At 70.3% G+C, this 57,671-nt stretch carries 49 protein-coding genes (1 of these 49 running past the window's edge); 33 read left to right on the forward strand and 16 right to left on the reverse strand.

Annotation, left to right across the window (positions count from 1 at the left end; all coding sequences use genetic code 11):
- The coding region (locus tag ACH5AC_RS27440) for an RICIN domain-containing protein (protein ID WP_398865044.1) at positions 1-104 on the forward strand (104 nt) is incomplete at its 5' end.
- Between the two features lie 84 nt (positions 105-188).
- On the opposite strand, the gene ACH5AC_RS27445 is transcribed toward ACH5AC_RS27440, so the two are convergent.
- Genes ACH5AC_RS27445 through ACH5AC_RS27455 form a run of 3 tightly spaced genes read right to left on the reverse strand, consistent with a single transcriptional unit; the run spans position 189 to position 2,549 of the window.
- Positions 189-911 carry a FadR/GntR family transcriptional regulator gene (locus ACH5AC_RS27445; protein WP_398864846.1) on the reverse strand — a complete coding sequence of 241 codons (723 nt, stop codon included), beginning with the start codon at positions 909-911 and terminating at the stop codon, positions 189-191.
- A complete protein-coding gene (locus ACH5AC_RS27450) occupies positions 902-1,216 on the reverse strand; it encodes a hypothetical protein (protein WP_398864847.1) in 315 nt (104 codons plus the stop codon). Before ACH5AC_RS27450 ends, ACH5AC_RS27445 begins: the two co-directional genes overlap by 10 nt.
- Positions 1,209-2,549 carry an enolase C-terminal domain-like protein gene (locus tag ACH5AC_RS27455; RefSeq protein WP_398864848.1) on the reverse strand — a complete coding sequence of 447 codons (1,341 nt, stop codon included), beginning with the start codon at positions 2,547-2,549 and terminating at the stop codon, positions 1,209-1,211. The genes ACH5AC_RS27450 and ACH5AC_RS27455 overlap by 8 nt, the downstream gene beginning before the upstream one ends.
- Before the next feature lie 416 nt (positions 2,550-2,965).
- Here ACH5AC_RS27455 and ACH5AC_RS27460 point away from each other — a divergent pair, with 416 nt between their 5' ends.
- The 6 genes from ACH5AC_RS27460 to ACH5AC_RS27485 all read left to right on the forward strand — a co-directional run bounded on the left by ACH5AC_RS27460 (position 2,966) and on the right by ACH5AC_RS27485 (position 14,366).
- Positions 2,966-5,197: an alpha-L-fucosidase gene (locus ACH5AC_RS27460; protein WP_398864849.1), complete on the forward strand. Its 2,232-nt coding sequence runs from the start codon at positions 2,966-2,968 to the stop codon at positions 5,195-5,197.
- Between the two features lie 16 nt (positions 5,198-5,213).
- A complete protein-coding gene (locus ACH5AC_RS27465; RefSeq protein WP_398864850.1) occupies positions 5,214-7,199 on the forward strand; it encodes a beta-galactosidase in 1,986 nt (661 codons plus the stop codon).
- A 15-nt stretch (positions 7,200-7,214) separates the two neighbouring features.
- Positions 7,215-9,338, forward strand: a complete 2,124-nt coding sequence (locus tag ACH5AC_RS27470) for an alpha-galactosidase (protein WP_398864851.1) — start codon at positions 7,215-7,217, stop codon at positions 9,336-9,338.
- Positions 9,339-9,703: 365 nt separating this feature from the next.
- Positions 9,704-11,314, forward strand: coding sequence for a glycoside hydrolase 43 family protein (locus tag ACH5AC_RS27475; RefSeq protein WP_398864852.1), 1,611 nt, complete (start codon positions 9,704-9,706; stop codon positions 11,312-11,314).
- Between the two features lie 51 nt (positions 11,315-11,365).
- Entirely contained in the window at positions 11,366-13,372 is a 2,007-nt protein-coding gene (locus ACH5AC_RS27480) for a non-reducing end alpha-L-arabinofuranosidase family hydrolase (protein ID WP_398864853.1), read from the forward strand.
- A 28-nt stretch (positions 13,373-13,400) separates the two neighbouring features.
- On the forward strand, positions 13,401-14,366 hold the full coding sequence (locus ACH5AC_RS27485) for a glycoside hydrolase family 6 protein (RefSeq protein WP_398864854.1): 966 nt from the start codon (positions 13,401-13,403) through the stop codon (positions 14,364-14,366).
- Between the two features lie 35 nt (positions 14,367-14,401).
- Here ACH5AC_RS27485 and ACH5AC_RS27490 read toward each other — a convergent pair whose 3' ends face one another.
- From ACH5AC_RS27490 to ACH5AC_RS27505, 4 genes are all read right to left on the reverse strand, one after another.
- Entirely contained in the window at positions 14,402-16,609 is a 2,208-nt protein-coding gene (locus tag ACH5AC_RS27490; protein ID WP_398864855.1) for a 1,4-beta-glucanase, read from the reverse strand.
- 137 nt (positions 16,610-16,746) lie between these two features.
- Positions 16,747-17,673 carry a carbohydrate ABC transporter permease gene (locus ACH5AC_RS27495; protein ID WP_398864856.1) on the reverse strand — a complete coding sequence of 309 codons (927 nt, stop codon included), beginning with the start codon at positions 17,671-17,673 and terminating at the stop codon, positions 16,747-16,749.
- Complete coding sequence (locus tag ACH5AC_RS27500; protein WP_398864857.1) at positions 17,670-18,722, reverse strand: ABC transporter permease; 1,053 nt, start codon at positions 18,720-18,722, stop codon at positions 17,670-17,672. Before ACH5AC_RS27500 ends, ACH5AC_RS27495 begins: the two co-directional genes overlap by 4 nt.
- Positions 18,722-20,401: an extracellular solute-binding protein gene (locus tag ACH5AC_RS27505; protein WP_398864858.1), complete on the reverse strand. Its 1,680-nt coding sequence runs from the start codon at positions 20,399-20,401 to the stop codon at positions 18,722-18,724. The genes ACH5AC_RS27500 and ACH5AC_RS27505 overlap by 1 nt, the downstream gene beginning before the upstream one ends.
- Before the next feature lie 578 nt (positions 20,402-20,979).
- On the opposite strand from ACH5AC_RS27505, the gene ACH5AC_RS27510 reads away from it, so the two are divergent.
- The 7 genes from ACH5AC_RS27510 (at position 20,980) to ACH5AC_RS27540 (ending at position 32,359) form a co-directional block, all read left to right on the forward strand.
- Positions 20,980-23,421: a SpoIIE family protein phosphatase gene (locus ACH5AC_RS27510; protein WP_398865045.1), complete on the forward strand. Its 2,442-nt coding sequence runs from the start codon at positions 20,980-20,982 to the stop codon at positions 23,419-23,421.
- A 381-nt stretch (positions 23,422-23,802) separates the two neighbouring features.
- Complete coding sequence (locus ACH5AC_RS27515) at positions 23,803-24,810, forward strand: ABC transporter substrate-binding protein (protein ID WP_398864859.1); 1,008 nt, start codon at positions 23,803-23,805, stop codon at positions 24,808-24,810.
- Positions 24,811-24,907: 97 nt separating this feature from the next.
- Positions 24,908-26,446 carry a sugar ABC transporter ATP-binding protein gene (locus ACH5AC_RS27520; protein WP_398864860.1) on the forward strand — a complete coding sequence of 513 codons (1,539 nt, stop codon included), beginning with the start codon at positions 24,908-24,910 and terminating at the stop codon, positions 26,444-26,446.
- Positions 26,443-27,537: an ABC transporter permease gene (locus ACH5AC_RS27525; protein ID WP_398864861.1), complete on the forward strand. Its 1,095-nt coding sequence runs from the start codon at positions 26,443-26,445 to the stop codon at positions 27,535-27,537. Before ACH5AC_RS27520 ends, ACH5AC_RS27525 begins: the two co-directional genes overlap by 4 nt.
- On the forward strand, positions 27,534-28,556 hold the full coding sequence (gene yjfF, locus ACH5AC_RS27530) for a galactofuranose ABC transporter, permease protein YjfF (protein ID WP_398864862.1): 1,023 nt from the start codon (positions 27,534-27,536) through the stop codon (positions 28,554-28,556). The genes ACH5AC_RS27525 and yjfF overlap by 4 nt, the downstream gene beginning before the upstream one ends.
- A 59-nt stretch (positions 28,557-28,615) precedes the next feature.
- Positions 28,616-30,046: a glycoside hydrolase family 43 protein gene (locus tag ACH5AC_RS27535; protein ID WP_398864863.1), complete on the forward strand. Its 1,431-nt coding sequence runs from the start codon at positions 28,616-28,618 to the stop codon at positions 30,044-30,046.
- 108 nt (positions 30,047-30,154) lie between these two features.
- Positions 30,155-32,359: a hypothetical protein gene (locus tag ACH5AC_RS27540; RefSeq protein ID WP_398864864.1), complete on the forward strand. Its 2,205-nt coding sequence runs from the start codon at positions 30,155-30,157 to the stop codon at positions 32,357-32,359.
- Between the two features lie 15 nt (positions 32,360-32,374).
- Here the strand turns inward: ACH5AC_RS27540 and ACH5AC_RS27545 are convergent, their stop codons facing one another.
- The gene (locus ACH5AC_RS27545; protein WP_398864865.1) at positions 32,375-33,445 is read right to left on the reverse strand and encodes a Rieske 2Fe-2S domain-containing protein; all 1,071 of its coding nucleotides are present in this window, start codon (positions 33,443-33,445) and stop codon (positions 32,375-32,377) included.
- Positions 33,446-33,641: 196 nt separating this feature from the next.
- Between ACH5AC_RS27545 and ACH5AC_RS27550 the strand changes: the two genes are divergently transcribed.
- The 9 genes from ACH5AC_RS27550 to ACH5AC_RS27590 all read left to right on the forward strand — a co-directional run bounded on the left by ACH5AC_RS27550 (position 33,642) and on the right by ACH5AC_RS27590 (position 41,028).
- The gene (locus ACH5AC_RS27550; RefSeq protein WP_398864866.1) at positions 33,642-34,052 is read left to right on the forward strand and encodes a four-helix bundle copper-binding protein; all 411 of its coding nucleotides are present in this window, start codon (positions 33,642-33,644) and stop codon (positions 34,050-34,052) included.
- 160 nt (positions 34,053-34,212) lie between these two features.
- Positions 34,213-34,665, forward strand: coding sequence for a hypothetical protein (locus ACH5AC_RS27555; RefSeq protein ID WP_398864867.1), 453 nt, complete (start codon positions 34,213-34,215; stop codon positions 34,663-34,665).
- On the forward strand, positions 34,662-35,891 hold the full coding sequence (locus ACH5AC_RS27560; RefSeq protein WP_398864868.1) for an NRAMP family divalent metal transporter: 1,230 nt from the start codon (positions 34,662-34,664) through the stop codon (positions 35,889-35,891). The genes ACH5AC_RS27555 and ACH5AC_RS27560 overlap by 4 nt, the downstream gene beginning before the upstream one ends.
- 2 nt (positions 35,892-35,893) lie before the next feature.
- Positions 35,894-36,280, forward strand: a complete 387-nt coding sequence (locus tag ACH5AC_RS27565) for a PRC-barrel domain-containing protein (protein ID WP_398864869.1) — start codon at positions 35,894-35,896, stop codon at positions 36,278-36,280.
- Positions 36,267-36,578 carry a PRC-barrel domain-containing protein gene (locus ACH5AC_RS27570; protein ID WP_398864870.1) on the forward strand — a complete coding sequence of 104 codons (312 nt, stop codon included), beginning with the start codon at positions 36,267-36,269 and terminating at the stop codon, positions 36,576-36,578. Before ACH5AC_RS27565 ends, ACH5AC_RS27570 begins: the two co-directional genes overlap by 14 nt.
- A gap of 201 nt (positions 36,579-36,779) precedes the next feature.
- On the forward strand, positions 36,780-37,016 hold the full coding sequence (locus tag ACH5AC_RS27575; RefSeq protein ID WP_398864871.1) for a hypothetical protein: 237 nt from the start codon (positions 36,780-36,782) through the stop codon (positions 37,014-37,016).
- 48 nt (positions 37,017-37,064) lie between these two features.
- Positions 37,065-38,543 carry a glutamate--cysteine ligase gene (locus ACH5AC_RS27580; protein ID WP_398864872.1) on the forward strand — a complete coding sequence of 493 codons (1,479 nt, stop codon included), beginning with the start codon at positions 37,065-37,067 and terminating at the stop codon, positions 38,541-38,543.
- Positions 38,544-38,686: 143 nt separating this feature from the next.
- The gene (locus ACH5AC_RS27585) at positions 38,687-40,843 is read left to right on the forward strand and encodes a nitrate- and nitrite sensing domain-containing protein (RefSeq protein WP_398864873.1); all 2,157 of its coding nucleotides are present in this window, start codon (positions 38,687-38,689) and stop codon (positions 40,841-40,843) included.
- A 53-nt stretch (positions 40,844-40,896) separates the two neighbouring features.
- Positions 40,897-41,028, forward strand: coding sequence for a hypothetical protein (locus ACH5AC_RS27590; protein WP_398864874.1), 132 nt, complete (start codon positions 40,897-40,899; stop codon positions 41,026-41,028).
- Positions 41,029-41,085: 57 nt separating this feature from the next.
- Here ACH5AC_RS27590 and ACH5AC_RS27595 read toward each other — a convergent pair whose 3' ends face one another.
- The 6 genes from ACH5AC_RS27595 to ACH5AC_RS27620 all read right to left on the reverse strand — a co-directional run bounded on the left by ACH5AC_RS27595 (position 41,086) and on the right by ACH5AC_RS27620 (position 46,313).
- Entirely contained in the window at positions 41,086-41,280 is a 195-nt protein-coding gene (locus ACH5AC_RS27595) for a hypothetical protein (RefSeq protein WP_398864875.1), read from the reverse strand.
- Positions 41,281-41,396: 116 nt separating this feature from the next.
- Complete coding sequence (locus ACH5AC_RS27600) at positions 41,397-42,254, reverse strand: phosphatidylinositol-specific phospholipase C/glycerophosphodiester phosphodiesterase family protein (protein ID WP_398864876.1); 858 nt, start codon at positions 42,252-42,254, stop codon at positions 41,397-41,399.
- 145 nt (positions 42,255-42,399) lie between these two features.
- Positions 42,400-43,482: an acyl-CoA dehydrogenase family protein gene (locus ACH5AC_RS27605; protein ID WP_398864877.1), complete on the reverse strand. Its 1,083-nt coding sequence runs from the start codon at positions 43,480-43,482 to the stop codon at positions 42,400-42,402.
- Positions 43,479-44,660, reverse strand: a complete 1,182-nt coding sequence (locus ACH5AC_RS27610) for an acyl-CoA dehydrogenase family protein (protein WP_398864878.1) — start codon at positions 44,658-44,660, stop codon at positions 43,479-43,481. Before ACH5AC_RS27610 ends, ACH5AC_RS27605 begins: the two co-directional genes overlap by 4 nt.
- Positions 44,657-45,622, reverse strand: coding sequence for an NADPH:quinone oxidoreductase family protein (locus ACH5AC_RS27615; RefSeq protein WP_398864879.1), 966 nt, complete (start codon positions 45,620-45,622; stop codon positions 44,657-44,659). The genes ACH5AC_RS27610 and ACH5AC_RS27615 overlap by 4 nt, the downstream gene beginning before the upstream one ends.
- Before the next feature lie 118 nt (positions 45,623-45,740).
- Positions 45,741-46,313: a helix-turn-helix domain-containing protein gene (locus ACH5AC_RS27620; RefSeq protein ID WP_398864880.1), complete on the reverse strand. Its 573-nt coding sequence runs from the start codon at positions 46,311-46,313 to the stop codon at positions 45,741-45,743.
- Between the two features lie 65 nt (positions 46,314-46,378).
- Between ACH5AC_RS27620 and ACH5AC_RS27625 the strand changes: the two genes are divergently transcribed.
- The 5 genes from ACH5AC_RS27625 (at position 46,379) to ACH5AC_RS27645 (ending at position 51,081) form a co-directional block, all read left to right on the forward strand.
- Positions 46,379-47,323 (forward strand): NAD(P)/FAD-dependent oxidoreductase, encoded by a 945-nt coding sequence (locus ACH5AC_RS27625; RefSeq protein WP_398864881.1) that lies wholly within the window; start codon positions 46,379-46,381, stop codon positions 47,321-47,323.
- 29 nt (positions 47,324-47,352) lie between these two features.
- Positions 47,353-48,891: an ATP-dependent DNA ligase gene (locus ACH5AC_RS27630; RefSeq protein WP_398864882.1), complete on the forward strand. Its 1,539-nt coding sequence runs from the start codon at positions 47,353-47,355 to the stop codon at positions 48,889-48,891.
- Entirely contained in the window at positions 48,888-49,355 is a 468-nt protein-coding gene (locus ACH5AC_RS27635; RefSeq protein WP_398864883.1) for an NUDIX domain-containing protein, read from the forward strand. The genes ACH5AC_RS27630 and ACH5AC_RS27635 overlap by 4 nt, the downstream gene beginning before the upstream one ends.
- Before the next feature lie 74 nt (positions 49,356-49,429).
- Positions 49,430-50,824: an NADP-dependent succinic semialdehyde dehydrogenase gene (locus tag ACH5AC_RS27640; protein ID WP_398864884.1), complete on the forward strand. Its 1,395-nt coding sequence runs from the start codon at positions 49,430-49,432 to the stop codon at positions 50,822-50,824.
- A 26-nt stretch (positions 50,825-50,850) separates the two neighbouring features.
- Positions 50,851-51,081 (forward strand): DUF6213 family protein, encoded by a 231-nt coding sequence (locus ACH5AC_RS27645; protein WP_398864885.1) that lies wholly within the window; start codon positions 50,851-50,853, stop codon positions 51,079-51,081.
- A 91-nt stretch (positions 51,082-51,172) separates the two neighbouring features.
- On the opposite strand, the gene ACH5AC_RS27650 is transcribed toward ACH5AC_RS27645, so the two are convergent.
- On the reverse strand, positions 51,173-52,399 hold the full coding sequence (locus tag ACH5AC_RS27650) for an acyl-CoA dehydrogenase family protein (protein ID WP_398864886.1): 1,227 nt from the start codon (positions 52,397-52,399) through the stop codon (positions 51,173-51,175).
- Between the two features lie 172 nt (positions 52,400-52,571).
- On the opposite strand from ACH5AC_RS27650, the gene ACH5AC_RS27655 reads away from it, so the two are divergent.
- Positions 52,572-53,216: a TetR family transcriptional regulator gene (locus ACH5AC_RS27655; RefSeq protein WP_398864887.1), complete on the forward strand. Its 645-nt coding sequence runs from the start codon at positions 52,572-52,574 to the stop codon at positions 53,214-53,216.
- Positions 53,217-53,275: 59 nt separating this feature from the next.
- Here the strand turns inward: ACH5AC_RS27655 and def are convergent, their stop codons facing one another.
- Positions 53,276-53,815 (reverse strand): peptide deformylase, encoded by a 540-nt coding sequence (gene def, locus ACH5AC_RS27660; RefSeq protein WP_398864888.1) that lies wholly within the window; start codon positions 53,813-53,815, stop codon positions 53,276-53,278.
- Positions 53,816-53,966: 151 nt separating this feature from the next.
- On the opposite strand from def, the gene ACH5AC_RS27665 reads away from it, so the two are divergent.
- The 4 genes from ACH5AC_RS27665 to ACH5AC_RS27680 form a co-directional block, all read left to right on the forward strand.
- Positions 53,967-55,205, forward strand: coding sequence for a MurT ligase domain-containing protein (locus tag ACH5AC_RS27665; RefSeq protein ID WP_398864889.1), 1,239 nt, complete (start codon positions 53,967-53,969; stop codon positions 55,203-55,205).
- Between the two features lie 16 nt (positions 55,206-55,221).
- On the forward strand, positions 55,222-55,953 hold the full coding sequence (locus ACH5AC_RS27670; RefSeq protein ID WP_398864890.1) for a type 1 glutamine amidotransferase: 732 nt from the start codon (positions 55,222-55,224) through the stop codon (positions 55,951-55,953).
- Positions 55,954-56,146: 193 nt separating this feature from the next.
- Positions 56,147-57,172, forward strand: coding sequence for a 6-phosphofructokinase (locus tag ACH5AC_RS27675; RefSeq protein WP_398864891.1), 1,026 nt, complete (start codon positions 56,147-56,149; stop codon positions 57,170-57,172).
- 117 nt (positions 57,173-57,289) lie between these two features.
- On the forward strand, positions 57,290-57,671 hold the 5' end (the start) of the coding sequence (locus ACH5AC_RS27680; RefSeq protein WP_398864892.1) for a cytochrome c oxidase assembly protein. It continues 569 nt past the right edge of the window; only the first 382 of its 951 coding nucleotides appear in the window; the start codon lies at positions 57,290-57,292; its stop codon lies beyond the right edge, outside the window.

Consider the following 57,671-nt stretch of genomic DNA (forward strand, 5'->3'; position numbering starts at 1 on the left):
GCCTCGACGTTCCGGGCTCCTCCACGGCCGACGGCACACAGCTCGTGCTGTGGGACTGCCACGGCGGCTCCAACCAGAAGTGGACCACTCTGACCTCCGGATGACCCCCCACTCCCGGGATCCGAGCCCTCTCCGGGCTCAGATCCCGGGCCGCGTGAGTGCGCCGCGTGGCGGGCGGCGCCCGGTCGTCACTTGTGCGCTGTTGTCCCGAAGGGGAGGGGTTCGGCTGAGCGCAGGTGTTCCCTCAGCCACTGCTCGGTGTTGCTCACGTGCAGCAGCGCGGCGGCCTGGCTGAGGGCGGCGTCACGGGTGGACAGCGCGTGGAAGATCGCCTCGTGCTCGGCGAGGGTGCGGCCCGCGGCCTTGTCGTCGACGAGACCGCGCCAGATGCGGGCGCGCAGGGTGCGGCCGGAGATCCCCTCCAGGAGGGTGAGGAGGGTCTCGTTGCCCGTGGCCGAGACCACGGCGTGGTGGAAGGCGGCGTCGTGGGCGTTGAGCTGCTCGACGTCGTCGCGGGCCTCGCGCATGGCGTCCAGGTGCCGCTTCACCTCGGCCAGCTGGTCGTCGGTAATCCGCGCGGCGGCAAGTGCCGTGGCCGTCGGTTCGAGGAGCCGCCGTACCTCCATGAGGTCCTGCAGGGCGACCGAGTCGCCCTGCAGCAGCTCCACCGCGCCACCGAGCCCCTCCAGGAGCAGACTCGGCTGCAGGCTGGTCACATACGTGCCGTCGCCGCGCCTGACGTCGAGGACTCGTGCCACGGCCAGTGCCTTGACCGCTTCGCGGGCGAGGTTGCGGGACAGACCCAGCTGTGCCGCCAGGTCCGGCTCCGGAGGGAGCTTCGAGCCCGGAGGCAGGGCGCCGGTCCGGATCAGCTCACGGATCTGCTCGATGGCCTTGTCCGTCAGAGACACCGCACATCCCTCCCCCCACCGTGCCCCGCGAGCACGTCCGTCCTGATCAGCCCCTGAGCACGGAGGTCGCCCCGGGGGCCGGCGGGGACGCGCTGGTCATGGAGTTCCATGTTCTGTCCGACCTGTTCCGGGGTCCGCATGCCGAGGGTGACGTTGATGATACTGGGATGCCGGTACGGGAAGGCGGTCGCGGCGGCGGGCAGGGGAGCCTGCGCCTCGCAGACCTCCGCCATCTCCCTGGCCGACATGCCTGCGAGGAGTGCCTCGATCTCGGCGAGCGAGGCCATGGAGACGGAGTCAGGCACGAGCGGTCCAGACGGGGCCGTCGGGGTAGGCGTACTCCTTGAGGGACTCGGGGTGCATCTGTGCGCTCAGCCCCGGCAGCGTCGGCGCCAGGTAGTGGCCGTCGGCGATGCGGACCGGGTCGACGAAGTGCTCGTGCAGGTGGTCGACGTACTCGATGACGCGGTCCTCGGTCGTACCGGAGACCGCGACGTAGTCGAACATCGACAGGTGCTGCACCATCTCGCACAGGCCCACGCCACCCGCGTGCGGGCAGACCGGGACGCCGAACTTCGCGGCGAGCAGCAGGATCGCGATGTTCTCGCCCACGCCGCCGACCCGCGCGGAGTCGATCTGCACGATGTCCACCGCGCCCGCCTGGAGGAGCTGCTTGAAGACGACCCGGTTGGCGATGTGCTCGCCGGTGGCGACCTTGATGGGCCTGACTGCCTGGCGCACGGCGGCGTGGCCGAGGATGTCGTCGGGTGAGGTGGGCTCCTCGATCCAGTACGGCTGGTAGGGGGCCAGTGCGCGCATCCAGTCGATCGCGGGCTGGACGTCCCATCTCTGGTTGGCGTCCACGGCGATGCGGATGGAGTCGCCGACGGTCTCGCGGGCGGTGCGCATGCGCCGTACGTCGTCCTCCAGGGACGCGCCGACCTTCAGCTTGATCTGGGTGAAGCCGTCGGCGACGGCCTCGCGGGCCAGGCGGGACAGCTTCTCGTCGGGGTAGCCGAGCCAGCCGGGGGTGGTGGTGTAGGCGGGGTAGCCCCGATCGAGCAGGCGATCGATGCGCTGTTCGCGGCCGGGTTCGGCGCGGCGCAGGATCTGAAGGGCTTCCTCGGGGGTGAGGGCGTCGGACAGCCAGCGGAAGTCGACCTGGGCGACCAGGTCCTCGGGCGACATCTCGCCGAGGAAGCGCCACACGGGCTTGCCGGCCCGCTTGGCTGCCAGGTCCCAGGCGGCGTTGACGACGGCGCCGGTGGCCATGTGGATGGCGCCCTTCTCCGGGCCGAGCCAGCGCAGTTGGGGGTCGTGGACGAGGGAACGGGAGAACGCGCCGAGGTCGGCGCAGACTTCGTCGACCGAGCGGCCGACCACGTGCGGGGCGAGGGCCGCGATGGCGGCGGCCTGGACATCGTTGCCACGGCCGGTGGTGAAGGCCAGAGCGTGGCCCTCGAGTCGGTCGCCGGCGTCGGTGCGCAGGACGACGTAGGCGGCGGAGTAGTCGGGTTCGGGGTTCATCGCGTCCGACCCGTCCAGATGCTCCGACGTCGGGAAACGCACGTCCAGCACGTCGAGGGCGGTGATGCGGGCAGGAGCCGGGGAAGCGGACGAGGCGGAGGCGGATGGCATGGCGGCAACTCCCTGTGAGATGCAGGGGTGATACGGCCCCCTGGTTTCGCATCGACGACATCTACCTATCGCCATGGACTAGAGATGGGATGTTTATAGGCACGCTCCTGACGCCGTGTCCAGCCATTAACGCGATGCATAGAAAAGCCGCAGCTCACAGTCGCCCGACGGTAGGTGGCGGCGGATGGCGACATCACCCTGGATAAGATCCATCCCATCAACCGTCGCCACAGACATACCATGTTTGGCTAGTCGCAAACCGCACCAAACACGACTCAAAGGGGGACAATGACCTGACGGTGTGGCAGTTTTCATCCCTGGACGACGGTTGACATCCCAGGGAGACATGACGGACCTTCGTGCGTAACAAGCGACGCCCGTGCCCTGCCCTCCCCTTCTGCACCAGGGATGTCTTCATGTCGAGTTCGATCAACAGACGCCACTTCCTGGCCGGTGCCACCGGTGTCGCCGCGGCGGCCGTTGCCGGAGGTGTGTTCGGCGCCGGCGGCGCCCAGGCGGCGCCCAGCACGTACACGCCGGACTGGAACTCGGTCGACCAGCACCCGCCGGCCCCGGAGTGGTTCCAGGACGCGAAGTTCGGGATCTACTTCCACTGGGGCGTCTTCAGCGTCCCCGCCTTCGGCAACGAGTGGTACCCGCGCACCATGTACCGGGCCGGCGACTCCGTCAACCAGCACCACATCGCGACCTACGGTCAGCCGTCGGCATGGCCGTACCACAACTTCATCAACGGTGCTCAGGACCTGGCGGGCACCACCGTGAAGTTCGCGCCGAAACTGAAGTCGGCCGGTGGGAAGTTCGACCCCGACGAGTGGGTGCAGCTGTTCGTCGACGCCGGCGCCAGGTTCGCCGGCCCGGTGGCCGAGCACCATGACGGCTTCTCCATGTGGGACAGCCAGGTCAACGAGTGGAACTCGGTGAAGAAGGGTCCGGGTCTCGACCTGCTGGGGATCTTCTCCAGGGCGATCCGCGCCAAGGGCCTCAAGCTGCTGGTGGCCATGCACCACGCCTACAACTTCACCGGCTTCTACGAGTTCGCCCCCGCCCAGACGGACCCCAGCCTCCAGAAGCTCTACGGTCAGCTGGGCCACGCCGCGGAGAACCAGCTCTGGTTCGACAAGCTCAAGGAGGTCGTCGACCGCGCCCAGCCGGACATCCTGTGGCAGGACTTCAACCTGGACGAAGTCGACGAGCAGCAGCGCCTGAACTTCCTGGCGTACTACTACAACCAGGCGGGCAGCTGGGGCCGTGAGGTCGTCGCCACGTACAAGGACGGCATGAACGGCAAGGGCGAGGTCTTCGACTACGAGCGCGGCGGCCCGGCCGACATCACGACCCCCTACTGGCTCACCGACGACAGCGTCTCCAGCAGCAGCTGGTGCTACACGCAGGGCATCGGCTACTACACGTTCCAGCAGATGCTGCACTCGTTCATCGACCGGGTCAGCAAGAACGGCAATGTGCTGCTGAACATCGCGCCGATGGCCGACGGCACCATCCCGCAGGCGCAGAAGGACATCCTCCTCGGTATCGGAGACCACCTCAGGCGCTTCGGCGAGTCGGTGTACGCGACCCGCGCCTGGACCGCGTACGGCGAGGGCCCGACGAAGATGGGCGGCGGTTCGTTCACCGCCCCGCACGCCGGCACGCCCCAGGACATCCGCTTCACCCGTAACAAGGCGGGCACCGTCCTGTACGCCACCGTCCTGGGCTGGCCGGGCAGCTCGCTGACGATCAAGACCCTCGGCTCGGACCGGATCAACCTCTCGTCGCTGTCCTCGGTGCAGCTCCTCGGCACCACCGCCGGCACCTACATCGACCTGCCCACCCCGACCCAGAGCTCCGCCGGCCTCACGGTCACCCTGCCCGCCTCGGCGCCGTACAGTGCGGGCACCTACGTCCTGAAGCTCACCTTCTCCGGCACGATCCCGGGCCTGCGGCCGCTCACCGGCGCCATCGCCTTCGCGGACGTCGACTACACCGGCGACGCCGGTGTGTTCACCGTCGGCGACTACACCGCCGCCGACCTGACCACGGCCGGACTGGGCCCGGGCACGCTCTCCTCCCTGCGGCCGGCCCCCGCTTACCAGGTGGTCGGCTACTCCGGAGACAACTTCACGGGCACCTCCTGGACCTTCACCGCCGAGAACCCCGACCTGCGGGTCACCGGCAACAACGACCGGATCACCTCACTGCGGGTCCAGTTCAACCCGGCGACGTCCTTCCGGATCACCAACGTCACCAATGGCCTCGCCCTGGACAGCGGCGGCAACGTGGCCTCGGGGTCCAACCTCAAGCAGTGGACCTGGGACGGCAGTCCCAACCTGCAGTGGCAGGCGGAGGCGGTCGGAGGCGGCTACTACCGGCTGGTCAACCGCACGAACGGCATGGTCGCCGACGGCTGGGGCGCCACCGACAACGGCTCTCCGGCCCGACATGCCCCCTGGAACGGCGGCCCCAACCAGCAGTGGAAGATCATCCACAGGGGCGGCGACCGTTACTCCATCGCCAACCGCACCACCGGCCTGGTCCTCGACGGCGGCGGCAACGTCACCTCGGGCTCCGTCACCAAGCAGTGGACGTACGGCAGCAGCACCAACCTGCTGTGGACCTTCACGGCCGTCTGATCCTCGAGGAGCCGCCATGACGGCACGCAGCATCACCGACCGCCTGGGCGGCCTCGCCTTCGGCGGAGACTACAACCCCGAGCAGTGGGACGAGCAGGTCTGGAAGGAGGACGACGCACTCATGCGCCGGGCCAGGGTCAACCTGGCCACCCTCGGCGTCTTCTCCTGGGCCCTGCTCGAACCGGAGCAGGGACGCTACGACTTCTCCTGGCTCGACGCCCACATCGAACGCCTCCACGCAGGCGGCGTGGCCGTCGACCTCGCCACCCCGACGGCCTCCCCGCCGCCCTGGTTCACCCTCGCCCACCCCGAGGCGCTGGCGGTCACGGCCGACGGCACACGCCTCGTCCACGGCAGCCGCGACACCTACTGCCTCGCCTCGCCCGCCTACCGCGCCGCGGCCCGCCGTATCGCCTCCGCGCTCGCCGAACGGTACGGCGACCACCCCGCTCTCGCGCTGTGGCACGTGCACAACGAGTACGGCACGCTGTGCTGGTGCGACCACGCGGCCGCCGCGTTCCGGGTGTGGCTGCGCGCCCGGCACGGCTCGCTGGACGCCCTCAACGAGGCATGGGGCACAGCCTTCTGGAGCCAGCGCTACACCTCCTGGGAACAGGTGCTGCCGCCGCGCGCGACGCAATGGCACAAGAACCCCGGCCAGACACTGGACTTCCGCCGCTTCTGGTCCGACGAGATCATCGCCGCCTACCGGGAACAGCGCGACGCGATCCACGCGCACAGCGACCGGCCCGTGACGACCAACCTGATGCTCCCCGCCTACCAGAACGTGGACCTGTGGGCCTTCGCCCGCGAACTCGACGTCGTCACGTCCGACCAGTATCCGAGCGCCCCCGGCATGGACGCCGCCGTCGACGCCGCCTTCCATGCCGACCGCACCCGCTCCCTGGCCCGCGGCCACCCGTGGCTGCTGATGGAGCAGGGCACCAGCACCGTCTACGACGGCGACCAGGTGATCGGCAAGGAACCCGGGGAGATCCTGCGGCACACCCTCGGCCACATCGCGCGCGGTTCGGAGGGCGCCCTGTTCTTCCAGTGGCGGCAGTCCCGAGCCGGCGCCGAGACCTGGCACTCGGCGATGCTCCCGCACGCGGGCCCGGACAGCCGTATCTTCCGTGAGGTCACACAGACCGGCGAGGCGGTCGCCCGGCTCGGCGAGCTGACGGGATCGACGGTCACCGCGTCGGTGGCCGTGCTGGACGACCCGGACGCCCGGTGGGCGCTCGGCGTGGACGGCCTGCCCTCCGCACGCCTCGCCTACCACGCGCCGCTCGCCGAGGCGCACCGGGCGCTGTGGGACGCGGGCGTCACGGCCGACTTCGCCCGCCCCGAGCACGAGTTGGGCCGCTATCGGCTGGTCATCGCGCCATCCCTGTTCCTGCTGTCCGACCAGGGTGCCGAGAACCTGCGCCGTTACGTCGCGGACGGCGGGACCCTCCTCGTCCAGCACGCGGCCGGCTACGTCGACGACCGCATGCACGCCCGCCTCGGCGGCTATCCGGCCGGGCCGCTGCGCGAGGCGCTGGGCATCCGCGTCGAGGAATACCGGCCGCTGCGGACGGACGAGCGGATCACCCTGTCGGACGGAACGCGGGGCACGGTCTGGAGCGAGTCCCTGCGCACCGAGGGCGCGGACACGGTCGCCACCTACACCCACGGAATGCTCTCGGGCAGCCCCGCGCTCACCCGGCACCGCTTCGGCACCGGGCAGGGCTGGTACGTCTCCACCCGTCTGGACGAAGCCGACTACGGCGCTGTCGTCGGCCGCCTGCTGAAGGAAGCCGGTGTCGAACCGGACGTACCCGGCCTGCCCGCCGGTGTCGAGGCCGTCACCCGGCGCGCCGCCGACGGCCGCCGCTGGGACGTCCTCATCAACCACACCGAGCACACCGTGCCGCTGCCGGAGCCCGCCCACGACCTGCTCACCGGCACCACGGCCCACGAACTGCCGCCCGGCGGCTGCGCGGTCCTGCGCGGCCACTGACCTGGAAAAGGACACATGGAAAACGAACAGCGCAGCTTCCACTGGGGTCACGACGCCCTGGGTCTCGAGTTCGTCCTCGGCGAGGACGGCAGCGCCCGCCTGACCCATCTCGGGCTGCCCGGCGCGGCGGGCGGCGACTCCCGTGCGTCCCTGCCTCTGGTGGAGGTGACGGCCGCGGGTCACGGCCGCGGCTGGTCGGGCAGCCGCCTGATCGGGACCGCTCTCGGCGGGCGGCTGCGCCACCGGGCCCACCACACGGCCCGCGACGGCGACTGGCACACCCTGACCGTGGAGCTCCACGACCCGGACACCGGGCTGGTCGCGGAGGTGACCTACCGGTCCCCGGACGGCGTCCCCGTGCTCCGCAGCGAGGTCACCCTGCGCAACGAGGGGCGGACCACGTTGCACCTGGAGTCGGTCAGCTCGCTCGTGGTGGGCGGCCTCACCCCGCAGGACCCGGCGGCCGTCGACGCCGCCGACGTGCTGTGGGCGGACAACGACTGGCTCGCCGAGTGCCGCTGGCAGCGACAGCCGATGCGCCGGACCACACCCGCCGTCAGCGGACGAAGCGTGACGTACGGGCACGGCAAGGCCGGCTCCGCCCTGACCGGACAGGGCACCTGGTCCAGCTGCGGGCACCTGCCCATGGGCGGCCTGACGGACCGGCGCACCGGCCGCACCTGGGTGTGGCAGATCGAGCACAACGGCGGCGGCTGGCACTGGGAGTGCCAGGAGCACTACCAGGCGGCCTACGCGGCGCTGTTCGGCCCCACCGACACCCACCACGGCTGGCGACACCCCCTGGAACCCGGCGCCGCCTTCCGCACCGTACCCGTGGCCCTGTCCTTCAGCGCCGACGGCGGCCCCGACGCCGCGTTCGCCGCGCTGACCCGCTACCGCCGCGCCCACCGCCGCCCGCACACCGACCACCAGCGCCTGCCCGTCATCTTCAACGACTACATGAACTGCCTGATGGGCGACCCCACCACCGAAAAGCTGCTGCCACTGATCGACGCGGCGGCCGAGGCCGGGGCCGAGTACTTCGTCATCGACGCGGGCTGGTACGACGACGGTGACGACTGGTGGACCAGCGTCGGCGCCTGGGAGCCGTCCGCCTCCCGCTTCCCCGGCGAGAAGGGCATCCACGAGGTGCTGGACCGTATCCGCGAACGCGGCATGATGCCCGGCCTGTGGCTGGAGCCGGAAGTCATCGGCGTCCACAGTCCCATGGCCAAGTCCCTGCCCGACGAGGCGTTCTTCCGCCGCGACGGCGTCCGCGTCACGGAGACGGGCCGGTACCACCTCGACCTGCGCCACCCCGCCGCCCGCGCCCACCTGGACCAGGTCGTGGACCGCGTGGTCGGCGAGTGGGGCGTGGGCTACCTCAAGCTCGACCACAACATCGACCCCGGCTCCGGCACCGGCGCCCACCCCGGCGAGACGCCGGGCGCCGGTCTGCTCGGCCACAACCGGGCGCACCTCGACTGGCTCGACGGCATCCTCGACCGGTACCCGCACCTGGTGGTGGAGAACTGCGCCTCCGGCGGCATGCGCTGGGACCACGCCCTGCTGTCCCGGCTGCAGTTGCAGTCCACCAGCGACCAGCAGAACCTCCACCACTACGCGCCCATCGCGGCCTCCGCGCCCACCGCCGTCACCCCCGAGCAGGGCGCCGTCTGGGCCTACCCGCAGTCGGAGGACTCCCTCGACGAGGTCGCCTTCACCATGGCGAACGCCCTCCTCGGCCGTATCCACCTCTCCGGCCGCCTGCCGGAACTGGAGCCCGAGGCCCGCGCCCTGGTCCACGAGGCGGTCGCCGTGTACAAGGCCATCCGCGCCGACCTGCCCCGGGCCGTGCCGTCCTGGCCACTCGGCCTTCCCGCTTGGGACGACCCGTGGATCGCTCTCGCCCTGCACACCCCCGCCACCACCTACCTCACCGTCTGGCGCCGCCCGGGCGGTGCGGCCACCACCACCCTCCGGCTGCCCGAACGGGCGGGTGACGCGGCCCGCGCCGAGGTGCTGTACCCCGCCGCACGTCAGGCCGAAGCCGTCTGGCACCCGGACACCGCCGACCTCACCGTGACCCTGCCGACCACGCCCTCCGCGGCGCTGATCCGGATCCCAGCGGCGCGGTGAGGTAGTCCACGCCCCACGAGGCGAACTTCAGACCCCTTGCCGTAGATGTAGTCCCCCAGCGCCTTCATCCCGCTGGGGGACTCCGAAATTTCGGACGACATTCGGAAAGCCAGGAGCTTCCCGCACGTCAACACCGTCCCCCAGGGACGCCCGCCCGCAACCGCCGACAAGACCCCGCAGTTTCCGAATCTTTCGGTGCCACATACGAATCATGCGAGGGGTATTGACGGGATCCATCGGCCTCCTATCATCCAGTTGACTCGACAAATCGATACGCGTTCGAGATCACGACCCCGATTGATCGATCCGTCACTCCGCACACGCGCCAACAACAACGGCCGGGCCGTACAAGGAGAACGACACACATGGATCTGTCATGCCTTCGTCAAAACATCTCCCGTCGCCACGCACTGGCGGCCGCCACCGGCCTGGCCGCCGGCGTTCTGCTTCCCCATCGGGTCGCCCTCGCGGCCGCCGCGGAGTACACGAACCCGGTGATCTGGCAGGACTTCGCGGACATCGACGTCATCCGCGTCGGCGACACCTACTACGCCTCGGCCTCGACGATGCACTACTCGCCGGGCGCGCCCGTCCTGCGCTCGTACGACCTGGTGAACTGGGAGATCGCCGGACACTCGGTGCCCGTCCTCGACTTCGGCTCCAAGTACGACCTGAACGGTGCCCGTGGCTACGTCCGGGGCATCTGGGCGTCGACGCTGGCCTACCGTCCGAGCAACAGGACCTTCTACTGGCTGGGCCAGATCGACTTCGCCCGGACGTACGTCTACACCGCCACCGCCGTCGAGGGGCCGTGGAGCAGGCTGACGACGATCAGCACGCCCTACTACGACGCGGGACTGCTCGTCGACAGCGACGACACCTTGTACGTCGCGTACGGGAACACCACGATCAGCGTGGCCCAGCTGTCGCCCGACGGCCGCAACCAGGTGCGTACCGAGCAGGTGTTCAGGACGCCGTCCAGTGTGGGCACCCTGGAGGGCGCCCGCTTCTACAAGATCAACGGGCAGTACTACATCTTCCTGACCCGCCCCGCGAACGGCCAGTACATCCTGAAGTCGTCGAGCGGCCCCTTCGGCCCGTACACGATGCGGCAGGTCCTCCTCGACCTGCGGGGGCCGATCCCCGGCGGAGGCGTCCCGCACCAGGGCGGGCTGGTGCAGACGCAGAGCGGTGCCTGGTACTACATGGCATTCGTCGACGCGTACCCCGGCGGCCGGATGCCTGCCCTGGCACCGGTCACCTGGACCTCGGACGGCTGGCCCGTCGTGCAGCTCGTCGACGGCGCGTGGGGCACCTCGTATCCCAGCCCGGCCGTGCCCACTCCACCCCGTCAGGTCACCCCCATGACCGGCGTCGACACCTTCGAGGGCAGGACCCTCAGTCCGAGGTGGGAGTGGAACCACAACCCGGACGACACCAAGTGGTCGGTCGACAACGGCCTGACCCTGCGGACGGCGACCGTCACCAACGACCTGTACTGGGCCCGCAACACCCTCACACACCGCATCCAGGGCCCCACCTCCACCGCCACGGTCCAGCTCGACCACTCCGCGATGCGGGACGGCGACCGGGCCGGACTCGCACTGCTGCGTGACTCCTCCGCATGGATCGGCGTCAAGCGGGACGGCGGCACGACACGGGTGGTGATGGTCAACGGGCTGACCATGGACACCAACTGGAACACCACCGGCACCGGCACCGAGGTCGCGAGCGCGCCCGCTCCCGGCGGTCGCGTCTGGCTGCGCGCGCACGCGGACATCCGGCCCGGCGCCGCACGCCCCGGCACCTTCTCCTACAGCACCGACGGCACCACCTTCACCCGCCTCGGGCCCGCCTTCTCCATGGGCAACGACTGGCGGTTCTTCATGGGCCACCGATTCGCCCTCTTCAACCACGCCACGCAGGCACTCGGCGGCGCGGTCCGCGTCACGCGGTTCGAGCTGTCCACGCCCTGACCGATGGCATGGATCGCACCACCCAACCCCCCACTCGATCCGAGGAGAACCATGAACCCGCTGAAACGGCTCGGCAGTCGCCGAGCCTCGGTCTTAGGGCTGCTGGCCGCGGCCGTCCTGATGACGCCCACGACCGCGACCGGCTCACCCGACGTCCAGGCATCCACGCTGGGCGCCCAAGCGGCCCAGTCCGGGCGGTACTTCGGCACGGCCGTGGCCGCCGGGCGGCTCGGCGACGGCACGTACACCAGCATCCTGGACCGCGAGTTCAACTCGGTCACGGCCGAGAACGAGATGAAGTGGGAGACCACCGAGCCCTCCCGCGGCTCGTTCAACTTCGGCCCCGCCGACCGGATCGCCGACCGCGCGCAGGCCCGCGGTCAGCGCCTGCGCGGCCACACCCTGGTCTGGCACTCCCAACTGCCCGGCTGGGTCAGCTCCATCAGGGACGCGAACACGCTGCGCGGCGTGATGAACCACCACATCACCACCGTGGCGCACCGCTACAAGGGCCGGATCCACTCCTGGGACGTGGTCAACGAGGCGTTCGCCGACGGCGGCAGCGGCCAGCTCCGCAGCTCGGTCTTCCGGGACGTCCTGGGCAACGGCTTCATCGAGCAGGCGTTCCGCACCGCGCGGTCGGCCGATCCGTCGGCGAAGCTCTGCTACAACGACTACGGCATCGAGAACTGGAACGCGGCCAAGACCCAGGGTGTCTACCGCCTGGTCCGCGACTTCAAGGCGCGCGGCGTGCCCATCGACTGCGTCGGCCTCCAGGCCCACTTCGGCACCGGCGGCCCACCCGCCAGTTTCCAGACGACGCTGTCGAACTTCGCCGCCCTCGGCGTCGACGTCCAGATCACCGAACTGGACATCGCGCAGGCGTCGCCGACCGCGTACGCGAACACCGTCAGGGCCTGCATGAACGTCGCGCGCTGCACCGGCATCACCGTGTGGGGCATCCGCGACAGCGACTCCTGGCGCAGCGGCGAGAACCCGCTGCTGTTCGACCGCAACGGCAACAAGAAGCCCGCGTACAACGCGGTGCTGACGACCATGGGCGGCACGCCCGCCACCACCCGCGGCGCCACCGACGCCGCCGCTCTGCCCAGCCGTTACTCGTGGAGCTCCAGCGGCCCGCTGATCTCGCCGAAGCCGGACGCGACGCACAACGTCGCCGGGATCAAGGACCCGACGGTCGTCCAGTACAACGGCAAGTACCACGTGTTCGCGAGCGTGGCCAGTTCTTCCGGCTACAACCTGGTGTACCTGAACTTCAGTGACTGGTCCCAGGCCGGCTCGGCCACGCACCACTACCTCGACCGCAGCGCGATCGGGCGCGGGTACCGGGCCGCTCCGCAGGTCTTCTACTACGCGCCGCAGCGCCTGTGGTACCTCGTGTACCAGACCGGCAACGCCTCCTACTCCACCAACCCCGACATCAGCAACCCGAACGGGTGGAGCGCGCCGCGCAACTTCTACGCGTCGATGCCGGACATCATCCGGCAGAACATCGGCAACGGCCACTGGGTCGACATGTGGGTGATCTGCGACAGCGCCGACTGCTACCTGTTCTCCTCCGACGACAACGGCCACCTGTACCGCTCGCAGACGACCGTCGGCCAGTTCCCGAACGGGTTCACCAACACCGTCATCGCGGCCCGGGACTCCAACAGGTACGCCCTGTTCGAAGCGAGCAACGTGTACAAGGTGCAGGGCAGCAACCAGTATCTGCTGCTCGTCGAGGCCATCGGATCGGACGGCCGGCGCTACTTCCGCTCCTGGACCGCCACCAGCCTCGCCGGCTCCTGGACACCCCTGGCCGCGTCGGAGAGCAACCCCTTCGCACGGGCCACCAACGTCTCCTTCCCCTCGGGCACCTGGACCCGGGACATCAGCCACGGCGAGATGATCCGTGCCGGCCACGACCAGACGCTCACCATCCCCGCCTGCCGGCTCCAGTACCTCTACCAGGGCATGAACCCCAACGCGGGCGGCGACTACAACCTCCTCCCCTGGCGGCTCGGCCTCCTCACCCAGACCAACTCCACCTGCTGACCAACCGTCAGAAAGCCGAGGCAATGTCATGCGCCGCAGACTTCTCGCCCTGGTGGCAGCGCTCTCCTCGCTGCCGCTGGCACTCACCGCCGCCCCGTCCGCCCACGCGGCCGACCCGACGACCATGACCAGCGGGTTCTACGCGGACCCCGACTCCAGCGCGAAGCGATGGGTCGCCGCCAACCCCGGCGACGGCCGGGCGCCCGCGATCAACGCATCCATCGCCAACACCCCGACGGCCCGCTGGTTCGGCTCCTGGAGCGGCACCATCGGCACCGCCACCGGCGCGTACGTGGGCGCCGCGGACGCCCGGGACAAGCTGCCCATCCTCGTCGCGTACAACATCTACCACCGCGACTACTGCGGCGGGCACTCCGCGGGCGGAGCCTCCTCGCCGTCCGCCTACGCGAACTGGATCGCCCAGTTCGCGGGCGGGATCGCCGGCCGCCCGGCCGTCGTCATCCTCGAACCGGACTCCCTCGGGGACTACGGCTGCATGACCCAGGCCCAGATCGACGAACGCAGGGGCATGCTCACCGGCGCGCTCAACGAGTTCAACCGTCAGGCCCCCAACACCTGGGTCTACCTCGACGCCGGCAACCCGGGCTGGGCGAGCGCGGCGACCATGGCCCAGCGCCTGCACGGAGCCGGCCTCCGGCAGGCCCACGGCTTCTCGCTCAACGTCTCCAACTACCTGACCACAGCCGAGAACACCGCGTACGGCGCCGCCGTCAACAGGGAACTCAGCGCCCGGTACGGCTACACCAAGCCGTTCGTCGTGGACACCAGCCGCAACGGCAACGGCTCCAACGGCCAGTGGTGCAACCCTTCGGGCCGCCGTATCGGCACCCCCACCCAGCTGGGCGGAGGTGCCGAGATGCTCTTGTGGATCAAGGTCCCGGGCGAGTCCGACGGCAACTGCGGCGTGGGATCCGGCTCCTCGGCCGGACAGTTCCTCCCCGAGGTCGCCTACAAGATGATCTACGGCTACTGATCCGGGGCCGCGGGTCGCCTCGCCCGGGTCGGGCGTCAGACGGGATCGCCGTACTGCACGCCGCGTCCGTTGGTGGCGAGGTAGACCCGGCCGTACACGCGCGGGTCGCCGGTGACGGCCCTGCCGATCCAGCCCCACTGGTGCTGGTCGTCGTTGACGCGGGTCCACGTCCTCGCACCGTCGTCGGAGCGGTACACGGCGGTGATCGTCTCGGTGGAGCCGACCATGTAGACCGCAGGGTAGTCGGCGCCGTCGGCGGCCTTGCCGAAGCCGAGGGTGTACGAGGCCCAGCAGCTGTCGACCTTGGTGAAGGCCGCGCCGCCGTCGGTGGACCGGTACAGGCCGTTCCACTTCACGCTCAGCCACAGGTCGCCGACCCGTCCCGGCGCCGCGACCAGCTGGAATTCCGCGTCGCCCGAGGGCAGGCCGGTGGCCCTGGTGGTGAAGGTCAGGCCGCCGTCGGTGCTGGCGTGGAGCGTGCCGGCGGTCGTGTCGTAGGCGTAGAAGCGCGTCGGGTCCACGGGGTCCGCGACGGGGGTGGCGCCCTTCGGGAAGGAGGTGACCTCGGACCAGGTGGCGCCGTTGTCCACCGAGCGGTACGCCGGGTGCGAGGACGCGAGGGACCACAGAAGGACACTGCCGTCGGCGTTGGTGGCGATCGGGCCGGGCGCGTCCTTGGCGGCGGCCGGCTGCGACTCGAAGGGCGCCCAGGTCTGACCGCCGTCGTTCGAGTAGGCGCCGTTGGCGTTGTTGCTCCAGCCGGCGCGCACGACGTACGAGGGTCTGGCCGCGGCCTGGGAGAGTCCCGTCGCCGACCCGAACACGGGGTTGGAGGCCATGCCCCGCGACGGGGATGCCGTGAGCGAGTCGTGGTACATCACGCCGATGTCACCGTTGCCGCTGATCAGGTGGGCCGTGCCGGTCGGCGGCGAGATCAGCTGGAGGACGGCGGTCTCCTCCAGGCCGCGGATCTGCGGCGCCCAGTGCTTGAGGTCGCGGGTGCCGTAGATGGTGGCGCCGGTGCCGTAGAGGACGTGCCGGGAGTCGTACGGGTCGAGGGCGAGGGCCTGGATCCACCAGCCGAACTTGGCCTCGGTTCCGCCCCACTTGAGGAACGGGGTCTCCGACACGTCGAGAACGGCGGTGTCCTTCAGGGAGGTCCAGGTGCGCCCGCCGTTGGTGGAACGGAAGACGGTATCGATCTCGGCCCAGCGGTTGTTGGTGGACACGACGAGCGTGCCGGGCCGGCGGGCGTCGACGGCGACACCGCCGTAGCCGAAGGAGTCGGTGGAGCCGTCCGTCGCGGTTCCGCCCGGCTTCACCGGGGTGATGTCGGTCCACTTGTCGTTGACGGTGCGCAGTTTGTGCACGCTGCCGTCGGACTGCCCGTTGGGGCCGGGGGCGTTGGCGTACGTCACGTACAGCTCGCGGGTGTGGCGGTCGTAGGCGGCGCGGATCGGGACCTGGGCGGCGGTTCCGGTGGGCTGCCCGGGGACGGGCTCCCAGGTCTTTGCGTCGGACGTGCGGTACAGGCTGGGGCTGTCGGCGGTGCCGTCGGAGTCGCCCCAGCCGGCGTAGACGGTACGGCCGGCGGCGACGAGGAGGGTGATGCCCTGGCCGGTGGCGCTCGGGGCGGCCGGGAAGCTCACCGCCTCCCAGGTGGCGCCCCGGTCGGTCGACTTGAGCAGCCCGTCGTGCCGGGTGCCGAGCCACAGTGTGTCGCAGTTGCGCGGGTCGACCAGGAGGCGTTCACCGCAGCCACGCCCGTCCTCGTTGGCGCCGAGCTTCACCGTGAGGTCGGTGCGCGTCCAGGTGGCCCCCCGGTCCTCGGACCGCAGCACGGCCCCGTTGCCGGCCCAGGGCTGTGTGTATGTGCCGAGGGCCAGGTACAGCCGGTTCGGGTGGCTCGGGTCGACGGCCATGGCCTCGACGCCGAGGAGGTTCCAGTCGTCCCAGCCGAGGTGGTCGGTCAGTGGGATCCAGCTGTCGGTGCGGTCGTCCCAGCGGTAGGCGCCCCCGATGTCGGTGCGGGCGTAGGCGAGGCCGCGTACGGAGGGGTGGAAGAGAATCCCGCTGACGAACCCGGTGCCGCCCATGGCGGCGTTGCGCCAGCGGTAGGGGGCGTCGGCTTCCGCGGCTTCCGCCGCGCGGGCCTGGCCCTGGAGGACCGGGAGGCCGGCGAGGGCGGTGGCGGCGGCTGTTGCGGCGAGGACGGTACGGCGGGACAGAGGGAACGAATGCATGACATACCTCGTTGTAGGGGGTTGCCAGGTGAACGTGGGTGGGGGTGACGTGCCTGGGGGCGCGGGGCTGTATCGACAGGCGGCTCCGCCGCGGGGCGCGACCAGTTACTGACCGGCCGCGGACGGCACACGCCAGGTCAGCCCTTGATGGCTCCGGTGAGCATGCCCTTCTTGAAGTGCCGCTGGACGAAGGGGGAGACGACCGCGACGGGGATCAGCGCCATGACCATGACGGCCATCTGCAGTCCGAGCGCGGAGAGTTCGCCGGTGCGGACCGCCTGCTGGAGGCCGGTGGGGGCCTCGGTGTTCTTCTGGACGAGCTGGATGAGGACGTTCTGCAGCGGCATCATCTGCTGGTCGGTGAGGTAGATGGAGGCGTTGAACCAGGCGCTCCAGTAGCCGACCGCGTAGAACAGGGAGATGACGGCCAGTACCGCCCGGGACAGCGGCATGATGATGGTCAGCAGGATCCGCAGGTCACCGGCCCCGTCGATGCGTGCGGACTCGGTGAGTTCGGGCGAGATCCCCATGAAGAAGGCCCGCAGCACCAGGATGTTGAAGACACTGACCGCACTCGGCAGGATCAGCGACAGATAGGTGTCGGTGAGCCCCAGCGTCTGCACCAGAAGGTACGTCGGGATGAGCCCGGCCCCGAAGAACATGGTCGCCATGATGGTCATCAGGAAGAACCGGTGCCCCAGACTGCCCGGCCGGGACAGGCCGTAGGCCGCGAGGACCGACACCGTCATCGAGAACAGGGTGCCGACGAGCGTGACGCCGACCGAGACCATGATCGCCCTGCTGACCTGGCCGCCGCTGAGGAGTTCGGTGTAGTTGACGAAGGTGATGCCCTCGGGGATCACGACGAGGCCGCCGGCCCGGTCGATCACCGGCTTCGGCGAGAGGCTGGTGACGATCACGATCCACAGCGGACCGAGCACCCCCAGGCAGCAGAGCGTGAGGAAACCGCTCTTGGCGGTGAGTCCTACCTTGCTCGGCGGCTCCTCCCACACCGGGCGGGCGGGAGCCTTCAGGCTGCGGATGAGCTGCGTGTTGAGGCTCACTTCTTGTACACCCCCTGCTCGCCGAGGAGGTGCGCGACCTTGTTCGCGCCCAGGACGAGACACACTCCGATGACTCCCTTGACGAGGCCGACCGCGGCCGCGTAGCTGAAGTCGCCGTTCTGGATACCCATGTTCCACACGTAGGTGTCGAGGACCTCGCTGGCCCCCGCACCGACCGCGTACCGCTGGAGCAGGAACTGCTCGAATCCCACGCTCAGCGCGTCGCCCACCCGCAGGACCAGCAGCAACGCGATCACCGGGCGCAGTGCGGGCAGCGTGACGTGCCACATGCGTCGCCAGCGCCCCGCGCCGTCCATGGCGGCGGCCTCGTACAGGTCGGTGCTGACGGCGGACAGGGCGGCGAGGAAGACGATGATCCCCCAGCCGGCGTCCTTCCACACGCTCTGCCCGATGACCAGGAACTTGAAGAGGTCCGCGTCGGTCATCAGGTCGAAGCCGCTCCACCCGTGCTTCTCCAGGGTCTGCGCGATGATGCCCGCGCCACCGAGGATCTGCTGGAACACGGTGATCACGAGGACCCACGAGAAGAAGTGCGGCAGATACAGGATCGCCTGCGCCACGGCCCGCACCCGGGGCCGGACCACGCTGTTGATGACCAGCGCGAGGGCGATGGGGACCGGGAAGAACAGCACCAGCTGGAGCACGAACAGCACGATGGTGTTCTCGGTGGCGCTCCAGAACAGCGGGTCGTCGAGCATCCGCGAGAACTGCTCCACGCCGACCCAGGGGCTGTGGAAGATCGCCGTGATGCCGTTGCTGGAGACGTACGGGTCGTAGTCCTGGAAGGCGACGACGTTGCCGAGCAGGGGGACGTAGTTGAAGAGCAGGAGCAGGACGATGACGGGCAGCGTCATCAGGATGAGCGCGCGGTCGCGGCGCAACCGGACCCGGAAGGGAACCTTGCCCCTCTTGCCGGCCCTGCGCGGCACGCTCTCCGTCACGTCGGCCGCGGGGACCGCGGCCGTCGGTTCCTCGACGGCCGCGGGGGGACGTGTCCCGTCATGCCTGCTCCCGGCCGCGAGGGACATCAGTTGCCACTGCCGTTCTTGTCGAGGAGCTCCTTGTACCAGTCGCGCAGCTTGTCGCCGCCGGAGGACTTCCAGGTGGAGATGGCCTGCTGTACGTCGGACAGCTGCTTGTGGCCCCGCACGTAGTCGAGCTCCAGCTGCTCGAACTGGCTGACGAGGCCGGCGTAGCGGCTCGGCTCGACGATGTTCATGCCGTAGGTGGACGTCTTCTTCATGAAGGCGCCCTGCCGCTGCTGCCACTCGACCTGCTTGCGGGCGATGTCGGGGAAGTCGGGGTGGGCGAGGTAGGGAGCCGGGGCCGCCAGCATCATCCAGGCGTTGTTCACCTCGGAGTTGCCCTGGTCGTTCTTGACCGGGACGCCGTCCTTGACCGTGTAGTGGGTGCCCTCGACGCCGTATTCGACGAGCATCCGCTCCTTGGTGCCGTAGGGCGCGGCCGAGAAGTTGGCGGCGGCCAGCGCGTTCTCCACGACTTCCTTGGGGGCGCCCTTGCGGATCAGCGACCAGATGGTGGCGGGTTGGGACGCGTACAGCGTCGGGTTGCCGCCGTCGGCGCCGAAGTAGTCCATGCCCTCGATCTGGAAGTCCGGGTTGGACTGGGCCTGTTCGGCGGTCTTGCCGTGCCAGGCGGACATGTCGTTGTTGTAGACCAGGATCTGCCCGGCGGTGAACCGCTGGCTGGGGTCGCCCGTGCGTGCCTTGTCGTCGGGGTGGACCACGCCCGCGTCGAACAGCTTGCGGACCCATGCCAGGGCTTCCAGGAACTCGGGGTGCTCGATGCGGTACGTCACCTTGCCGTCGTCCTCGATGTTCCAGCCGAGCGGCCCGGCGGGGCGGACGCCGAAGATGGCCGCCGCGCTCCAGCTCATGTCACCGCAGGCCCACACCTTGGCCTTGGGGCTGGTGACGTCCTTGGCCCAGCTGAGGAACTCGTCGGCCGACCTGGGTACGGAGTAGCCCTGCTTGTCGAAGATGTCCTTGCGGTAGTAGGGCACGATGGTGCTCGCGGCGGCGGAGGGCATCGGGATGCCGCGCAGGGCGCCGCCGAAGATGCTCATGCGCCAGGCGTCGGACGGGATCGCGGCCAGGTTCGGGTACTTCTTGACCTTGTCGCCCGCCAGATACGGGCCGAGGTCCATGAACTTGGCGGTGACCGCGTTCGGTATCTTGCCGCCCAGTTCCCAGCCGGGCACGACCACCATGTCGGGTATGGAGCTGGAGGCGAGGACGGCGCCGAGCTTCTCGCCGTAGGTGTTGCCGTCCTGGTTCTGCCAGGTGACCTTGGTGCCCGCCGCGGCGTCGAGCGCCGTGTAGTAGGGGTTTCCGGGCTTGGGAGGGGAGCCCCAGAACGGGGACATGATCTTGAACGGGACACCGGTGCCGAGCTTCTCCGGAACCGACGTGGACAGGGCCGCGAGGTCGACCTTGCCGGTGTAACCGGCGGCCGAACCGTTCTTCGACGGAAGGTCCGGCTCGGCGACCGAGCTGGCGACATAGGTCGGGAGCAGCTTGTCCGCGGCCTTGCCCGAGGTGGTTCCCTCACGCGTACCACCCTCCGAGCCGCCACAGGCGGTGAGCAGTGGCATCCCACCGGCCACCGCTGCGGTGGCGACCGCCGTGGAGGCGAGGAAGCTTCTCCGGCTTGGTCCTGAGGAGGTGGAGGCGGCGTTCGGCGTCATTGCGTCAACCCTTCATGGCGCAGCGGGACACCCGGCGGTGGGCCGTCGGCTGCGGTGTCGTTACTGGGGGACTGGCTGAGCTGAAGCGACATCCCATCAATGGGGAGGCGATTCACAGTCGAAGCGCTTCGATGTTGCTGCGAGGTTAAGTGAACACCCAAGGGCACACAAGGGTCACTTCCAAGATTCCTCCGAAGTGCGCGGGAGGACCCCGCGCTGCCCCGCCTGAGGGAAACGATGTCCAGCTCGTCATGCTCCCGCAGCATCTGACCAGCGTCGAAGCGCTTCGAAAGCGCTTTCCGGGCCGTCCGAGGGAATCCCGGGCGCCTGTGCACACGGCGCACACGCACCGGCTTTCCGCGTCACAGCCACCCTTTGTGAAGCGCATCGACGGCGATCTGTTGCGGCTCACCCCTCGACGAAGAGATGGGATGCCTGCATCATCTCCGTGGGCAGTCGACCGCGGCGCACGCGCCGGCCGGAGCGCCGGGCGGCAGGGGTCGACCTAGTCTGGAAACAACCGCTGGAAACCAGCCCTGACAGGCACGGCCGTCCGGACGGAGGCGTGGCGCGTGGAGATGGCCGACAAGCAGGACACGCCCACTGCCGTTGCCGTGGTGGACCCGGAGGGCATGGTGAGCGGCTGGAGCGAGGGCGGCCGGCTGCTGCTGGGCTGGACGGCGGAGGACACCGTCGGCCGCCCCGTGGCCGACCTGCTGGTCGACGCCCCACCACCCGGCTTCCCCGAGGGCTACGGCGCCGGCCCCGATCCCACGGGGTTCATTCCCCTGCGCCACCGGGACGGTTCCACGGTGGACGCCGTGGTGGCGGCTCATCCGCTGTTCGGCCCCGACGGGCGGGCGCTGGGTCACGCGGTGACCGTCCAGCGCTGGGGACGCCGGCCCGTGATCGCCGACCGGGCCTTCGAGCAGTGTCCCTTCGCCCTGGGCGTCTACGACCCCGAGCTGCGGTTCCTGTGGGTCAACGCCTCCGCGTGCCGGGTGATGGCGCACTCCGAGGAGCAGGTGCTCGGTGAGAAGTACCGCGAGTTGTTTCCCGAACTGGACGACCAGGCATACACCGACCGGCTCTCCGAGGTGGCGAGGACGGGCGAGCCCGCGCGTCTCATCACCGTCTTCCGCCCGCTCGGCAGCGACTACGCCAACGCCTGGGCCACCAGCATGTGGCCCGTCCGAGACGGAGAGGGCAGGGTTCGCGCGGTCGCCAACTGGGGATTCGACATGAGCGCCGAGTACTGGGCCCGGCAACGCCTGCTCATCCTCAACAGGGCCGGCGGCGGCATCGGCCGGACACTCGACGTGATCGGCACCGCCCAGGAGCTGGCCAGGACGCCGGTGCCGGGATTCGCCGACCTCGTCTGCGTGGATCTCTTCGACGAGGTGCTGCGCGGCGAGGAACCGCCGTCCGGGTCCGCGTTCACCCCCGGCGAGTCCCTCGCGCTCAGCCGTGCCGCCCAGCACGGCGCGAAGGAGGACACCGACGAGGCTCCCGGGCCCATGATGCCGGTCACCCACGCTCCCGCTTCCGTCGCCGCCCGCTGCATGGCCACCGGCAGGTCCACGGTCGAGCTCGCCGCTGAACCCGGCCAGGGCGGCGAATGGGCCTTCGGGCCCGGGCTCGCCGCCGACCCGGCCCACTGGCCGCCGGGCAACCCGTTGATCGACGAGGCCCTTGCCGCACAGGGGCTGACCGGCCGGATCACCGTGCCGCTCCAGGCCCGTGGGGCGCTGCTCGGCGTGGTCGCCTTCTCCCGCCTCGACCGGCCCGAGGCATTCACCGCCGACGACCTGATCCTCGCCGAAGAACTGACCGCCAAGGCGGCCGTCGCCATCGACAACGCCCGCCGGTACTCGCACGAGCGCACGACCGCGCTGACCCTGCAGCGCAGCCTGCTGCCGCAGGGACTGCCGAACCAGGAGGCGGTCGAGGTGGCGTCCCGCTACCAGCCCGGCGGGACCGGCGCGGAAGTGGGCGGTGACTGGTTCGACGTCATTCCGCTGTCCGGCGCCCGGGTCGCCCTGGTCGTCGGCGATGTGGTCGGCCACGGCCTGCACGCCTCGGCCAGCATGGGCCGGCTGCGTACGGCGGTCCGCACCCTCGCCGACGTCGACCTGCCACCGGACGAGCTGCTGACCCACTTGGACGACCTGGTCCTCCACCTCGCCAGCGACCTCCAGCCCGCCGGCGGCCTCCAGCCGTCCGGGGAGTCCGGGGCCACCTGTCTGTACACCGTCTACGACCCTGTCTCCCGGCGCTTCACGCTGGCCAGCGCCGGCCATCCCCTGCCGCTGATCATCTCCCCGGACGGCACCAGGACCCCGGTACCCGTAGATCCGGGACCGCCGCTCGGCATCGGTGGGCTGCCGTTCGAGGCCACCGAGTTCGAGCTGCCCGAGGGCAGCCTGCTCGCCCTCTACACCGACGGGCTGGTCGGAAGCCGCGAACGCGATGCCGACCAGGGGGCCGCCGAACTGCGGCACGTTCTGAACCACTCGGCCACCTCACTGGAGGCCCTGTGCGACACGGTGATGGCAGCCATGCTCCCCGATCGCCGCACCGACGACGCCGCCCTGCTGCTCGCCCGCACGCACGCGCTGGATCCCCACCACGTCGCCGACTGGGACGTCGAGCCCGACACCGCACAGGTGCCGCGCGCCAGGAAGTTCGCCGTCGACCAGGTCGACGCCTGGGGTCTGGAGGAGGCGTCCTTCGTCACCGAACTGGTCGTCAGCGAGCTGGTCACCAACGCCATCAGATACGGCGAGCCGCCGATCAGGCTGCGGCTGATTCGCGACGCCTCCCTGATCTGCGAGGTCTCCGACGCCAGCAACACCGCTCCGCATCTGCGCCGGGCCCGCGCCTTCGACGAGGGCGGCCGGGGCCTGTTGCTCGTCGCCCAGCTCACCGAGGGGTGGGGCACCCGGCACACCGCCAACGGCAAGACGATCTGGTGCGCGCAGACTCTCCCCGAGCCTGAGCCGCACACCGGTCGTCATTGACCACTGCCCCTCATTTCGTGCTCCCACCCGGACCGGCGGATCGTCCGAGTCACCGTACAAGGTTCGACACTTCGTTCAGGGCTCGAAACTATGGCCCCACCTGCCAGGCGTCAACATCTCTGCCGAGAAGGTCACTTTCGCGCCGGGCGCCCGGAGGACCGTTCGCCTCGCCCACCACCTCGCGTTATCCAAACGTGATGGCCCGCTTCTCGCGCAACCTCTTGACCAGGGGGAACAGTTAACGCTCATATGACCTCCGCATCACTCATCAGACCACCCTGACCGCCCTCCGAGGCACACGGCCATGCATGTTCAATATTTCGAACATTGGTCGGCTCTCAGAACGACAGCGCTTCCGCGGCTCGACGAAGGAGACAAGCAATGCTCAACAGAAGGAAGTTCCTCACCGCCGCGGTCGGCGTAGCGGCGGCGACCGGACTCGCGGCCTGCGCCAAGGAGGACGACAACACCTCCGTAAGCGGCAGCGGCAGCGGCGGCAAGACGATCACCCTCGGCTTCTCCCAGGTCGGCTCGGAGAGCGGCTGGCGCAGCGCCAACAGCGACTCGGTGAAGTCGGCCGCCAAGGAGGCGGGTTACAACCTCAAGTTCTCCGACGCCCAGCAGAAGCAGGAGAACCAGATCTCCGCGATCCGCAACTACATCGCCCAGAAGGTCGACGTCATCGCCTTCTCGCCGGTGGTCGTCACCGGTTGGGACGCGGTGCTCAAGGAGGCCAAGGCCGCGAAGATCCCGGTGGTGCTCACCGACCGCTCCGTCGAGACCTCCGACGACTCCCTGTACGTGACCCTGGTGGGCTCCGACTTCACGGACGAGGGCCGGCGCGCCGCCAGGATCCTGGAGAAGGTCCTGGAGAAGGCCGGCCACAAGGGCCCCGTGAAGATCGCCCAGTTGGAGGGCACCACCGGTGCCGCCCCCGCGATCGAGCGCGCCAAGGGCTTCAAGGAGGTCATGGACGCGGACCACGCGGACGACTGGAAGATCGTCGTCAGCCAGACCGGTGACTTCACCCGGGCCGGCGGCAAGCAGGTCATGGCGGCCTTCCTGCAGTCCAACCCGGACATCAACGTGCTCTTCGCGCACAACGACGACATGGCCATCGGCGCCATCCAGTCCATCGAGGCGGCCGGCAAGAAGCCCGGCAAGGACATCCTCATCGTCTCCATCGACGGCGTGAAGGACGGCTTCGTCGCCATGTCCGAGGGCAAGATCAACGCCATCGTCGAGTGCAACCCGCTGCTCGGCCCTCAGCTGATGGACGTCGTGAAGAAGGTCAAGGACGGCGAGACGGTCGAGCGCTGGATCAAGACCGAGGAGAGCGACTTCATGCAGGACCAGGCCAAGGACGCGCTCCCCACGCGCAAGTACTGAACCGACCGTCCTCACCGGCAGGGAGCCTCCGGCCGGCCGACATCCCTCGGCCGCGAGGCTCCCTGCGGACCTGAACCCATTCATGAGGAGCGCTGCCATGGCAGAGCCGCGGCCCGTCCTGGAGATGACGGGCGTAGTCAAGGAGTTCCCGGGGGTACGAGCTCTGTCGGGCGTCGACTTCCGCCTCTTCCCGGGCGAGATACACGCCCTGATGGGCGAGAACGGGGCCGGAAAGTCCACGCTGATCAAGGTGCTGACGGGCGTCTACTCCCTGGACGGCGGCACGATCACCCTGGACGGCGAGTCGGTACGGTTCACCAGCCCGCTGCAGGCGCAGCAGGCCGGCATCAGCACGGTCTACCAGGAGGTCAACCTCTGCCCCAACCTGTCGGTGGCGGAGAACATCTTCATCGGACGCGAACCCACCCGTGCCGGCCGCATCCAGTGGAAGCGGATGCGCCAGGAGGCGGCGAAGCTGGTCGACCGGCTCGGGCTCGACATCGACGTCACCGCGCCGCTGTCCTCGTACCCGCTGGCCGTGCAGCAACTGGTCGCGATCGTACGGTCGGTGGGCCACGGCGACAGCGACGGCGAGGGATCCGGCACCAAGGTGCTGGTCCTCGACGAGCCGACCTCCAGCCTCGACCGCGACGAGGTCCTCGAACTCTTCCGCCTGATGCGGCAGTTGAGGGACGAGGGCGTCGCGATCCTGTTCGTGTCGCACTTCCTCGACCAGATCTACGAGATCTGCGACCGGATGACCATCCTGCGCAACGGCACCCTGGTCGGCGAGCACCTGGTCCGTGACCTCGACCAGGTCCAGCTGATCGAGCTGATGATCGGCAAGGCGCTGGACCAGCTCGAGGAGCTGCACGAGCACCAGTTGCACTCCGGCGTCGGCGAGACCCTGGTCAAGGCCGAGGGGCTCGGCCGCACCGGCGGGATCTCACCCTTCGACCTGGAGATCAAGAAGGGTGAGGTGCTCGGACTCGCCGGCCTGCTGGGATCGGGCCGCACCGAGCTCGCCCGGCTGCTGTTCGGTGCCGACCAGCCCGACAGCGGCAAGGTGACCGTCGACGGCAGGCAGATCCCGATGAGCGCCCCGAACGACGCCATCGGCGCCGGGGTGGCGTTCTGCTCGGAGAACCGGAAGACCGAGGGGCTGGTCCCCGAGCTGACGGTGCGGGAGAACATCATCCTCGCCCTCCAGGCGGCCCGTGGCTGGACGCGGCCCATCCCGGCCTCCCAGCGCGACGAACTCGTCGCCAAGTACATCAAGGCACTGGACATCCGTCCCGCCGACCCGGAGGCCAGGGTGGGCCGTCTCAGCGGCGGCAACCAGCAGAAGGTGCTGCTCGCCCGCTGGCTGATCACCCAGCCCAAGCTGCTGATCCTGGACGAACCGACGCGCGGCATCGACATCGGAGCCAAGGCGGAGATCCAGAAACTCGTGGTCTCCCTCTCCGAGGACGGCATGTCGGTGCTGTACATCGCGGCCGAACTGGAGGAGGTGCTCCGGCTCAGCCACACCATCGGAGTGCTGCGCGACCGCCGGCTGGTGGCGCGGCTGACCAACGGGCCGGAGATCACCACCAGCAGGATTCTCGAGACCATCGCGAGCGGAGAACACCAGTGACCACCACCTCCCGCTGGCGAGCACTGACGCATCACCACCTGTTCTGGCCGGTCGTGGTCCTGATCGGCCTGCTGCTCGTCAACGTCCCCTTCACACCCGACTTCTTCTCGATCAGGATGACGGACGGCCACCTCTACGGCAGCCTCGTCTCGATCGTGCTGTTCGGCTCACCGCTGATCCTGGTGGCGGTCGGCATGACCCTGGTCATCGCCACCGGCGGCATCGATCTCTCCGTCGGTGCCGTGGTCGCCATCACCGGCGCACTGACCTGTTCGTACATCAGCGACCAGGCCGACCAGAACGCCCTGTCCGGGGTGTTCCTGGCGATCGGCATCGGGCTGGTGGCCGCGGTCGTCTGCGGTCTGTGGAACGGCTTCCTGGTGGCGAGGATGGGAATCCAGCCCATCATCGCGACCCTCATCCTCATGGTCGCGGGCCGGGGTGTCGCCCAGCTGATCACCGACGGCCAGATCATCACCGTCAACAGCGAGCCGTACAAGCTGATCGGCGGCGGCTACTGGCTGACCCTGCCCTTCTCGATCTTCGTGGTGGCCGCGGTGGTGGCCGTCACGGTGGTGCTGACCCGCCGCACGGCGCTCGGCCTGCTGGTCGAGTCGGTCGGCGGCAACGCCGAGGCCAGCCGCCTGGTCGGCATCAGGTCGACGCGCATCAAGATCATGGTCTATATGTTCTGCGCGCTGTGCGCGGGCATCGCGGGCCTGATGATCAGCTCCAACACCTCGGCCGCGGACGGCAACAACGCCGGTCTCTGGATCGAGCTGGACGCGATCCTCGCCGTGGTGATCGGTGGCACGTCGCTGCTCGGCGGCCGGTTCTCCATCGGCGGCACGGTGGTCGGCGCCCTCGTCATCCAGGCCCTGACCACCACGATCTACACCATCGGCGTTCCGACCCAGACCAACCTGGTCTTCAAGGCCGCCGTCGTCATCGTCGTCTGCCTGCTGCAGTCCCCGAAGTTCCGGGCCAAGGTCTTCGGCGCGAAGGGCCCCAAGGGCCCGCGCCGGGACGCCGCCCCGGCGGAGCCCGCTCCGGCGGCCGACGCCGCCTCGAAGATGGAGGTGTCGCGATGAGCGCGACCGCCCAGACCCCCAAGGCGGCGGGGAGTGGCAACGCCTCGCCTGCCGCGCGCCTGCTCGGCGACCGGCGTCTGCCCGTCCTGGTCACGGCCGCGCTGTTCGTCGCCATGTACCTCGGCGGCCTCAGCCGGTACCAGAACTACGGGTTCGCCGAACCCCAGGTGTTTCTCAACCTGTTCATCGACAACGGCTATCTGCTGGTCGCGGCCATCGGTGCCACCTTCGTCATCATGTCCGGCGGCATCGACCTGTCCGTGGGTTCGGTGATCGGCTTCACCACCATGTTCACGGCGTGGCTGGTGGAACGCCAGGGGCTGCCGCTGCTCCTGGTCGTCCCCCTCGCGCTGGCCGTCGGCGCCTTCGGCGGCTTCCTGATGGGCTATGTGATCCACAACTTCGAGATCCAGCCGTTCATCGTCACCCTCGCCGGGCTCTTCCTCTTCCGGGGACTGTGCCTGGTCATCAGCAAGGAGTCGATCTCCATCAGCGACTCCTCGGTGGGCACCCTGGCCCAGACGCGGGTGTCGCTCGGCATGGGGGAACTGTCGATCGGCGCCCTCGTGGCCCTGGTCGTCCTCGGTGTCGCCTGCTACGTGCTCCACTACACCCGCTTCGGACGTCGTGTGTACGCCGTCGGCGGCAACGAGCAGTCGGCTCTGCTCATGGGCCTTCCGCTGGGCGGCACGAAGATCGCCGTGTACACGGTGAGCGGCTTCTGCTCGGCCCTGGCGGGTCTGTTGTTCATGCTGTACATCCAGTCGGGCGACCCGCTGCACGCCGTCGGCATGGAACTCGACGCCATCGCCGCCGTGGTCATCGGCGGCACCCTGCTGACCGGCGGCTCCGGCTATGTGCTGGGCACGCTCTTCGGCGTGCTGGTGCTCGGCCTGATCAAGACCCTCATCACGTTCGAGGGCACGCTCAGCTCCTGGTGGACGAAGATCGCCACGGGTGTGCTGCTGTGCACCTTCATCCTGATCCAGCGGACCATGACGTCCCGTCAGAAGACCTGACCGGCGCGAGCATGACGCCCTGCTCGAACAGCGACCTGCGACAAGGACGGGAAATGCACATGCGCGCGCTTCTCTCCCGGCTGTCGGCGACATTGCTCGCCGCATGCCTCCTCTTCACGGGCCAGGCGTTGACCACACCTCAGCGGGCCGCCGCCGCCGACCCGGGATACCTGATGACGCACTTCATCGGGGAAGGAGCGACCGGTCAGCAGATCTACTTCTCGCACAGCGCGGACGGCCTCAACTGGAGTGACCTCAACGGCGGCGGGATGACCCTGCGCTCCACGGTCGGCACGCGCGGGGTGCGCGACCCCGCACTGGTCCGCTCCCCGGGCGGCGACAAGTACTGGATCATCGCGACCGACCTGTGCATCGGCTGCGGGCAGAACTGGGACACCGCCATCAACAACGGCAGCCGCAGCCTCGTGGTGTGGGAGTCGACGGACCTGGTCACCTGGTCGCAGCCGTGGCTGCTCGACGTCGCCGGCGCCATCCCAGGCGGGCGCAACGCCTGGGCGCCGGAGGCGGTCTGGAACCCGGCCACCAACGACTACGTCCTGTACTGGGCGACGAACGTTCCTCTCGACGGCAGGACGAAGCACCGCATCTTCTACGCCCGCACCAGCGACTTCCGCACCATCACCACCCCGCGGATCTACATCGACCGCCCCGGCACCCAGGAGATCATCGACACCCAGATCGTCGAGCTGCCGGCCGGCGTCGGCAACTACCGCTATGTGCGGGCCTCCGGCGACGGCCAGATCACCCTAGAAGGCAGCAACTCGATCCTCGGGACGTGGACGAACCTCGGCAACCTCTCCGGCATCGGCCTGACCGGTGCCCAGGTCGAGGGCCCGATGTGGATGAAGTTCCGCGACCGCGACGAGTGGACCCTCTACCTCGACCAGTACGCCGCCGGCCGCGGGTACATGCCGGTCACGACGACCGACCCCTCCGCCGTCGGCACCTACCGGCTCCCGGCATCGGGGAGCTACCACCTGGGCACCACCAAGAAGCGCCACGGCTCGATCCTGAACCTCACGGCCGCCGAGGAGAGCCGCGTGCTCGCACGCTGGCCCAACACCCCGGTCAACCGGCTCCAGTCGTACAACTTCCAGGACCGGTACGTGCGGCACATCGACTTCGACGTGCGCATCGACCAGAACATCACCGGCCCGGACGCGCAGTTCCGGCTGCGGCCCGGCCTGGCGGGCTCCGGCACCGTCTCCTTCGAGTCGGTGAACATGCCCGGACACTTCCTGCGGCACTACGGCTTCGACTTCCAGCTCGCCCACGACGACGGCACCACCCGGTTCGCCGAGGACGCCACCTTCCGCCAGGTCGCCGGGCTCGCCGACTCGGCCTGGTCGTCGTTCCAGTCGTACAACTACCCGGACCGCTATGTCCGGCACTACGCGTACCAACTCCGCCTCGACCCGATCACCAGCTCGACGGCCCGCAGCGACGCCACCTTCCGTGTGACGAGCTGACAACGGGGAGCCACGTCAGCGAACCCCCGCGTAGACCCCTCACCGCCGTGGTACCTACTGCCGGAGCCGTTCCGTACGGAGGTCGGCGGCGGCGAGGAGGGGGGCGTGGTGGGACTGGATCGTCACTCGCCGGTGATCCGGTTGCTGATCTGGGCCGTGGCGGTGTTGAGCCTGTCCGTGCTGGCCGCCGCTGCCGTCGTACGCAGCACCGTGCTCAACCCCGGCTTCTACGGCCGGGTGCTCGACGAGGAGCGGGCGTACCAGAGGATCTACGACGAGGTACTGGTCGACCCGCACAGTGCCCCGGTCGTCCGCGACCTGCTGGGCCGGCTGCCGGTCCCGGAGGCCACGGTCACCGCGAACCTCAAGGTCGTGATCCCCCCGGAGACCCTGCGCGCCATGGGTGACCAGCAGATCGCCGAGATGGTCGGCTATCTGGAGGGGGATCGTGACAGGCTTCGTCTGACGGTCGATCTCCGTCCGCTCCTGGCGAACATCGAGCGACTGAGCCATGCCTACTTCGGTGACGCCGTCGCCGCGCTGCAGCAGCGTTCCGAACCCGACTTCCCGGCATTCGTGGACCGTCTGACAGCAGCGGCGGCGCAGTTGGCGTCAGGAAACCGCCCGTCGGAGGGTCTGCCGTCGCTGGCGCTCTCCCCCGACCAGGCGGCCGCGGCCACGACCGCGCTGTTGCGGCTCGTGCCGGAGGGCGAGCGGCCCGCGCTCAGGACCGAGGTCGAGGCGGCGCTGGACAGCGGGGACGTGGCCACGGCGCTGGCCGCTGTCGTGCCGGTCGCCGTCTCGGACCGCGTGCAGGCGGCCGCCGCGGAGCTGCTGCGGGACGCCGGGGGATCCACCTGGGTGATCACCACCGAACTCGGTCCGTCGGGGGACGTGCCGGCGCAGGCACACCAGGCACGGGCCGTCACCCGGCTCTTCCAGGAGGTGGTGGAGCCGGCCGCCGCCGCGCTCGGCGTCGTCGCGCTGCTCCTGCTGTGGTTCTCCACCCCGCCGCCCACCGCGCGTCGGCTGATGCCGGTGGGCTGGGCCCTCGCGGCCGCCGCCACGCTGACCGCGCTGGCGGTGTTCCTCGTGCGCACCATGGTGGGCGACTCGCCGTTCCGCCCACCGTCCTCCTGGCCCCCGGCGGCGGCAGGTCTCCTCCAGGACATCCAGGCCACCGCCGTCGACCGGCTGCTGAACTCCGCCCTCGTCGTCGCGGTGATCCTGCTGGCCGCGGGAGCCGTGCTGGTCACGGCCGGCTGGGCCTGGCAGACCAGGCCCAGCCTTCCGGTCCTCACCGCACCGCGGCACGCCCTGGTCCTGACCGCGGCCGTGTCGGTGTGCGCGCTGGTCGGGACGGTCCTGGCGCCCGTGGCGATGACGGGCCCCGCTCCTCGCATCTGCCAGGGCAGCTCCCGCCTGTGCGACGCCCGCTACGACGAGATCGCCCAGCTCGCGGCGCACAACGCGATGGCCACGACGGCGAACCGCTTCATCGGCCCCCTCCAGGACCCCGACATCGTCGGACAGTTGAACGCGGGTGTGCGTGCCCTGCTCATCGACACCCACCGATGGGAGCGGCCCGAGGAGGTCGCGGACCGTCTGAGCACGTCCGAGTTCTCCCCGGAGCTGCGCCGCCAGCTCACCAGGACCGTGGCGCGGGCGAATCCGCCCCGTCCGGGGCTGTGGCTGTGCCACTCGGTCTGCGGGGCCGGTGCCCTGGAACTGGAGCCCACACTGCGGCAGATCGGGGACTGGCTGCGCACGCACTCCACGGAGGTCGTCACGCTGATCGTGCAGGACGGCATCACCCCACAGGAGACCCGAAGCGCGTTCGAGCAGGCGGGGCTCATGGACCTGTTGCACGAGCCCGACCCCGACCCGGACCGCCCGTGGCCGAAGCTGAAGGACATGATCGACAGCGGTCGGCGCCTGGTCGTCCTCGCGGAGAAGGCCGACGGCCCCGCGCCGTGGTACCGCAACTTCTACCGGTACGGCATGGAGACGCCGTTCGCCGTCCGCCGCCCCGAGGAGATGACGTGCACGCCGAACCGTGGCGGCACCGGCAAGCGGCTGTTCCTGCTCAACCACTTCATCACGGCCGGCGGCGGGCGGCGGCTGGACGCCGGCAGGATCAACTCCCGGCAGCAGGTGCTGGAGCGGGCACGCGACTGTGAGCGGCAACGCGGCAGGCCGGTCAACTTCGTCGCGGTGGACTACGCGACGCTCGGGGACGCACGCGGCGCCGTGGACGCCCTCAACACCGAACGGCTTGAAGGAAGTGACGCGAGGGCGGCCGGACCGAGGTGAGACACCGCGATGTGGTCAGGGCACGACCGTCGGCGCGGCCTCGCGAAGTGGGACACCGTTGGCGCGCAGCACCTCGCGCACGTCCAGGATCAGGGGGAAGACCTCGTGATTGCGGTCCTCGCCCTGCTCTTCCCACGCCCGCTGCTCGGCTTCGACGACCATGCGGTCCTCGGTGAACACACGCTCGGTGAAGCGCCGGATGAACGGCCAGGCCAGATGCAGGGCGCCTGGAATCCTGGGCTTCTCGATCATGAGCAGCCCGAAGGCGTGACACGTACGCTGCCGGGCGTCCTCGGGGACGTAGGCCGCCCACAGGCAGAAGGCCGGCCGCTCGGCGTTCTCCGGGACCAGGTCAAGGGTCTGGTACGGGTATTCGGTCCGGATGGTCATGACGTCGGTGGAGTCGCTGCCGCCGATGCCCTCGGCGGCCAGCAGGCCGGCGCCGCGGTTTCGCTTGCCCCCGCCGTGGGTGAACAGGTACCTGGCCTCCACCGACCGCGTGCCGGTCCGGTGTTCCAGCAGCACGGGGTGGAGCCTGCCGACGACGCCCCGGTGAAGGAACTGGTGGTTCATGTCGAGCAGGTTCTCGTGCATGAAGGAGTAGTGGCAGCGCACGGTCCGGGAGAAGGTCATGGTCCGGTACCGCGGTGAGCCGAAGGCCGGCAGCTCGGGCAGCGCGGTGACGGCCGCCTTCGCCGGGTCACCCGGGAAGACGAACACCAGGCCGTAGGCTTCGTGCACGGGATAGCCGCGCACACCGCGCGGCGGTCGGCCGTCGCCCTTGGACAGGTACGGGATCTGTGAGATGCGGCCGTCGCCTCGATAGGCCCACGCGTGATAGCAGCAGCGGAGCGTCTCACCCTCCACGACGCCCAGACTCAGCGGCACCTGCCGGTGGGCACACCGGTCCTCCAACGCGTAGACCGCGCCGCTCTCCCCGCGGTAGAGCGCGATGCGCTCACCGGCGAACGCGGCCGCCCGTACCCGCCCGCCGCGCACGCTGCGGGACAGCGCGACCGGATACCAGAAGTCGGGATTCGCCCCGATCCGGCGCAGGTCGATCTCACCGGAGCCGGTCTCGGTCATAGCTCTCCCTCAAGAGTCCCAGTACTCCCATCCTGTCCACCGCCCGCCGCCCCTGGCCTGCCCGGCGCGTCCGGACAGGTGAGATGTAGGCGGCGGACCCGTGAGGGCGTCGTACCCCTGAGGGAATCGCGAGGTTTGGCTCAGCAGCCCGAGTGTTACGCGTAGACGGAACATCTCCGAAGAGAAGGGCGAGACGATGAGTGCACCGGTGAAGGAAATGCTGGATACCTATCCGGCCGATCTGGGTGGAGTGGACCGCGGGAAGATGGCCCGCTGCATCGAGGAGTGCGTCGCCTGCGCGCAGGCGTGTACGGCGTGTGCGGATGCCTGTCTGTCGGAGGGCATGGTGGCGGAGCTGACCAAGTGCATTCGCACGAACCTGGACTGCGCCGACATCTGCGAGACCACCGGTCGGGTCCTCTCGCGGCACACCGGCTATGACGCCAACATCACGCGCGCCCACCTCGAAGCGTGCGAGCGGACGTGCAAGGCGTGCGCCGACGAGTGCGAGCGCCACGCGGACCAGCACGAGCACTGCCGGGTGTGCGCCGAGGCATGCCGACGCTGTGAGCAAGCCTGCCGAGATCTGATCACGTCGCTGGGCTGACGATCGAAGGGCGTCTCCGCCCGCTTCTTCTTCACAGCGGTCGGCGGGGCGAATTCGCCACGTGGCGGCCGATGACTACCGTGAAGGGGATATGCCCCGGAATGACGCGAACGACGCGATCGCGCGAACCAGTAGGCGGCCGGCCCGGCAGAAGTCAAGGATGGCGCCCCTCGGCCCGGTCCTCGTCTTGGGCCTGGGCCTGCTCCTGACGGTGACCGGATGTGTCGGTCCCGCGTGGTCGGAGACGGACTACCGGGAGAAGGTGGCCAACACCGCTCAGGCGGCGCGCTCCTCGGTGCAGACCGCCGCTCTGGTCGTGGAGGCGGCCGACGCGGGCAAGGCACCCGGGCCCTACACGGCCAGGGCGTTGTCGGACGCGGAGACGGCGCTGGACTCGGTGGCCACGCAGATCGGGTCGGTGCAGCCCCCGAACGCGGACAGCGAGGCCCTGCGCAGCAGGCTCACCTCCCTACTGGAGCAGTGCCGAACGGCGCTGGCCGACCTGCGCATCGCCGCCCGAGGCGGCCGCTTCGACGAACTCGGCGTTCTGGCCGAGCCTCTGCCACGGCTGGCAGCACGGCTGCAGCGGCTGGAAAGGCTGAGGCCGACGTGAAGAAGGTCCTCAGTCTGGCGCTCGGCGTCTTCACCGCGATCGGCGGGTTCATCGACATCGGGGACCTGGTCACCGACGCGCTGATCGGGGCCAGGTTCGGACTGGCCCTGGTGTGGGTGACGGTCGTCGCGGTCATCGGCGTCGCCCTGTACTCGGAGATGGCCGGCCGGGTCGCCGTGGTCACCCGGCGAACCGTGTTCGACCTGATCCGGGAGCGCATGGGGGCCCGCGTCGGGCTGGCCACCGTGGTGGTCTCGTACCTGGTCAACGCGATCGCCCTGGTAGCGGAGTTGTGCGGTATCGCACTGGCCATCGAGCTGCTGACCGATGTGCACTATCTGCTGTGGGTACCGCCCGTGGCGTTCCTGGCCTGGCTGGTCGTCTGGCGGGTGCCGTTCGCGCACATGGAACGCGCCTACGGGCTCGCGGGTGTGGCGCTGTTCGTGTTCGTCGTGGCCGTCTGGCACCTGGGCCCGGACTGGGGACGGATGGCCCACGACGTGACCCACCCGGAACTGCCGTACGGCGAAGGGCTGCCGACCTACTTCTTCTACGCCCTGGTGATGCTCGGCGCGCAGATGACGCCCTATGAGGTGTTCTTCTTCTCGTCCGCGGCCGTCGAACACCACTGGCGGGCAAAGAATCTGACGGAGGTGAGGATGAACTGCTGGGTCGGCTATCCGATCGGCGGAATCCTCGCCATCGGCATCCAGGTCGTCGCCTACCAGGTTCTCCAGCCCGCGGGCATCCAGGTCGAGCATCTCAGCCAGACCGTGCTGCCCGTCGTCCTGGCCCTGGGCAAGGTCGGGTTCGCCCTGGCCATCCTGGGGATCGTCGCGGCCGTGTTCGGCTCCACGCTGGAGACGCTGCTCTCCTCCAGCTACACCGTCGCGCACCATTTCGGCTGGACCTGGGGCAAGGCGGCCCGCCCTGCCGACGCCAGCCGGTTCCACACGCTGGTGCTGATCACTCTGCTCGCCGCGGTGGCCGTGGCCCTCACCACGGTCAACCCGATCACGATCACCATCTACGCCGTCTACCTGGGGGCCGCCGTGCTGCCGGTGACGTACCTGCCCATCCTGGTGATCGCCAACGACCGCCGGTATCTGGGCGAGCGGGTGAACGGGCGCCTGGCCAACGCGGTCGGTTTCGTCTACCTCCTCATCGTGCTGGCCGGCGCGCTCGCCGCGCTGCCCCTGCTCATCGCCACCAAGGCAGGTCTGTGACCATGACCGACCTTCTCGACGCCGGGCTCGAACTCCTCGACCGGCAGGTCCTCGACAGCAGGGGCACACCCCTGGGGAAGGTCGACGACCTCCTCTTCACCGAAGCCGACGCGAACGGTCCGCCCGCGCTGACGGCGCTCCTGATCGGCCAACGGGCTTTCGGAGCACGACTGGGCGGACGGCTCGGGCAGTGGTGGACGCGTCTGGCCGAGCGTCTCTCGGGCCGCCAGGGCCCCTTCGAAGTACCGGTCGCCGCGATCGACGAGATCGGCACCGTCGTACGGCTGTCCTCCCCGGCGGAGGCGTTCCCCCGTCTGACGGCTCCCGAGCGGTGGCTGCGCCGCAATGTCGTCTCACGACTTCCGGGGGCTTTCCGTGAAAGCGACTGACCTCCTCGGCATCGCCGCCGTCGACGACAGCGGCCGCCGGCTCGGCGCAGTGCACGACATCCGCCTCTCCCGCCCCTCGCCCGGTGCTCCCTGGCGCATCGACGCGGTCGTCGTCGGCCGGTCCGCGCTGACCTACCGCTTCGGCTACGCCGAACACGACGTCACCGGTCCCTACCCCCTCGCGCTCGTGGCCCGGTGGCTGCGCCGCCGGACACAGCGGATCCCCTGGACGCAGGTCCTCTCGGTCGAACCCGATCGCCTGGTCGTCCGCCCGGAGCGGAAGCGGGCCGCCTCATGACGACCGAGGGACTGGCGGTGCTCTTCGCCTGGCTGGAGTTCCTGGCCCTCGTCGCCCTGCTCGCCTGGTGCGTACTGCGCCGCAGGCCGGGTGACCGCGATCGCGACCGGTAGCGCCACCGGGGCACCCCGGCAGTATCGTGGAGGAGTAACCGAGGGGCCTTTCGACAAGCCAGGCAATTCCACTCCGAGGGCGCCGGCCATGAAACAGGCATACGTTCTGTTCGAAGTCGACCCGGCCGTACCGGATGCGCAGGAACGACTACGTACCGTGAGTCTGGGTTCCTGCAAGCTCCTGGTCGCATCTCTCGTGCCGAACGAGGTACTCGGGCACCTGCACTGCGAGAACGGCCCCGTCATGCATGACGCGTTGGGCGAATTGGCATCTGTCGAGGGTGTCCGACGGCTGACGGTCTTCCGCATCACCAGCACACCGTGATCGCTCGGGAGGAGAGGGGGTCCGAGCAGGACAGCCCTGGAGGGCCGGATGGGAAGGGACGTCCCGGCGCGGGTCTTCACCCGCGAGGACCGCCGCCGGTACCGGATCAAGATGCAGCAGTGTCTCGACGCCTTCGCGCAGATGCTGCGCGAAGCGCGGTTCGAGGCTGAGCGGCCCCAGGTCGGTCTGGAGATCGAACTGAATCTGGTCGACGGCACGGCGGAGCCGGCCATGCGCAACATCGATGTCCTGGAGGCCATAGCGGATCCCGCCTGGTCCACCGAACTGGGCCGGTTCAACCTGGAGATCAACGTCCCGCCCCGCCGACTGACGGCCGGTGGGCCCGACTCGTGGGAGTCCGAGATCCGCGCCGCCCTCAACCACGCCGAGCAGAGCGCCAGGTCGGTCGGTGCCCATCTGATCATGGTCGGGATCCTGCCCACCCTGAGGCAGGAGCACGTGGGCGAGGGGGCACTGTCGGAGAACCCGCGCTACCGGCTGCTCAACGACCAGATCTTCGCCGCCCGGGGCGAGGACCTGCTGATCGAGGTGGACGGCGTCGACCGGCTGCGCACCTACGCGGACACGATCACTCCGGAGGCCGCGTGCACCAGCACCCAGTTCCATCTGCAGGTCTCCCCGCTGGAGTTCGCCGACTACTGGAACGCGGCGCAGGCGATCGCCGGGATCCAGGTGGCGCTGGCCGCCAACGCGCCGTTCCTGTTCGACAGGGAGCTGTGGCACGAAACCCGCATCCCGCTGTTCGAGCAGGCCACCGACACCCGGCCGCAGGAGATCAAGGTGCAGGGCGTACGGCCCCGGGTGTGGTTCGGAGAACGGTGGATCAACAGCGTCTTCGACCTCTTCGAGGAGAACCTTCGCTACTTCCCGGCGCTGCTGCCGCTGTGCGACGAAGAGGACCCCCTGGAGACCCTGGACCGCGGCGACACCCCGGAACTGTCCGAACTCACCCTCCACAACGGCACGATCTACCGCTGGAACCGCCCGGTCTACGCCGTCGCCCACGACCGCCCGCATGTGCGGGTGGAGAACCGGGTGCTGCCGGCCGGTCCCACGGTCGCCGACACCCTCGCCAACGGCGCGTTCTACTACGGTCTCACCCGGGCGCTCGTGGAGGAGGACCGTCCGGTGTGGTCACGCATGTCCTTCGCCGCCGCCGTCGACAACCTGCACGCGGCGGCACGGCACGGCATCGAGGCGCTCCAGTACTGGCCCGGCACGGGCGAGGTCCCGGTGCCCGAACTCGTCCTGCGGCGCCTGCTGCCCCTCGCGCACCGGGGGCTGGAGCACTCCGGGATGGACGAAGCCTGGCGGGAGCCGCTGCTCGGCATCATCGAGCAGCGGTGTGTGACGGCCCGCAACGGAGCGGTCTGGCAGAAGGAGATGCTCCACCACATCGAGAGCCGCGACCACTGCGGCCGCCACGAGGCCCTGCGGCGCATGACGCAGCTGTACATCGACTACATGCATCTCAACGCGCCCGTCCACACCTGGCCCGTCGACTGACGGCAGGTCAGCAGTCGCCGGGAGCCGACGGCAAGATATATTGAATCTTGTACTTCTTTGCCGAATGGGCACTCCCGCATGTCACGGACTGCTAGAAATTGGCCACGGATTCTCTCCAGTGACCACATGACCATGGGACGAACTTGTCCGATACCCCACCCCCCACGTCCGGCAGACCGTCGGACAGCCGCCCACGCGGATCCCTGACCGGCGACTGGCCCGTCGGCAGGAAGCTGCGGGCGGTACTGCTCATCCCCGTGCTCGTCGCGCTCGTGCTGGGCGGCATCCGCGTGAAACGGTCGATCGACACCTGGCAGGCCGCCGACGACGCGGTGCGCGTCGCCGAACTCGTCCGGGCGGCCAACAAGTACGCGAGCGACGCCATCAACGAGCGCGACGTGTCGGTGATCCCGCTGCTGGCGGGTGACCGTACGTCCCCCACGGTCACCGAGGCCCGCGCGGTCACCGACGCGGACGCGCGGGCCTTCGACGCGGCGGTGGCCCGGATGCCGTCGACTCCCGGCCTGCTGCGGCGGATCCAGCTGGTGCGCAACGGTGAGCAGCAGCTCCCCGCGGTCCGCGCGAACGCCTTCACCGACCGTATGACGGGCGTCCAGAGCGAGGAGAGCTACCACCTCGTCCAGCACCCGCTGATGGAGATCTCCAACGAACTCGGCTTCGGCAGCGACAACCAGGCCAGCTTCGGCCGTTCCCTCTACGCCATCTCCCTCACGCAGGCGGCGGAGTCCCTCATCCGCGCCATCGGCACCCACCTGCTCGTGCAGGACCGCTCCCGGCTGGCCCCGGGCGAGCTGGAGATCCAGCTCGCCTCCTTCCGCTCGTACGCCTATCTCGAACAGGTCGGCCTGCAGGAGTACGCGGGCGCGGGCACCGCCGAGGACATGACCCGGCTGAGCACCGCCCTGGCGGACGCCGAGCGACGCGGCCGTGAGCAGAGCGCCCAGGCCGCCGAGCAGGCCGCGGCGGCAGGGGAGACCTACGTCGCCCCGCCCGCCCTGGAGCAGATGATCACTGAGATCTCCAGCGGCCGGCCGACCGCCGAGCTCGCCGCCTCCGGCATCACCCCGGAGTCCTTCTTCGCCGCCTCCACACTCGCCTTCGACGCCTACCGCGGCGTGCAGATCGACCTGACCGAGACCGCGCTGGCCGACGCGCGGGACATCGCAGACGAGGCGCGCAGGGACGCGATCACCAATGCCGCGCTCGTGCTCGTCGCCGTGCTGGCCGCGTTTCTGCTGGCCTCCTGGGTGGCGCGGTCGATGAGCCGGGGCATGCGCCGGCTGAGCGCCTCGGCCATCGAGATCGCCGAGCAACGGCTGCCCGCCGCGATCGACCGGCTGTCGCAGGCCGGGCCCGCCCGCGCCGACACCCCGGTGGAGCCGATCCCGATCACCACGACGGACGAGATCGGCGAGGTCGCCCGCGCCTTCGACCAGGTCCACCGCGAGGCCGTCCGGCTCGCCGCCGAGCAGGACCTGCTGCGCGGCAACATCAACGCGATCTTCACCAACCTCTCGCGGCGCAACCAGTCACTCATCGAGCGTCAGCTCGCCCTGATCGGCGATCTGGAGGACCACGAGGCCGACCCGGACCAGCTGGAGGACCTCTTCCGCCTGGACCACCTCGCGACCCGGATGCGCCGCAACGGCGAGAACCTGCTGGTGCTCGGCGGCGAGCGGCCCGCCCGGCAGTGGGACCGGCCGCTGCCCCTCGTCGACGTCATCCGGGCCGCCGCCTCCGAGGTCGAGCAGTACGAGCGCATCGAGCTCTCCGGGGTCCCGGAGGTCGAGATCGACGGGCAGGCGGTGACCGACCTGGTGCATCTGCTCGCCGAGCTGCTGGAGAACGCGACCGCCTTCTCCTCGCCCCGGTCCACGGTCCAGGTGACGGCGGCCCGGCTGCCCGACCGCCGGATCATGGTCGAGATCCATGACGAGGGCATCGGGCTGACACCCGAGGACTTCGCGGTGATCAACCACAAACTGGACCGGCCGCCGACCACGGACACCGACGTCTACCAGCACATGGGGCTGTTCGTGGTCGGCAGGCTGGCCGACCGGCACGGCATCCGGGTCCAGCTGCGTCCGTCCGGCGCGCGGTCCGGTACGACCTCGCTGGTCATGCTGCCCGACGCGGTCACCCACCGGCCGCCCGGCTCGGCCGACGTCGACACCCTGGCCCTGGCCACCGTCTCGGCGCTCCCCGAGCCGGACGGCGCGGAGGATCCGTTCAGCGCGTACGAGGCGTGGACCGACGACCATCCGCGCCCCAGGAGGTGACGGGGGCGCCGACCGGGGAACCCGGGGATCGTCCCCGTCACCAGGAGGCGATCATGTCCTGGACCACCCCTTCGCAGGCCGAGGGCGAGCGTGAGCCGGAGGACCTGCCGGACGAGCCGGAGCGTACGACGCCGTCGCAGGCCGAGGGCGAGGACGACGAGGAGACGACCGACGAGATCTCCTGACGCCCAGCGAGCGGCTGATACGAGCCCGCAACCACCCGGTGACCAGGCAGCAGGGCCTCAGGGCCGCAGACTGCTGACGAGGTCGGCGGTCGCCGTGATGCCGCTGCTGATGGTCGAGGCCATGCTGGTGCCGGACAGGAGGAAACCGAGCAGCAGACAGACCAGCGCGTGCGAGACCTTCAGTCCGCCGTTGCGCAGGAAGATCACCGCCAGGATCAGCAGCAAGAGCACCACTGAGATGGAAATGACCATCGCCAACCTCCTCCGCTACGTCCGCTTTCGCGGCGTTCGGCCGCAAGTGTGGCGTAGCGGAGGGTTGGTCCGGGCGGCCGACCTGTCCGCCGATCGGGTGGTCTGTCCCCGCCGGGTCAGGTGTGGGCGTCGAGGAACGCCTCCAGGCCGGCCAGGTCGTCGGTGTTGAGGTGGTCGACACCGGCGGCGAGCAGTGCGCCCCAGATCGCGTCGCGGGCCGGGCCGGCGAGGTCCGGGGTGGCCCAGAAGCGCACGCGCTGCCCGAGGTCGTGTGCGGCCCCGACGACGGTGTGCAGCTTGTGCCGCTCGGCGTCGGGGAAGGCGCCGACGCCGAGCCAGGTGAAGTGGCGCGTCCAGTTGTCGCTGATGAGCGGGATGAACGAGGCGGAAGCGGGGCCGCCGAGGTCGGTGAGGCGCCCGTCGTAGAAGGCGCGGCGGACGGTCTGGGTCTCCATGGGGACGCGCGCGGCCCGGTCGCCGGAGATCACGGCGGTCACCGGGCCCTGGCGCACCCGGCCGTGTGCGTACGTCGTGAACAGGTGGGCGTAGCGCCGCAGACGGCGGTCGAGTGCGAGGTAGGTCGAGGAGCCCTCGGTCTTGATGTCGATGAGCAGGTGCAGCGGGCGACGCCAACCCCTGTAGACCGAGCCGCCGTTGGCCCTGACGCGGGCGGCCAGCGGGTCGAGGTAGAGGGATTCGAGGGTGCGGGCCGGGTCGAGGTCCTCGGGGTCGTGGGCGACGAGGAGTTGGTCGCCGACGAGGAAGATGTCGGCCTCGACGCTGCCGAAGCGGTGGTCGAGGGCGTCGAACAGGGGGCGGGGGTGTTCGTAGTCGTTGTGCGCGTGGGCGCGCCACAACGGGCGGGGGTGGTGCCGCTGTTCGGCGGCCAGCGCGCTGCCGGTGGGCAGGGCGATCGCGCCGGCGAACGCGGCGCCGAGGGTGGTGAGGGCTGTGCGGCGGGTGGTGAGGGGCATGCGCATCCTCCCTGTGGGCCGGACGGGACCACAGGGAGTATGCGACTCGGCATGCCTCAACCGGCGTGTATGTGGCAGGAGTTGGCCGGACCGCCGTCACTTGTTCACTCCTTCGGCGCAGGTGCGCCGAGGAGCCCGGTGAAGGTCAGGGTGCCTGGAGGTCGACCAGATGGGCCAGCGCCTCGCGGTGCGCCCCTGCCGTGCCGTAGGCGATCGAGTCGGCCTTGGCGCGCTTGAGGTACAGGTGCGCCGGGTGTTCCCAGGTCATGCCGATCCCGCCGTGCAGCTGCACCGCCTCCTCGGCGGCGCGTACGGCGACGGGCGCGGCGTACGCCTGGGCGACGGCGACCGCCACCTCGGTGTCCCGGCCGGTCGCCAGGGCTTCGGCCGCGTTGCGGGCGGCGGCCCGGAGGCCGGCCACCTCCAGCCACAGCTGGGCAAGCCGGTGCTTGAGCGCCTGGAAGCCGCCGACGGGCCGGTTGAACTGCTTGCGCTCCTTCAGATAGCGCACCGTCTCGGTCAAGGACAGGTCGGCGACGCCCAGTTGCTCGGAGGCGAGCAGCCCGGCCGCGGCGCGCAGGCCGCGGCGTACGGCGGGTCCGGCGTCGCCGAGGCGGCGGCCGGGAGCGCCGTCCAGCCGTACCGTCGCCACCGGCCGGGTCAGGTCCAGGGAGGTCTGCGGGACGACGGTGGCCGCCTCCGCGTCGACCGCGTACAGCCCACCGTCCTGCGCCGGCACGAGCAGGACGTCCGCCGCGACCGCGTCCGCGACGCCGGTCAGCTCCCCTTGCAGACGGCCGCTGTCCAGTCGTACGACGGGAAAGGCGGCGCCCGGGGCGAGGTGCAGGCCGACCGCCAGCACGCCGACGGTCCGCCCGGAGGCGAGTCGGCCGAGCAGTTCCGCGTCCTCGCACTCCAGCAGGGCCTCGGTGGCCACCACGGCGCTGCTCAGATACGGCACGGGTGCGACGGCACGCCCCAACTCCTCCAGCACGACGGCGACTTCGCGGTGCGAGGCACCCTGTCCGCCCTGCGCCTCGGGGATCAGCAGCCCGGCGAGGCCCATGCCGTCGGCGAGGGACTTCCACAGGGCGAGGTCGTGCGGGGCGTCCGACTCGGTGCGCGCGATCACGCCCGCCGTGTCGCAGTGGTCGGTGAGCAGATCCCGGACGGCGGCGCGCAGCGCCTCTTCCTCCTCCGAGTACAGCAGATCGGGCTGTGTGCTCATCGGGCCAGGTCCTTCCATGCGACGTCCTTGTCGGTGCGCGGCTCGGCGGGCAGGCCCAGAACACGCTCGGCGACGATGTTCAGCAGGACCTCGCTGGTCCCGCCCTCGATGCTGTTGCCCTTGGAGCGCAGATAGCGGTATCCGGCCTCACGGCCGGTGAAGTCCACCAGCTCGGGGCGGCGCATGGTCCAGTCGTCGTACAACAGCCCTTCCTCGCCGAGGAGTTCGACCTCCAGGCCGCTGATCTCCTGGTTGAGGCGGGCGAAGGCGAGCTTCATGCCGGCGCCCTCGGGGCCGGGCTGGCCGGCGACGAGCTGCTGGCGCAGGCGTTCGCCGGTGAGGCGGGCGACCTCGGCGTCGACCCACAGCCTCAGCAGGCGCTGGTGCAGGTCGTGGGTGCGCAGTTCGGGGCGTTCGCGCCAGGTCTTCGAGACGGGGCCGATCATGCCGCCCTCGCGGGGGATGCGCATGCCGCCGATCGCGACGCGCTCGTTGTTCAGCGTCGTCTGTGCGACCCGCCAGCCGTCGCCGATCTCGCCCAGGCGGCGGTCGTCGGGGATGCGGACGTCGGTGAGGAAGACCTCGTTGAACTCGGCCTCGCCGGTGATCTGCCGCAGCGGGCGCACCTCGACACCGGGGTCGGTCATGTCGCACAGGAAGTACGTGACACCGGCGTGCTTGGGCACGTCGGGGTCGGTGCGGGCGATGAGGATGGCCCAGCGGGCGACATGGGCGCTGGAGGTCCACACCTTCTGCCCGTTGACGACCCAGGTGTCGCCCTCCCGTACGGCCCGCGTGCCGAGCGCGGCCAGGTCGGAGCCGGCGCCGGGCTCGCTGAAGAGCTGGCACCAGACCTCCTCGCCCGTCCACAGCGGCCGCAGGAAGCGCCGCTTCTGCTCCTCGGTGCCGTAGCGCAGGATCGTCGGGGCGGCCATGCCGAGGCCGATGCCGATGCGGCGGGGGTCGTTGTCGGGGGCGCCCGCCGCCTCCAGCTCGGCGTCCACGACGGCCTGGAGGGAGCGGGGAGCGCCGAGTCCACCGAGGCCCTCCGGGTAGTGCACCCAGGCGAGTCCGGCGTCGAAGCGGGCGCGCAGGAAGTCCAGGCGGTCGGTGTTCGCGGGCTGGTACTCGGCCAGCAACTCGGCCGTACGGCGCTTGAGTTCCGTTGCGTCGGTCATGCGGCGTCCTCCCCCACGACGGCGATCCGGCCGGTGCTCAGGCCGTCCGCCACCTTCTGCACGGCGGTCGCGGCCCCGCTCAGCGGCACCCGCTCGCTCACCAGCGGCTTGATCGCGCCGCGCGCGGCCAGCTCGGTGAGCTGTTCGTGGCAGTGCCGGACCAGCTTGGGGTTCTTGGTGTTGTACAGGCCCCAGTGCAGGCCGAGGATCGAGTAGTTCTTCACCAGGGCGTGGTTGAGCCCCGGGCTGGGGATGGTGCCGCTGGCGAAGCCGACGACCACGATCCGCCCCTCGAAGGCGACGACCTTGGCGGACTGGGCGTACGCCTCACCCCCGACCGGGTCGTAGATCACATCGGCGCCCCGGCCGCCGGTGGCCTCCTTCACGGCGGCGACGACGTCCTCGGCGCGCCGGTCGACGACGACGTCACAGCCCAGCTCCCGCGCCACCGCCGCCTTCTCGGCGCCTCCGACCACCCCGATGACGGTGGCGCCGGCCGCCTTGCCCAGCTGTACGGCCGCGCTCCCGACCCCGCCGGCGGCGGCATGGACGAGCAGCGTCTCACCGGCTTCCAGCCCGGCACGCCGGTGCAGACCGAACCAGCCCGTCTGGTAGCCGATGTGCAGCGCGGCCGCCTCCGCGTCGTCGAGGACGTCGGGCGCGGGCAGCACGGCGGCGGCGTCCGCGACGGCGTACTCGGCGAAACCGCCGTACGGCAGCGCGGGGTTGGCGATCACCCGGCGGCCGTCCTCGGTCTCGCCGCAGATCTCCACGCCCGGGGTGAAGGGCAGCGGCGGACGGACCTGGTAGTGGCCCCTGCACATCAGCACGTCCGGGAAGTTGATGTTGGCGGCGCGCACCTTCAGCAGGACCTGGCCGTCACCGGGCGTGGGCGGCTCGACGTCCGTCAGCAGCATCACCTCGCTCGGCTCGCCGTTCTCGTGCACTTGCCATGCCTGCATGCGGGGCCTCCACGGGACTGCTTCGTCTGACCGGGTCGGATCGCATACTAAGCGGTCGCTTGCCGATCAGGGAACAGTCCGGCGTCTGAACAGTCCGGCGTCTGAACAGTCCGGCACCTCAGGACCGCTTGGGCCGCGCCCGCACATGCATCCGCTCCCCCTGCGGCCCGAACAGGCTGAGGAACTCCACCGGCCCCTCCCCCGTCGACCCGAACCAGTGCGGCACCCGGGTGTCGAACTCGGCCGCCTCCCCGGCCGTGAGCACCACGTCGTGCTCGCCGAGCACGATCCGCAGCCGCCCGGACAGGACGTAGAGCCACTCATAGCCCTCGTGCGTGCGCGGTTCGGGTTCGAGCTGCTGCCGCGGTACCAGGATCTTGTACGCCTGGAGGCCGCCGGGCTGCCGGGTGAGCGGGATGTACGTCCGCCCGTGCCGCACGATCGGCTTGGCCCGTACCCTCGGGTCCCCGACCGGCGGGGCGCCGACCAGTTCGTCCAGCGGCACCTGATGGGCCTGGGCGATCGGCAGCAGCAGCTCCAGGCTGGGCTTGCGCAGTCCGGACTCCAGCCGGGACAGGGTGCTCACGGAGATGCCGGTCGCCTCGGACAGCGCCGCGAGCGTCACCTCCCGCTCCTTGCGGACCCGCCGCAGCCTCGGACCGACCTCGGCGAGCACGTCATCGGTAGTCATGAGCCCTATTGCAGAATCGGCAAAGAAGCTTGTCAATCCCGCACTCCCGGAACGACCGTGTCGGCATGACCGAGACATACGGCGAGACCTACGAAGTGATCGTGATCGGCGGCGGCGCCGCGGGCCTGTCCGCCGCCCTGGTGCTGGGCCGGGCCCGGCGCCGCACCCTGGTCGTCGACGCGGGCGAACCGCGCAACGCGCCCGCCGCCCACATGCAGGGTTTCCTCTCCCGGGACGGCATGCCGCCCGCCGAGTTCCTGGCCGTCGGCCGCGAGGAGATCGCGCGCTACGGCGTGCGGCTGGTCCGGGACCGGGCGGTGGACGCCCGCCGGGACGAGGACTTCGCGGTGACTCTGGCGAGCGGGCGGACCATGCACGCCCGGAGGCTGGTCGTCGCGACCGGCCTGAGGGACGAACTGCCGGAGGTGCCCGGCGTCGCCGAGCGGTTCGGCCGGGACGTCCTGCACTGCCCGTACTGCCACGGCTGGGAGGTGCGCGACCAGGCGTTCGGTGTGCTCGCCACCGGTCCGACGAGCGTGCACCAGGCGCTGATGGTCACCCAGTGGTCGAAGGACGTGACGCTCTTCCTGCACACGGTGGCCGAGGAGGAGCTGTCCGACGACGATCTGCGGCGGCTCGCGGCGGCGGGCGTGAAGGTGGTGCCGGGCGAGGTCGCGGCGCTGACGGTCGAGGACGACCGGCTCACCGGGGTCCGGCTCTCTGGGGGAGGCTCGGCGCACGCGCGCGACGTGCTCTTCGTGGCTCCGAAGGCCGTGCCGCAGACGGACCTGCTGGCGAAGCTCGGCGCCGAGATGCGGGACACCCCGTTCGGCAGCTACCCGGTGATCGACGAGCGGGGCCTGACGACCGTGCCGGGCCTGTGGGCGGCGGGCAACGCCAGCGGCTTCTCCGAGCAGGTGATCAACGCGGCCAGCCGGGGCTACCGGGCCGGGGCGACGATCAACGGCGAGCTGCTGATGAGCGACCTGGACGCGGCGGTCCAGGTGTAGCCGTCCCGCGGGCGTTGCACCATGGCTGCATGCTGCTGGCCCGGCTCGCCGAGGTGTCCCGGGAGGTCGCCGCCACCTCGGCGCGCTCCCGCAAGATCGCGCTGCTCGCCGAGTTGTTCCGGGACGCGGACGCCGACGACGTGCCGATCGTGATCCCCTACCTGGCGGGCCGGCTCCCGCAGGGCCGCCTCGGCGTCGGCTGGAAGGTGCTCGGCCGCCCGGTCGACCCCGCGGGGGAGCCGTCCCTGACCGTGCGGGAGGTGGACGCCCGGCTCACCGAGCTGGGCAAGGTGTCCGGCACCGGCTCCCAGGCCGCACGGGCCCGGCTGGTCGGCGAGCTGATGGGCGCGGCCACCGCCGGCGAGCAGCGGTTCCTGCTCGGCCTGCTCACCGGCGAGGTCCGGCAGGGCGCGCTGGACGCGCTCGCGGCGGAGGGGCTCGCCCAGGCGACGGGGGTGCCTGCGGCGGACGTACGGCGGGCGGTGATGCTGGCCGGTTCGCTCCAGCCGGTCGCGCGGGCGCTGCTCGCCGAGGGGCCGGGGGCGGTGGACCGCTTCCGCCTCACGGTCGGCCGCCCGGTGCTGCCGATGCTCGCGCACACCGCTTCGTCGGTGGCCGAGGCGGTCGGCCGGCTCGGCGCCTGCGCGGTGGAGGAGAAGCTGGACGGCATCCGCGTCCAGGTCCACCGCGACGGCGACGACGTCCGCCTCTACACCCGCACCCTCGACGACATCACCGACCGCCTGCCCGAACTGACCGCGGCCGCACGGGAGCTGAGGGGACGTCGGTTCATCCTGGACGGCGAGGTCATCGCCTTCGACGCCGAGGGGCGGCCCCGCTCCTTCCAGGAGACCGCCGGGCGCGTCGGCTCCCGCGTGGACGTGGTGACCGCCGCCGAGGCGGTCCCCGTCTCCCCCGTGTTCTTCGACGCGCTGTCCGTCGACGGCGACGACCTGCTCGACCTGCCGTTCACCGAGCGGCACGCGGCGCTGGCGCGGCTGGTGCCCGAGCCGATGCGGGTCCGGCGGACGGTGGTGTCGGGACCGCTGGACGTACCGTCGGCTCAGGCGTTCCTGGACGAGACCCTGGACCGCGGCCACGAGGGGGTGGTCCTCAAGGCCCTCGACGCCCCCTACAGCGCGGGCCGGCGCGGCGCCTCCTGGCTGAAGGTCAAACCCGTCCACACCCTTGACCTGGTCGTCCTGGCCGCCGAGTGGGGCCACGGCCGCCGCACCGGCAAGCTGTCCAACCTGCACCTGGGAGCGCGGCGCGCGGACGGCTCGTACGCCATGCTCGGAAAAACATTCAAAGGGATGACCGACACGATGCTGGCCTGGCAGACCGAGCGCCTCCAGCAGCTCGCCGTCGAGGACGACGGCCGGGTGGTGACCGTACGCCCCGAACTCGTCGTGGAGATCGCCTACGACGGCCTGCAGCGCTCCTCCCGCTACCCGGCCGGCGTCACCCTCCGCTTCGCGCGCGTGGTCCGCTACCGCGAGGACAAGCGGCCGGAGGACGCCGACACCGTGGAGACCCTGCTGGCCGCGCACCCGGAGGTACGGCCATGACATCCGCGCGGCACAGTGCCGGCCTGCTGCTGTTCCGGCACACGGCCGACGGGCTGGAGGTGTTGCTGGGCCATATGGGCGGCCCGTACTTCGCCCGGAAGGACGCCGGGGCGTGGACCGTCCCCAAGGGCGAGTACGACCCCGGCGAGCGCCCCTGGGAAGCGGCCCGGCGTGAGTTCCGCGAGGAGCTGGGCGTGGCACCGCCGGACGGGGAGCCGATCGACCTCGGGGAGGTCCGCCAGCGCGGCGGCAAGGTGGTCACCGCCTGGGCCGTCGAGGCGGATCTCGACCCGGCGACCGTCGTCCCCGGCACGTTCACCATGGAGTGGCCGCCGCGCTCGGGCCGCCTCGCTCAGTTCCCCGAGCTGGACCGGGTCGCCTGGCACGGCATCGACCGCGCCCGGGAGCTGGTCGTCACCGCGCAGACCGCGTTTCTCGACCGGCTGGCGGAGCACTCGGCCTGAGCAGCCGCCCACGCGTTGCGGTAGCCCCCGCCGCGCGCGAAGGTCGAAGCACAGTCAGCTTCAGGAGGTCGGTCATGCCCATCGCGACGGTGAACCCGGCGAACGGCGAGACGCTCAAGGCGTACGAGGCCATGGACGAGGAGGAGCTGGAGCGCCGGCTCCAGCTGGCGGAGGCCACGTTCCGCACGTACCGGACCACGTCGTTCACCGAGCGGGCCGGGCTGCTGAACCGGGCCGCCGACCTCCTCGACGAGGACCAGGCGGACATCGCCCGCACCATCACCACCGAGATGGGCAAGCCGATCAGGCAGGCCCGCGCGGAGGCCGCCAAGTGCGCGAAGGCGATGCGCTGGTACGCCGAGCACGCGCGGGCACTGCTCGCCGACGAGGAGCCGCCCACCGACCAGGTGAAGGACTCGGGCGCCTCCCGGGTCCTGGTGCGCTACCGGCCGCTGGGCCCCGTCCTCGCGATCATGCCGTGGAACTTCCCGCTCTGGCAGGTCGTCCGCTTCGCCGCGCCCGCGCTGATGGCGGGCAACGTGGGCCTGCTCAAGCACGCCTCGAACGTGCCGCAGACCGCCCTCTACCTGGAGGACCTCTTCCACCGGGCGGGCTTCACCGAGGGCTGCTTCCAGACGCTGCTCGTCGAGGCGCGGGCGGTGGACGAGATCCTGCGCGACGAGCGCGTCAAGGCCGCCACTCTGACCGGCAGCGAGCCCGCGGGGCGGGCGGTCGCCTCCACCGCCGGGGAGATGGTCAAGAAGACGGTGCTGGAGCTGGGCGGCAGCGATCCCTTCGTCGTCATGCCGTCCGCCGACCTCGACCGGGCGGCGCAGGTCGCGGTCAACGCCCGCGCCCAGAACACCGGGCAGTCCTGCATCGCCGCCAAACGGTTCATCGTTCACTCGGACGTGTACGACGCGTTCGCCGAGCGGTTCGTCGACGGGATGCGAGCGCTGCGGGTCGGCGACCCGATGGAGGAGGAGACGGAGATCGGGCCGCTGGCGAGCGAGCGCGGACGGGACGATCTGGAGGAACTGGTCGACGACGCGCGGCGCGGCGGCGCGGAGGTGCTGTGCGGCGGCCACCGGCTGCGCCGGCCCGAGCTGCCCGGCTGGTACTACCCGCCGACGGTGCTCGCGGGCATCACCCGGGAGATGCGCATCCACCGCGAGGAGGCGTTCGGCCCGGTGGCCACCCTGTACCGCGCGGCCGACCTCGACGAGGCGGTGCTCATCGCCAACGACTCGCCGTTCGGGCTGAGTTCCAATGTGTGGACGCGGGACGAGGCGGAGGTCGAGCGGTTCGTACGGGACCTGGAGGCCGGCGGGGTGTACTTCAACGGGATGACCGCGTCGCATCCGGCGTTCCCGTTCGGCGGGGTGAAGCGGTCGGGGTACGGGCGTGAGCTGTCCGGGCACGGAATCCGGGAGTTCTGCAACATCACGACGGTTTGGCATGGTGCGTGACGCTCGCGGGGCTACGATCTGCGGTTGTGAACCGCGAAGTGACTCTGCCGCTGATCGTCGATGACCGGGGTTCCCTGCAGGTGGCTGCCGCCGATGTGAGCAGGTTGTTGCGGACCGTGGGGACCAGGTGGGTGCGGCTTGTCGAGGCCGGGGAGGATCTCGACGAGGACACGGTGGCCGTGTTGACGATCGAGCTGGCGAAGCTCGCGGATCGGATCGACGTGGCGTGTATCGCGCACAGCAGTGGGGCGCCGTAGAGGGGCCTCCGGCCCAGGGCGCGGGGCTGTATCGATATGCGGCTCCGCCGCGGTGTGCGCGACCAGCCCCCACGCACCCGTGGACCGCCTCCTACCGAATGGGCATCCCGGAGAGCGTCCGGGCGATCACCAGCCGCTGGATCTCGCTGGTCCCCTCGAAGATGGTGTAGATCGCCGCGTCGCGGTGCATGCGCTCCACCGGGTATTCACGGGTGTAACCGTTGCCACCCAGGATCTGGATGGCCTGGGCGGTGACCTTCTTCGCCGTCTCGCTCGCGAAGAGCTTCGACATCGACCCCTCGGCCGCCGTGAACGGCCTGCCGTTGATCGCCATCCACGAGGCCCGCCAGACCAGCAGCCGCGCCGCGTCGATCTGCGTCCGCATGTCCGCCAGCTGGAAGGCGACACCCTGGTTGTCGATGATCGGCCGCCCGAACTGCTCCCGGGTCCTGGCGTAGTCGAGGGCGACCTCGTAGGCGGCGCGGGCCGTGCCCACCGCCATCGCTCCCACGGCGGGCCGACTCGCCTCGAACGTGGCCATCGCCGCGTTCTTGACCCTCTCGCCGCTCTGCTTGGCCCGCTCCCGGGCCCGGGCCAGCCGCTCGTCCAGCTTCTCCTTGCCGCCGAGCAGGCAGGAACCGGGCACGCGGACGTTGTCGAGGATCACCTCGGCGGTGTGCGAGGCGCGGATGCCGTGCTTCTTGAACTTCTGGCCCTGGGACAGGCCGGGCGTGTCCGGCGGGACGATGAAGGACGCGTGGCCCTTGGAGCCCAGTTCGGGGTCGACGACGGCGACGACCACATGGACGTTGGCGATGCCGCCGTTGGTCGCCCAGGTCTTCGTGCCGTTGATCACCCACTCGTCCTTGGCCTCGTCGTACACCGCCCGGGTGCGCATCGAGGCCACGTCCGAGCCGGCGTCGGGCTCGGAGGAGCAGAACGCGGCCACCTTCACGTCGCCGGCGTCGCCGTACATCTGGGGGATCCAGGTGCCGATCTGCTCCTCGGTGCCGTTGGCGAGGACGCCCACGGCGGCGAGGCCGGTGCCGACGATGGAGAGCGCGATGCCCGCGTCGCCCCAGAAGAGCTCCTCCATCGCCATGGGGATGCCGAGGCCGGTGGGGTCGAAGTACTGCTGGGCGTAGAAGTCGAGGGAGTAGATGCCGACCTTCGCGGCCTCCTGGATGACCGGCCAGGGAGTCTCCTCACGCTCGTCCCATTCGGCGGCCGCGGGGCGGATGACATCGGCGGCGAAACCGTGCAGCCAGTCCCGGACCTCCTTCTGTTCGTCGTTGAGCTCCATGGTGAACTCGGCCATGTCCCCTCCAGCGGCGGTACACATCGGTGTTACTAGCGGTAACTCGAGTCTGTTACCGGTCGGTAGGAAAAGTCAACTCCTGATGACAGCTCGGCATCCCGTTCGATGTCAGGGCAGTGTGGAGTGCTAGTTTGCGCAGGCGTCACCGAATCAGCACGGGTGGGGAGAGCACATGGACACCACGCAGCGGACCGACCAGCAGCGGTCCGCCGACCGCCGACGGCGCGAACTGCTGGAGGCGGCGGACCGGGTGGTGCTCCGGGACGGCCCTCAGGCGTCGATGAACGCCATCGCCGCCGAGGCGGGCATCACCAAGCCGATCCTCTACCGCCACTTCGGCGACAAGGGCGGGCTGTACGCGGCGCTGGCCAAGCGGCACACGGACGCGCTGCTGGCCTCTCTGCGGGCGGCGCTCGACGCGCCGGCCGACCGGCGGGAGCGGGTCGAGGCCACGCTCGACACGTACCTCGCGGCGATCGAGGCACGACCCCAGGTGTACCGGTTCCTCATGCATCCGGCGGAGGGGTCCCCGAGCGGGGACCAGGGGTTCGACGTCGGCAAGCACAGCGCTCCGCTGTTGCGGCGGATGGGCGAGGAGCTGGCCCAGGTCATCGAGGAGCGGCTGGATCTCGGGCCCGGCAGTCAGCAGCTCGCGCGGGTGTGGGGCCACGGGATCGTCGGCATGATGCATGCCGCCGGGGACTGGTGGCTGGGTGAGCGCCCCTGTTCCCGAGCTGAGCTGGTGCGCAGCCTGGCGGACCTGCTGTGGGGGCGCCTTGCGGCAGCGGGGGACAAACTGGGCGGCCCAGGGTTCTGAACCCCCAGGGGCGCGGGGAACTGCGCGACCAGCCACGACGGACCCGCACCCGCGAAAACTCATCGCCCCCACGGCGCTCGCGCGGCCCGCCGCAACACCCTCCGCTTACGCCACCCCGTGAGGTGATCCACGTAGACCCGGCCCTCCAAGTGGTCCACCTCATGTTGCAGGCACCTCGCGAAGAACCCCGTCCCGTGCACGGTCACCGGCTCCCCCGTCACCGTGAAGCCCTCGACCACCGCATGGTCGTAGCGCTCGGTGCCCGCCTCCAGACCCGGCAGGGAGAGGCAGCCCTCGGGGCCGCGGATCACCACTCCGTCCGCCTCCACCAGGCGCGGGTTCACGACATGGCCGAGGTGGCGGACGTCCTCGTCGTCGGGGCAGTCGTAGACGAAGACCCGCAGCGGCTCCCCCACTTGGTTGGCGGCGAGGCCCACGCCGCGCGCCGCGTACATCGTCGCGAACAAATCCTCCACGAGCGCGGCCAGTTCCGGGCCGAAGTCCGTGACATCCTTGCAGGGCTCGTGCAGCACCGGGCTGCCGAGCAGGGTGAGGGGCCGGACGCGCCCGCGGGCGCCCGGGATCGAGCCGTGTCGCATGGCCGCAAGGGTACGGTCCTCTCTGCCCACGCCCCGCCGCGCACGCGTGGGCCGGGATTCGGGAGTGCGAATGGATCTCGATAGGCTGACCACCCACCACGGTGCCGTCAGGCTTCAGGCGCGGCGCGAACGCAAGGAGGATCGAGAACTGATGGCAGGCAACTCGGACCCGCTGACGCCGCGGGCCAAGCTGGCCGTGACCGCGGGCAAGGCGGTCGCTGCGGCATCCCGCGCCGCCGGACGCGGCAGCGGATCGGTGATCGGCGGCCGGGTGGCACTCAAACTCGATCCCGACCTCCTCGCCCGGCTCGCCCAGAACCTGGACGTGATCCTGGTCTCCGCGACCAACGGCAAGACCACCACCACCCGGCTCATCGCGGAGGCGCTGCGCGCCGCCGGACCTGTCGTGTCCAACGCCCTCGGCGCCAACATGCCGGCCGGTATCACCTCGGCCCTGGCGGGCGGCTCGGACGCCCGGTACGGCGTCATCGAGGTCGACGAGAAGTACCTCGCCGGGGTGGCCCGGGACACCGCCCCGAAGTGCATCGCGCTGCTCAACCTCTCCCGCGACCAGCTCGACCGCGCCGCCGAGACCCGGATGCTCGCCGAGAACTGGCGTGAGGGGCTCGCCGGGTCCAAGGCCGTCATCGTCGCCAACGCCGACGACCCGCTGGTCGTGTGGGCAGCCTCCTCCTCCCCCAACGTGGTGTGGGTCGCCGCCGGGCAGATGTGGAAGGACGACGCGTGGTCCTGCCCGTCCTGCGGCGGCGTCATGCAGCGGCCCGGCGACGACTGGTTCTGCGGCGACTGCGGCTTCCGCCGGCCGACGCCGAGCTGGGCGCTCTCCGGTGACCACGTCCTCGACCCGCACGGGTCCGCCTGGCCGATCCACCTGCAGCTGCCGGGCCGTGCCAACAAGGCCAACGCGGCCTCCTCGGCGGCCGTCGCCGCCGTGTTCGGGGTGCCGCCGCAGGTGGCGCTGGAGCGGATGTACCAGGTGCAGGCGGTCGCCGGGCGCTACGACGTCGTCCAGTTCATGCAGCGCGACCTGCGGCTGCTGCTCGCGAAGAACCCCGCCGGCTGGCTCGAAACGTTCAGCCTGATCGACCCGCCGCCCACCCCGGTGATCCTTTCCGTCAACGCCCGCGGAGCTGACGGCACCGACACCTCCTGGCTGTGGGACGTGGACTACACGCGGCTGACCGGCCACCCGATCTTCGTCATCGGCGACCGGAAGCTGGACCTCGCGGTGCGTCTGGAGGTCGCCAACCAGCACTTCCAGGTGTGCGACAGCGTCGACCAGGCCGTGCAGATGGCCCCGCCCGGCCGGATCGAGGTCATCGCGAACTACACCGCCTTCCAGGACCTGCGCCGCCGGGTCGGCAACTGACACACAGGGGACTTTCGTGAGCGACAACCAACTGCGGGTCGTCTGGGTCTACCCGGACCTGCTCAGCACCTACGGCGACCAGGGCAACGTCCTGGTCGTGGAGCGCCGGGCGCGGCAGCGCGGCCTCGACGTGGCCCGCCTCGACGTGCGCAGCGACCAGCCGATCCCGACCTCCGGTGACATCTACCTCATCGGCGGCGGCGAGGACCGGCCGCAGCGGCTCGCGGCGGAGCGGCTGCGCCGTGACGGGCACCTGTACCAGGCGGTGAACAACGGCGCGATCGTGTTCGCGGTCTGCGCGGGCTACCAGATCCTCGGCCACGAGTTCGTCAACGACGTCGGCCAGCGCCAGCCGGGCCTCGGCCTGCTCGACGTCACCACGGTGCGCGGCGAGGGCGAGCGGTGCGTCGGCGACGTCCTCGCCGACATCGACCCGCGCCTGGGCCTGCCCCAGCTGACCGGGTTCGAGAACCACCAGGGCGTCACCCACCTCGGCCCCACCGCCCGCCCGTTCGCCCAGGTCCGCCTCGGCAAGGGCAACGGCACCGGCGACGGCACCGAAGGCGCGTACAACGACACGGTCTTCGGTACGTACATGCACGGCCCGGTACTGGCCCGCAACCCGCTCATCGCGGACCTGCTGCTGAAGCTGGCGCTCGATGTGAACGCGCTGCCGCCCACCGACGACCGCTGGTACGACGCGCTGCGGGCCGAGCGCATCTCGGCGGCACAGCAGCAGCCCGCGTGAGCCGGGCGTTCAACTGATTTTCAGGGCAGCGTCAGCAGCCCGTCTGACGGTCCATCCGCGCAGGTGAGCGGGGCCGTCCAGCAGGCGGACGCACGGTACGGCCCCGCCCCCTCCTGCCGCTAGGGTGGCGGGGATTCGTGCCGGACGACGGGGTCCGGTCCCCGCGCCCCAATGGAAAAGGTTGTTTCGGGCTATGCGCATTGGTGTCCTCACCTCCGGCGGCGACTGCCCCGGCCTGAACGCCGTCATCCGGTCCGTCGTGCACCGTGCCGTCGCCGACCACGGCGACGAGGTCATCGGCTTCCGGGACGGCTGGAAGGGCCTCCTGGAGTGCGACTACCTCAAGCTCGACCTGGACGCGGTGGGCGGCATCCTCGCCCGCGGCGGCACCATCCTCGGCTCCTCCCGGGTCCAGCCCTCGCATCTGCGCGACGGGGTGGAGCGCGCCCGGGGCCATGTCGAGGAGCTCGGCCTCGACGCGATCATTCCGATCGGCGGTGAGGGCACGCTGAAGGCGGCCCGGCTGATGTCGGACGCGGGCCTGCCCGTCGTGGGCGTGCCGAAGACCATCGACAACGACATCGCGGTCACCGACGTCACCTTCGGCTTCGACACGGCCGTCGGGGTCGCGACCGACGCGCTCGACCGGCTGAAGACCACCGCCGAGTCCCATCAGCGGGTACTGGTCGTGGAGGTCATGGGGCGGCACACCGGCTGGATAGCGCTGCACTCCGGGATGGCGGCCGGCGCGCACGCCGTCGTCGTACCGGAGCGGCCGTTCGACATCGAGGAGCTGACCCGGGTGGTCGGCGCGCGGTTCGAGGCGGGGAAGCGGTTCGCGATCGTGGTGGCGGCGGAGGGCGCCAAGCCGAGGCCCGGCACCATGGCGTTCGACGAGGGCGGCAAGGACGTCTACGGGCATGAGCGGTTCGCGGGGATCGCTCGGCAGCTCTCCGTCGAGCTGGAGGAGCGGCTCGGGAAGGAAGCGCGGCCGGTGATCCTCGGACATGTGCAGCGGGGTGGGACGCCGACCGCTTATGACCGGGTGCTGGCCACTCGGTTCGGGTGGCATGCGGTGGAGGCCGTGCATCGGGGGGAGTTCGGGATGATGACGGCCCTTCGGGGGACGGACATCGTGATGGTGTCGCTGGCCGAGGCGGTGGAGACGCTGAAGACGGTGCCGGCTGAGCGGTACGCCGAGGCCGAGTGCGTGCTCTAGCCGTCCGGCGGGTGCGGGGTTCGTTGTGGTCGCCCCCGGTCGAAGGCTCGGCCGGGGGCAGTTCTAGTCTGTTCTGGACAGATTGAGCGCAACCCCCACGAAAGCAGGAGCCGGCCGATGGATCACAGTGGGCACGGCATGGACATGGAGCTGCCGCCCTTCACGCTGGGGCGGGGGCTTCAGTGGTCGGCGGACCCCTTTTTTCTGGTCGCCTGTCTGCTGGCGCTCGCGCTGTATGTGTGGGGGGTCGTACGGCTGCGGCGGCGCGGGGACGCGTGGCCGGTGGGGCGGACGGTGGCGTTCGTCGGGGGTGTGCTGACCGTCGGGCTGGTGATGTGCACCAAGCTGAACGACTACGGCATGGTGATGTTCAGCGTGCACATGGTGCAGCACATGGTGATCAGCATGCTGTCGCCGATCCTGGTGCTGCTCGGCGCCCCGGTCACCCTTGCGCTGCGTGCGCTGCCGGTGGCCGGCAAGGGCCGCAAGGGGCCGCGCG

It is taken from the genome of Streptomyces sp. NPDC018693 (assembly GCF_044391385.1).
In the GTDB taxonomy this organism is placed as follows: domain Bacteria; phylum Actinomycetota; class Actinomycetes; order Streptomycetales; family Streptomycetaceae; genus Streptomyces.

Bases quoted from the DNA above. Each gene is read 5' to 3' on its own strand.
- ACH5AC_RS27455 (WP_398864848.1), bottom strand. From the start codon at position 2,549: ATGCCATCCGCCTCCGCCTCGTCCGCTTCCCCGGCTCCTGCCCGCATC.
- ACH5AC_RS27460 (WP_398864849.1), top strand. From the start codon at position 2,966: ATGTCGAGTTCGATCAACAGACGCCACTTCCTGGCCGGTGCCACCGGT.
- ACH5AC_RS27465 (WP_398864850.1), top strand. From the start codon at position 5,214: ATGACGGCACGCAGCATCACCGACCGCCTGGGCGGCCTCGCCTTCGGC.
- ACH5AC_RS27470 (WP_398864851.1), top strand. From the start codon at position 7,215: ATGGAAAACGAACAGCGCAGCTTCCACTGGGGTCACGACGCCCTGGGT.
- ACH5AC_RS27475 (WP_398864852.1), top strand. From the start codon at position 9,704: ATGGATCTGTCATGCCTTCGTCAAAACATCTCCCGTCGCCACGCACTG.
- ACH5AC_RS27480 (WP_398864853.1), top strand. From the start codon at position 11,366: ATGAACCCGCTGAAACGGCTCGGCAGTCGCCGAGCCTCGGTCTTAGGG.
- ACH5AC_RS27485 (WP_398864854.1), top strand. From the start codon at position 13,401: ATGCGCCGCAGACTTCTCGCCCTGGTGGCAGCGCTCTCCTCGCTGCCG.
- ACH5AC_RS27490 (WP_398864855.1), bottom strand. From the start codon at position 16,609: ATGCATTCGTTCCCTCTGTCCCGCCGTACCGTCCTCGCCGCAACAGCC.
- ACH5AC_RS27500 (WP_398864857.1), bottom strand. From the start codon at position 18,722: ATGTCCCTCGCGGCCGGGAGCAGGCATGACGGGACACGTCCCCCCGCG.
- ACH5AC_RS27505 (WP_398864858.1), bottom strand. From the start codon at position 20,401: ATGACGCCGAACGCCGCCTCCACCTCCTCAGGACCAAGCCGGAGAAGC.
- ACH5AC_RS27510 (WP_398865045.1), top strand. From the start codon at position 20,980: ATGGCCGACAAGCAGGACACGCCCACTGCCGTTGCCGTGGTGGACCCG.
- ACH5AC_RS27515 (WP_398864859.1), top strand. From the start codon at position 23,803: ATGCTCAACAGAAGGAAGTTCCTCACCGCCGCGGTCGGCGTAGCGGCG.
- ACH5AC_RS27520 (WP_398864860.1), top strand. From the start codon at position 24,908: ATGGCAGAGCCGCGGCCCGTCCTGGAGATGACGGGCGTAGTCAAGGAG.
- yjfF (WP_398864862.1), top strand. From the start codon at position 27,534: ATGAGCGCGACCGCCCAGACCCCCAAGGCGGCGGGGAGTGGCAACGCC.
- ACH5AC_RS27535 (WP_398864863.1), top strand. From the start codon at position 28,616: ATGCGCGCGCTTCTCTCCCGGCTGTCGGCGACATTGCTCGCCGCATGC.
- ACH5AC_RS27545 (WP_398864865.1), bottom strand. From the start codon at position 33,445: ATGACCGAGACCGGCTCCGGTGAGATCGACCTGCGCCGGATCGGGGCG.
- ACH5AC_RS27550 (WP_398864866.1), top strand. From the start codon at position 33,642: ATGAGTGCACCGGTGAAGGAAATGCTGGATACCTATCCGGCCGATCTG.
- ACH5AC_RS27555 (WP_398864867.1), top strand. From the start codon at position 34,213: ATGGCGCCCCTCGGCCCGGTCCTCGTCTTGGGCCTGGGCCTGCTCCTG.
- ACH5AC_RS27565 (WP_398864869.1), top strand. From the start codon at position 35,894: ATGACCGACCTTCTCGACGCCGGGCTCGAACTCCTCGACCGGCAGGTC.
- ACH5AC_RS27575 (WP_398864871.1), top strand. From the start codon at position 36,780: ATGAAACAGGCATACGTTCTGTTCGAAGTCGACCCGGCCGTACCGGAT.
- ACH5AC_RS27580 (WP_398864872.1), top strand. From the start codon at position 37,065: ATGGGAAGGGACGTCCCGGCGCGGGTCTTCACCCGCGAGGACCGCCGC.
- ACH5AC_RS27590 (WP_398864874.1), top strand. From the start codon at position 40,897: ATGTCCTGGACCACCCCTTCGCAGGCCGAGGGCGAGCGTGAGCCGGAG.
- ACH5AC_RS27595 (WP_398864875.1), bottom strand. From the start codon at position 41,280: ATGGTCATTTCCATCTCAGTGGTGCTCTTGCTGCTGATCCTGGCGGTG.
- ACH5AC_RS27600 (WP_398864876.1), bottom strand. From the start codon at position 42,254: ATGCCCCTCACCACCCGCCGCACAGCCCTCACCACCCTCGGCGCCGCG.
- ACH5AC_RS27605 (WP_398864877.1), bottom strand. From the start codon at position 43,482: ATGAGCACACAGCCCGATCTGCTGTACTCGGAGGAGGAAGAGGCGCTG.
- ACH5AC_RS27610 (WP_398864878.1), bottom strand. From the start codon at position 44,660: ATGACCGACGCAACGGAACTCAAGCGCCGTACGGCCGAGTTGCTGGCC.
- ACH5AC_RS27615 (WP_398864879.1), bottom strand. From the start codon at position 45,622: ATGCAGGCATGGCAAGTGCACGAGAACGGCGAGCCGAGCGAGGTGATG.
- ACH5AC_RS27620 (WP_398864880.1), bottom strand. From the start codon at position 46,313: ATGACTACCGATGACGTGCTCGCCGAGGTCGGTCCGAGGCTGCGGCGG.
- ACH5AC_RS27625 (WP_398864881.1), top strand. From the start codon at position 46,379: ATGACCGAGACATACGGCGAGACCTACGAAGTGATCGTGATCGGCGGC.
- ACH5AC_RS27630 (WP_398864882.1), top strand. From the start codon at position 47,353: ATGCTGCTGGCCCGGCTCGCCGAGGTGTCCCGGGAGGTCGCCGCCACC.
- ACH5AC_RS27635 (WP_398864883.1), top strand. From the start codon at position 48,888: ATGACATCCGCGCGGCACAGTGCCGGCCTGCTGCTGTTCCGGCACACG.
- ACH5AC_RS27640 (WP_398864884.1), top strand. From the start codon at position 49,430: ATGCCCATCGCGACGGTGAACCCGGCGAACGGCGAGACGCTCAAGGCG.
- ACH5AC_RS27650 (WP_398864886.1), bottom strand. From the start codon at position 52,399: ATGGCCGAGTTCACCATGGAGCTCAACGACGAACAGAAGGAGGTCCGG.
- ACH5AC_RS27655 (WP_398864887.1), top strand. From the start codon at position 52,572: ATGGACACCACGCAGCGGACCGACCAGCAGCGGTCCGCCGACCGCCGA.
- def (WP_398864888.1), bottom strand. From the start codon at position 53,815: ATGCGACACGGCTCGATCCCGGGCGCCCGCGGGCGCGTCCGGCCCCTC.
- ACH5AC_RS27665 (WP_398864889.1), top strand. From the start codon at position 53,967: ATGGCAGGCAACTCGGACCCGCTGACGCCGCGGGCCAAGCTGGCCGTG.
- ACH5AC_RS27675 (WP_398864891.1), top strand. From the start codon at position 56,147: ATGCGCATTGGTGTCCTCACCTCCGGCGGCGACTGCCCCGGCCTGAAC.